This window comes from Micromonospora sp. DT63 (assembly GCF_049841615.1).
Lineage (GTDB): Bacteria > Actinomycetota > Actinomycetes > Mycobacteriales > Micromonosporaceae > Micromonospora.
This window is the reverse complement of the sequence record NZ_JBNCKQ010000001.1, coordinates 1,303,460-1,361,130: the sequence shown is the minus strand read 5'-3', so window position 1 is coordinate 1,361,130 and position 57,671 is coordinate 1,303,460. Positions and strand designations below refer to the sequence as shown.

At 70.9% G+C, this 57,671-nt stretch carries 44 protein-coding genes and 1 pseudogene (1 of these 45 cut by a window edge); 29 read left to right on the top strand and 16 right to left on the bottom strand.

The window, feature by feature from the left end:
- Nucleotides 1-141 precede the first annotated feature (141 nt).
- The 4 genes from ACLQ27_RS06095 (at nt 142) to ACLQ27_RS06080 (ending at nt 4,168) form a co-directional block, all read left to right on the top strand.
- A complete protein-coding gene (locus tag ACLQ27_RS06095) occupies nt 142-831 on the top strand; it encodes a response regulator transcription factor (RefSeq protein ID WP_234581085.1) in 690 nt (229 codons plus the stop codon).
- A complete protein-coding gene (locus ACLQ27_RS06090; RefSeq protein ID WP_425865875.1) occupies nt 828-2,183 on the top strand; it encodes a sensor histidine kinase in 1,356 nt (451 codons plus the stop codon). Before ACLQ27_RS06095 ends, ACLQ27_RS06090 begins: the two co-directional genes overlap by 4 nt.
- Complete coding sequence (locus ACLQ27_RS06085) at nt 2,180-2,740, top strand: GerMN domain-containing protein (RefSeq protein WP_357492872.1); 561 nt, start codon at nt 2,180-2,182, stop codon at nt 2,738-2,740. Before ACLQ27_RS06090 ends, ACLQ27_RS06085 begins: the two co-directional genes overlap by 4 nt.
- Nucleotides 2,741-2,878: 138 nt before the next feature.
- Nucleotides 2,879-4,168 carry an ArsB/NhaD family transporter gene (locus tag ACLQ27_RS06080; protein ID WP_357492870.1) on the top strand — a complete coding sequence of 430 codons (1,290 nt, stop codon included), beginning with the start codon at nt 2,879-2,881 and terminating at the stop codon, nt 4,166-4,168.
- A gap of 3 nt (nt 4,169-4,171) precedes the next feature.
- Here ACLQ27_RS06080 and ACLQ27_RS06075 read toward each other — a convergent pair whose 3' ends face one another.
- Together ACLQ27_RS06075 and nhaA are read right to left on the bottom strand one after the other, a co-directional pair.
- Nucleotides 4,172-4,618 carry a CBS domain-containing protein gene (locus tag ACLQ27_RS06075; protein WP_234581093.1) on the bottom strand — a complete coding sequence of 149 codons (447 nt, stop codon included), beginning with the start codon at nt 4,616-4,618 and terminating at the stop codon, nt 4,172-4,174.
- A gap of 70 nt (nt 4,619-4,688) precedes the next feature.
- A complete protein-coding gene (gene nhaA, locus ACLQ27_RS06070) occupies nt 4,689-6,011 on the bottom strand; it encodes a Na+/H+ antiporter NhaA (RefSeq protein WP_357492867.1) in 1,323 nt (440 codons plus the stop codon).
- 168 nt (nt 6,012-6,179) lie between these two features.
- On the opposite strand from nhaA, the gene ACLQ27_RS06065 reads away from it, so the two are divergent.
- Together ACLQ27_RS06065 and ACLQ27_RS06060 are read left to right on the top strand one after the other, a co-directional pair.
- The gene (locus tag ACLQ27_RS06065; protein ID WP_234581096.1) at nt 6,180-6,563 is read left to right on the top strand and encodes a hypothetical protein; all 384 of its coding nucleotides are present in this window, start codon (nt 6,180-6,182) and stop codon (nt 6,561-6,563) included.
- A 106-nt stretch (nt 6,564-6,669) separates the two neighbouring features.
- Nucleotides 6,670-6,816, top strand: coding sequence for a hypothetical protein (locus ACLQ27_RS06060; protein ID WP_234581098.1), 147 nt, complete (start codon nt 6,670-6,672; stop codon nt 6,814-6,816).
- Nucleotides 6,817-6,955: 139 nt separating this feature from the next.
- Here the strand turns inward: ACLQ27_RS06060 and ACLQ27_RS06055 are convergent, their stop codons facing one another.
- The 5 genes from ACLQ27_RS06055 to ACLQ27_RS06035 all read right to left on the bottom strand — a co-directional run bounded on the left by ACLQ27_RS06055 (nt 6,956) and on the right by ACLQ27_RS06035 (nt 14,054).
- Entirely contained in the window at nt 6,956-7,354 is a 399-nt protein-coding gene (locus ACLQ27_RS06055) for a hypothetical protein (RefSeq protein ID WP_425865874.1), read from the bottom strand.
- Between the two features lie 135 nt (nt 7,355-7,489).
- Complete coding sequence (locus ACLQ27_RS06050; RefSeq protein ID WP_357492863.1) at nt 7,490-8,989, bottom strand: FAD-dependent monooxygenase; 1,500 nt, start codon at nt 8,987-8,989, stop codon at nt 7,490-7,492.
- 124 nt (nt 8,990-9,113) lie between these two features.
- Nucleotides 9,114-9,734 carry a TetR family transcriptional regulator gene (locus tag ACLQ27_RS06045; protein WP_425865873.1) on the bottom strand — a complete coding sequence of 207 codons (621 nt, stop codon included), beginning with the start codon at nt 9,732-9,734 and terminating at the stop codon, nt 9,114-9,116.
- A 95-nt stretch (nt 9,735-9,829) separates the two neighbouring features.
- Nucleotides 9,830-10,489: a response regulator transcription factor gene (locus ACLQ27_RS06040; RefSeq protein ID WP_425865872.1), complete on the bottom strand. Its 660-nt coding sequence runs from the start codon at nt 10,487-10,489 to the stop codon at nt 9,830-9,832.
- Nucleotides 10,490-10,790: 301 nt separating this feature from the next.
- Nucleotides 10,791-14,054 carry a BTAD domain-containing putative transcriptional regulator gene (locus ACLQ27_RS06035; protein WP_425865871.1) on the bottom strand — a complete coding sequence of 1,088 codons (3,264 nt, stop codon included), beginning with the start codon at nt 14,052-14,054 and terminating at the stop codon, nt 10,791-10,793.
- Nucleotides 14,055-14,684: 630 nt separating this feature from the next.
- Between ACLQ27_RS06035 and ACLQ27_RS06030 the strand changes: the two genes are divergently transcribed.
- The 9 genes from ACLQ27_RS06030 (at nt 14,685) to ACLQ27_RS05990 (ending at nt 26,270) form a co-directional block, all read left to right on the top strand.
- On the top strand, nt 14,685-15,119 hold the full coding sequence (locus tag ACLQ27_RS06030; protein ID WP_357574214.1) for a hypothetical protein: 435 nt from the start codon (nt 14,685-14,687) through the stop codon (nt 15,117-15,119).
- A 10-nt stretch (nt 15,120-15,129) separates the two neighbouring features.
- Nucleotides 15,130-15,672, top strand: coding sequence for a MauE/DoxX family redox-associated membrane protein (locus ACLQ27_RS06025; protein ID WP_357492855.1), 543 nt, complete (start codon nt 15,130-15,132; stop codon nt 15,670-15,672).
- Entirely contained in the window at nt 15,639-16,202 is a 564-nt protein-coding gene (locus ACLQ27_RS06020; protein WP_357492853.1) for a hypothetical protein, read from the top strand. The genes ACLQ27_RS06025 and ACLQ27_RS06020 overlap by 34 nt, the downstream gene beginning before the upstream one ends.
- A complete protein-coding gene (locus ACLQ27_RS06015; protein WP_357492851.1) occupies nt 16,199-16,558 on the top strand; it encodes a hypothetical protein in 360 nt (119 codons plus the stop codon). Before ACLQ27_RS06020 ends, ACLQ27_RS06015 begins: the two co-directional genes overlap by 4 nt.
- A gap of 92 nt (nt 16,559-16,650) precedes the next feature.
- Nucleotides 16,651-17,223: a hypothetical protein gene (locus tag ACLQ27_RS06010; RefSeq protein ID WP_357492849.1), complete on the top strand. Its 573-nt coding sequence runs from the start codon at nt 16,651-16,653 to the stop codon at nt 17,221-17,223.
- Between the two features lie 196 nt (nt 17,224-17,419).
- Nucleotides 17,420-18,130 (top strand): ThuA domain-containing protein, encoded by a 711-nt coding sequence (locus tag ACLQ27_RS06005; protein WP_425865870.1) that lies wholly within the window; start codon nt 17,420-17,422, stop codon nt 18,128-18,130.
- Nucleotides 18,100-19,218 carry a Gfo/Idh/MocA family protein gene (locus ACLQ27_RS06000; RefSeq protein ID WP_425865869.1) on the top strand — a complete coding sequence of 373 codons (1,119 nt, stop codon included), beginning with the start codon at nt 18,100-18,102 and terminating at the stop codon, nt 19,216-19,218. Before ACLQ27_RS06005 ends, ACLQ27_RS06000 begins: the two co-directional genes overlap by 31 nt.
- 288 nt (nt 19,219-19,506) lie before the next feature.
- Nucleotides 19,507-25,812: an RHS repeat-associated core domain-containing protein gene (locus ACLQ27_RS05995; RefSeq protein ID WP_425865868.1), complete on the top strand. Its 6,306-nt coding sequence runs from the start codon at nt 19,507-19,509 to the stop codon at nt 25,810-25,812.
- Complete coding sequence (locus ACLQ27_RS05990; protein ID WP_357492841.1) at nt 25,803-26,270, top strand: hypothetical protein; 468 nt, start codon at nt 25,803-25,805, stop codon at nt 26,268-26,270. The genes ACLQ27_RS05995 and ACLQ27_RS05990 overlap by 10 nt, the downstream gene beginning before the upstream one ends.
- A gap of 63 nt (nt 26,271-26,333) precedes the next feature.
- Here ACLQ27_RS05990 and ACLQ27_RS05985 read toward each other — a convergent pair whose 3' ends face one another.
- Nucleotides 26,334-28,688, bottom strand: coding sequence for an AbfB domain-containing protein (locus tag ACLQ27_RS05985; RefSeq protein WP_425865867.1), 2,355 nt, complete (start codon nt 28,686-28,688; stop codon nt 26,334-26,336).
- Nucleotides 28,689-28,934: 246 nt separating this feature from the next.
- Nucleotides 28,935-31,172, bottom strand: coding sequence for an ATP-binding protein (locus ACLQ27_RS05980; RefSeq protein WP_425865866.1), 2,238 nt, complete (start codon nt 31,170-31,172; stop codon nt 28,935-28,937).
- Between the two features lie 316 nt (nt 31,173-31,488).
- Between ACLQ27_RS05980 and ACLQ27_RS05975 the strand changes: the two genes are divergently transcribed.
- Both ACLQ27_RS05975 and ACLQ27_RS05970 read left to right on the top strand, forming a co-directional pair.
- Nucleotides 31,489-35,115: a LamG domain-containing protein gene (locus ACLQ27_RS05975; protein ID WP_357492835.1), complete on the top strand. Its 3,627-nt coding sequence runs from the start codon at nt 31,489-31,491 to the stop codon at nt 35,113-35,115.
- A 158-nt stretch (nt 35,116-35,273) separates the two neighbouring features.
- Nucleotides 35,274-35,492: a hypothetical protein gene (locus ACLQ27_RS05970; RefSeq protein ID WP_357492833.1), complete on the top strand. Its 219-nt coding sequence runs from the start codon at nt 35,274-35,276 to the stop codon at nt 35,490-35,492.
- 553 nt (nt 35,493-36,045) lie between these two features.
- Here ACLQ27_RS05970 and ACLQ27_RS05965 read toward each other — a convergent pair.
- Entirely contained in the window at nt 36,046-37,260 is a 1,215-nt protein-coding gene (locus ACLQ27_RS05965) for an MFS transporter (RefSeq protein ID WP_425865865.1), read from the bottom strand.
- A gap of 674 nt (nt 37,261-37,934) precedes the next feature.
- Between ACLQ27_RS05965 and ACLQ27_RS05960 the strand changes: the two genes are divergently transcribed.
- Nucleotides 37,935-39,716, top strand: a complete 1,782-nt coding sequence (locus tag ACLQ27_RS05960; RefSeq protein WP_357492829.1) for a hypothetical protein — start codon at nt 37,935-37,937, stop codon at nt 39,714-39,716.
- A gap of 265 nt (nt 39,717-39,981) precedes the next feature.
- Here the strand turns inward: ACLQ27_RS05960 and ACLQ27_RS05955 are convergent, their stop codons facing one another.
- Nucleotides 39,982-40,965 carry an NAD(P)-dependent alcohol dehydrogenase gene (locus ACLQ27_RS05955; protein WP_425865864.1) on the bottom strand — a complete coding sequence of 328 codons (984 nt, stop codon included), beginning with the start codon at nt 40,963-40,965 and terminating at the stop codon, nt 39,982-39,984.
- Nucleotides 40,966-41,068: 103 nt separating this feature from the next.
- Here ACLQ27_RS05955 and ACLQ27_RS05950 point away from each other — a divergent pair, with 103 nt between their 5' ends.
- From ACLQ27_RS05950 to ACLQ27_RS05940, 3 genes are all read left to right on the top strand, one after another.
- Nucleotides 41,069-41,785 carry a TetR/AcrR family transcriptional regulator gene (locus ACLQ27_RS05950; protein ID WP_425865863.1) on the top strand — a complete coding sequence of 239 codons (717 nt, stop codon included), beginning with the start codon at nt 41,069-41,071 and terminating at the stop codon, nt 41,783-41,785.
- Nucleotides 41,786-41,938: 153 nt separating this feature from the next.
- On the top strand, nt 41,939-43,393 hold the full coding sequence (locus ACLQ27_RS05945; RefSeq protein WP_357574203.1) for an alkaline phosphatase PhoX: 1,455 nt from the start codon (nt 41,939-41,941) through the stop codon (nt 43,391-43,393).
- A gap of 28 nt (nt 43,394-43,421) precedes the next feature.
- Nucleotides 43,422-43,778 (top strand): DNA polymerase ligase N-terminal domain-containing protein, encoded by a 357-nt coding sequence (locus tag ACLQ27_RS05940; protein ID WP_357492821.1) that lies wholly within the window; start codon nt 43,422-43,424, stop codon nt 43,776-43,778.
- Between the two features lie 101 nt (nt 43,779-43,879).
- On the opposite strand, the pseudogene ACLQ27_RS05935 reads toward ACLQ27_RS05940, so the two are convergent.
- Nucleotides 43,880-44,317: pseudogene (locus tag ACLQ27_RS05935) on the bottom strand (RICIN domain-containing protein); the annotation flags it as partial.
- Between the two features lie 1,760 nt (nt 44,318-46,077).
- On the opposite strand from ACLQ27_RS05935, the gene lanKC reads away from it, so the two are divergent.
- From lanKC to ACLQ27_RS05915, 4 genes are all read left to right on the top strand, one after another.
- On the top strand, nt 46,078-48,654 hold the full coding sequence (gene lanKC / locus ACLQ27_RS05930) for a class III lanthionine synthetase LanKC (RefSeq protein WP_425865862.1): 2,577 nt from the start codon (nt 46,078-46,080) through the stop codon (nt 48,652-48,654).
- Nucleotides 48,655-48,659: 5 nt separating this feature from the next.
- Entirely contained in the window at nt 48,660-48,779 is a 120-nt protein-coding gene (locus tag ACLQ27_RS05925) for a SapB/AmfS family lanthipeptide (protein WP_013734295.1), read from the top strand.
- Nucleotides 48,780-48,854: 75 nt separating this feature from the next.
- Nucleotides 48,855-50,582: an ATP-binding cassette domain-containing protein gene (locus ACLQ27_RS05920; protein WP_425865861.1), complete on the top strand. Its 1,728-nt coding sequence runs from the start codon at nt 48,855-48,857 to the stop codon at nt 50,580-50,582.
- Nucleotides 50,579-52,348, top strand: coding sequence for an ATP-binding cassette domain-containing protein (locus ACLQ27_RS05915; RefSeq protein WP_425865860.1), 1,770 nt, complete (start codon nt 50,579-50,581; stop codon nt 52,346-52,348). Before ACLQ27_RS05920 ends, ACLQ27_RS05915 begins: the two co-directional genes overlap by 4 nt.
- Nucleotides 52,349-52,379: 31 nt before the next feature.
- Here ACLQ27_RS05915 and ACLQ27_RS05910 read toward each other — a convergent pair whose 3' ends face one another.
- The 3 genes from ACLQ27_RS05910 to ACLQ27_RS05900 all read right to left on the bottom strand — a co-directional run bounded on the left by ACLQ27_RS05910 (nt 52,380) and on the right by ACLQ27_RS05900 (nt 55,018).
- Nucleotides 52,380-52,964, bottom strand: coding sequence for a response regulator transcription factor (locus ACLQ27_RS05910; RefSeq protein ID WP_234581131.1), 585 nt, complete (start codon nt 52,962-52,964; stop codon nt 52,380-52,382).
- A 119-nt stretch (nt 52,965-53,083) separates the two neighbouring features.
- Entirely contained in the window at nt 53,084-53,692 is a 609-nt protein-coding gene (locus ACLQ27_RS05905; RefSeq protein WP_425865859.1) for a response regulator transcription factor, read from the bottom strand.
- A gap of 195 nt (nt 53,693-53,887) precedes the next feature.
- Nucleotides 53,888-55,018 carry a hypothetical protein gene (locus ACLQ27_RS05900; RefSeq protein ID WP_425865858.1) on the bottom strand — a complete coding sequence of 377 codons (1,131 nt, stop codon included), beginning with the start codon at nt 55,016-55,018 and terminating at the stop codon, nt 53,888-53,890.
- A 269-nt stretch (nt 55,019-55,287) separates the two neighbouring features.
- Here ACLQ27_RS05900 and ACLQ27_RS05895 point away from each other — a divergent pair, with 269 nt between their 5' ends.
- Entirely contained in the window at nt 55,288-55,722 is a 435-nt protein-coding gene (locus ACLQ27_RS05895) for a glutaredoxin domain-containing protein (RefSeq protein WP_425865857.1), read from the top strand.
- A gap of 147 nt (nt 55,723-55,869) precedes the next feature.
- Nucleotides 55,870-56,241, top strand: coding sequence for a DUF302 domain-containing protein (locus tag ACLQ27_RS05890; RefSeq protein WP_357492807.1), 372 nt, complete (start codon nt 55,870-55,872; stop codon nt 56,239-56,241).
- Between the two features lie 56 nt (nt 56,242-56,297).
- Here the strand turns inward: ACLQ27_RS05890 and ACLQ27_RS05885 are convergent, their stop codons facing one another.
- Nucleotides 56,298-56,771, bottom strand: coding sequence for a hypothetical protein (locus tag ACLQ27_RS05885; RefSeq protein ID WP_357492805.1), 474 nt, complete (start codon nt 56,769-56,771; stop codon nt 56,298-56,300).
- A 198-nt stretch (nt 56,772-56,969) separates the two neighbouring features.
- Here ACLQ27_RS05885 and ACLQ27_RS05880 point away from each other — a divergent pair, with 198 nt between their 5' ends.
- Nucleotides 56,970-57,548 carry a winged helix-turn-helix domain-containing protein gene (locus ACLQ27_RS05880; protein ID WP_357574197.1) on the top strand — a complete coding sequence of 193 codons (579 nt, stop codon included), beginning with the start codon at nt 56,970-56,972 and terminating at the stop codon, nt 57,546-57,548.
- Between the two features lie 4 nt (nt 57,549-57,552).
- Nucleotides 57,553-57,671, top strand: the start of a protein-coding gene (locus tag ACLQ27_RS05875; RefSeq protein WP_425865856.1) for an MFS transporter. Its footprint extends 1,165 nt past the window's final position; the window shows 119 of its 1,284 coding nt (coding positions 1-119); its start codon is at nt 57,553-57,555; its stop codon lies off the right edge, out of view.

Here is a 57,671-nt window from a genome sequence, read left to right as displayed (position 1 = left end):
TCTCGTCGTGGTCCTGGACGCCTGTACCGTGCCGGGCGGGCTTGGCGGTTCCCGCGCGGATCTATGACAGTTGCGTGACAAATCAGCAGGCCACCGGCCGCGATTGGCTGCGGTGCCGGTGCCCTGGGGATGATGCCGGTCATGACGGCCGTACTGGTGATCGAGGACGACGACCGGATCCGCTTGGCGCTGCTGCTCGCACTCGAGGACGAGGGCTACGACGCGGTGGGCGCGGCCACCGCCGAGGAGGGTCTGCGCGCGCAGCGCCGTGACCCCGCCGACTACGTGCTGGTCGACCTGATGCTGCCCGGACTCGACGGTTTCGAGTGCATCGGGCAGCTCCGCCGCGACGACGACGTACCCATCGTGGTGATCAGCGCCCGCGACGACACCCACGACATCGTCGCCGCCCTCGAAGCCGGCGCCGACGACTACCTCGTCAAGCCGGTGGCGATCAAGGAACTGACGGCGCGACTGCGCGCACTGCGCCGCCGCGCTCGCACCGGCTTCGGGGAATCGGCATCGGACCGGGTGCCCGTGCTGGCCTTCGGCGAGCTGGAGATCAGTCCCGATGCGGGCGAGGTAAGCCGTGGCGGCCAGCCCGTCGCCGTGACCCGCACCGAGTTCCGGCTGTTGTGCGAGTTGGCCGAACACGCCGGCCGGGTGTTGTCGCGCCAGCAGTTGCTGCAGCGGGTCTGGGGGTACGACATCGGTGATGAGCGACTGGTCGACGTGCACGTCGGCCGGTTGCGGCAGAAGATCGAGCCGGACCCGACGAACCCGCGGCATCTGGTCACCCTGCGGGGCCTGGGCTACAAGTTGCAGCGATGAGGCGCCTCGGACTGCGGACCAGGGTCACCGCGGCGTTCGCCGTCGGGGCGCTCCTGCTCGCCGCCTCAATGGCCCTGGTCTCCTACGAGCTGACTCGTCGTTCCCTGATCGGTGAGCGGGAACGCACGGCCCTGCGCGCCGCGTACTTCGATGCGACAGTCGTTCGTGCCGGGATCGACACCGACACTCCCGACGTCGTGGCGGTGCTGCGGTCGCTGGACACAGGGGGCGGTCGCCGTCCGGTGCTGCACCTCAACGGCGAGTGGTACGCCCGCACCGCCGACCCTGGCCCCACCACCGCCATTCCCGTCGACCTGCGACGTACCGTGGCGTCCGGGCAACCGGCGGTGCAGCGGGTGCGGGTGGACGGCCAGCCCGTCCTGGTGGTCGGCGTCCCCCTGTCGGCCACAGCAACGTACTTCGAGGTCAACTCGCTCCGCGAGTTGGAGCAGACGGTCCAGGTCCTGGCGCTCGCCCTGACCACGGTGGCCATCATGATCGCCGGTTCCGGCGCCGCGCTGGGCTGGTACGCCACCCGGCACGGACTGCGCCCGCTGACGGCGGTCGCCGACGCGGCGGAGAAAATCGCCGCTGGTGACTTCACGGCCCGGCTGGACCCGGCCACCGACCCCGACCTGACCCGGTTGTCCTCCTCGTTCAACCAGATGGTCGACCGGCTCGCCCACCGCATCGAGCGCGACCGCCGTTTCGCCGCCGACGTCAGTCACGAACTGCGCTCGCCGCTGCAGACCCTCGCCGCCGCGGCCAGCGTCCTGGCTCGCCGTCGGGAACAGCAGGACGAGCGGACGGCGATCGCGGCGGGGCTGGTCGCCGACGAGATAGACCGTTTCCAGCGGCTCGTCAACGACCTGATCGACCTGGCCCGTAGCGACCGGCCCGCCCACCGCGCCCCCGTGGACGTGGTGGCGCTGGCCCGGGACGCCTGCCACGCTCTCGACCTGCCCGCGTCGGTCGTTCGCCTCGCACCCGAGGTGCCCGCGACGTGGCGGGTCGAGCGGCGACGCGTCACGCAGGTGCTGGCGAACCTGTTGGACAACGCCGTGACCTACGGGGGTGGCCCGACGTCCGTCCTGCTCGATCGCGACGGCAGCGCGGGCGTCATCGAGGTCGAGGATGACGGCCCGGGCGTTCCCGTCGAGGACCGAGAATCGATCTTCGATCGCTTCGTCCGCGGGCGAGCTGCCCACACCCGGGGTGCCGGCGACGGTACCGGCCTCGGTCTGGCGCTGGTCGTCCAGCACGCCACCGCGCACGGCGGACACGTTGCTGTCACCGACCGTCCCGGCGGGGGTGCCCGCTTTCGCGTCACGCTGCCGGAGAGCCTGACGTGAAGCGCCGTCACCTGCTCGCCGTAGGGCTTGTCGCGTTACTGGCCGGCTGTGGCATCCCCACCGACGAGGCGCCTCGCGCGGTGGCACCGCCACGCGGGCCGTTTCCGACCTCCGCGCCCGCCGAGACCGCGCCGGTCGGCCCGGCCACCGAGACACTCTGCCTGGTCCGCGACAACCGGATCGTCCCGGTGCTCCGGCGCGTCGAGCGCTCACGCGGCATCGAGGACCAGCTGCGGCATCTGCTCTCGGGGCCCACCGGGGTCGAACGCGACGCGGACCTCACCAGCGCGCTGCCGGGAGCGGTCAATGCCGCCGGTGTGACAGTGACCGGCACCCAGGCCCGGGTCGCGGTCGACGAACCCGCCGACGACGCCGGCCGCAGCGACGAGGTCCTTGCCTTCGGACAGATCGTCTGCACCCTCACCAGCCGCGACGACGTCACCTCAGTGACGTTCCTTCGCGACGGCAGGCCGCTGGGAGTGCCCCGCGCCGACGGATCGCTGTCCGAGCAGCCGCTCACCCGCACCGACTATGCTCCGCTGATCACCCCACGGTGAGCCGTCGCACACCCTGCGCATCGCCCGCCTGTCACCACGCCCGATGCTGATCGCCCAGGCTGATAGGTTGATCTCAGGTGTGCCGGGAAGCCTGGTCGGCGTTGCGATGACGGCTGACCAGAACCGGAGAAGCGCCGAATGAGCATCCTGGCCTGGATCGCGGTGGCCGTGTTCGTCGCCGCGTACGTCCTGATCGCCACCGAGAAGATCAACCGGGTGACGGTGGCCCTGGGCGGCGCATCGATCATGTTGGCGATCGGGGCGACCGATGCCGAGCACGCGTTCTTCTCCGAAGAGGCGGGCATCGACTGGAACGTCATCTTCCTGCTGCTGGGGATGATGCTGATCGTCGGCGTGCTGAAACGCACCGGCCTGTTCGAGTACCTGGCGATCTGGAGCGCGAAGAAGGCCCGGGGCCGTCCGTTCCCGATCATGGTGATCCTGGTCGTGGTGACCGCCGTGGTGTCGGCGGCGCTGGACAACGTCACCACAGTGCTGCTGGTGGCCCCGGTGACCCTGCTGGTCTGCGAGCGGCTCGGCGTGCCGCCGATCCCGTTTCTGATCGCCGAGGTCATGGCGTCCAACATCGGCGGTGCCGCCACCCTGGTCGGCGACCCGCCGAACATCATCATCGCCAGCCGGTCGGGGCTGAGTTTCACCGACTTCCTGAACGTCATGGCCCCGCTGGTGCTGATCGTGCTCGTCGTGTTCATCGGCCTGTGCCGGATCATGTTCCGCACGGCGTTCCGCTACGACGCCGAGCGCGCGGCCCGGGTGATGGCGCTGCGGGAGGCGGACGCGATTCGCGACCGCCGCCTCGTGGTGATCAGCCTGGTGGTGCTCGGCACGGTGCTGCTCGCGTTCAGCCTGCACACGGTGCTGCACCTGGAGCCGTCGGTGGTGGCCATACTCGGTGGCCTGCTGTTGCTGGCGCTGTCGCGGCTGGACACGGAAGACGTGGTCAAGGACGTCGAGTGGCCGACGCTGGTGTTCTTCGCCGGCCTGTTCATCATGGTCGGAGCCCTGGTCGCCACCGGGGTGATCGACAGCATCGCCCGGTCGGCGACCGAGGCCGTCGGGGGCAAACTGTGGCCGGCCACCATGTTGATGCTGTGGGCGTCGGCGGGGCTGTCGGCGATCGTGGACAACATCCCGTACGTGGCGACGTTGAGCCCGATCGTGAGCGAGCTGGTGAACGCCGAAGGTGGGCTCGACAAGGCTCAGGTGCTGTGGTGGGCGCTCGCCATCGGGGCTGACTTCGGCGGCAACGCCACTGCCGTCGGCGCGTCGGCGAACGTGGTGGTGCTCGGCCTCGCCGAACGCGCCGGGCACAAGATCACGTTCTGGGGATTCACGAAGTACGGTCTGATCGTCACAGTGATCTCGGTGGCGATCGCGGTGCCGTACCTGTGGCTGCGATTCTTCTGACGCTCAGGTGCCGAGCATCCGGTCGAGCAGCCCGTCCAGGGTGATCGCGCCGGTCATCACCCGGTCGCGGTCGACGACCGCGACCAGCGGCACATTCGATCGGGCCATCACCGAGGCGACCTCGAGCAGGGTGGCGTCGGCGCCGACGGCCGGCAGGTCCGGGCGGTTGCGGGGCAGCAGGTCCGCGACGGTGCGGTCGCCGATTCCCTCCAGGATCACGTCGGCAGCGGCCTCGTCGATCACCCGGGCCAACGTCGGATCGTCCTGGCAGTAGGACGGCAGTGCCATTCGCAGCACCTGCGTGCCGGCCAGCACCGTCGACGGACGGCCCTTGGTGTCCACCACGATCAGACCGGGCAGGTCCTGCGCCGCCAGGATCCGCGCGGCCTCGCGGGCCGGCATGTCCTCGGTGACGGTCTCCATCGGGATGGCCACATCGCTCGCGCGCATGCACCGACGATACGCCCGGACGCCGCGTCGCCCGCGCTGATGCGCCCTGGCAGCCCGTGGGGCGGCGGGCCTATTGCTGGTAGACGTCGGGAACGTCGTCACGGTCACTGTCGACCTGCTCGGCCTCGTAGATCTGCCGGTACACGCGATTGCGGGCCCGCAGGATGATCGTGGCGAGCGCGGCGGCGATCACGGAGCCCGCCAGCACGGCGATCTTGACCCGGCCGTTGGCGTCGGTGCCGATGCCGAAGGCGAGTTCGCCGATCAGCAGCGAGACGGTGAACCCGATGCCGGCCAGCACGGCCAAGCCGGCCACGTCGATCCAGGCCAGCCCCGAGTCCAGTCGGGCCCGGGTGAACCGGGCGACGAGCCAGGTTGCCAGCAGGATGCCGATCGGCTTGCCGACGACCAGGCCGAGCATGATGCCCACGGCGATCGGGTCCATGAATGCCTGCGTCAGGCCGTCGAGCCCGCCGACGGCCACCCCGGCGGACATCAGCGCGAACACCGGTACCGCGACGCCTGCGGAGATCGGCCGGAACCGGTGCTCGAAGTGCTCGGCCAGGCCGGGCCCGGGGCCGGCCCCCGTGGAGCGCAGCACCGGCACGGCGAAGGCGAGCAGCACCCCGGCGACGGTGGCGTGCACGCCGGAGGCGTGCACCAGCGCCCAGGTGGCGAACGCCAGCGGCAGGAGCAGCCACCAGGAGCGCACCCGACGCTGCACCAGCAGAGCGAACAGGCCCAGCGGCACCACTGCGGCCAGCAGCGGCAGCAGAGACAGGTGGGCGGTGTAGAAGACCGCGATGATGACGATCGCCAGCAGGTCGTCCACCACCGCCAGGGTCAGCAGGAAGGTGCGCAGCGCGCTCGGCAGATGCCTGCCGATCACCGCCAGCACGGCGAGGGCGAACGCGATGTCGGTGGCGGTCGGAACCGCCCACCCCTTCACCGCGCCGCCCCAGTTCACCGCCGCGTACAGCAGGGCCGGCACGAGTACGCCGCCGACCGCGGCGGCGACCGGGACCGCGGCCCGGCGGGGATCACGCAGGTCGCCGGCGACGAACTCGCGCTTGAGTTCGAGACCGGCGACGAAGAAGAAGATCGCCAGCAGCCCGTCGGCAGCCCACATCGCCAGCGACAGGTCGAGGTGCAGCGTGTGCGGCCCGACGGTGAACGCCGTCATCGCCTCATAGCGGTGCGCCCAGGGTGAGTTCGCCCAGATCAGCGCCACGACGGCACCGATCAGCAGCAGCGCGCCGCCAATCGTCTCCTTGCGCAGCACGTCGGCGATGCGCCGGGCCTCAGCCCAGGAACCACGGCCGAGGACACGAGGGGGTGACTGGGGGTTCGACGGCACAGGCGGGCCAACTTTCGAGAGACGGGTCGGAACCATTTGCCGACCAGACTTCCCGGCGCACCGGGACCCATCCTACCGGGGCCTTTCGGCCACCGGCCCGTCGACCGCCGGCAGCCGTCGGCCGCTCGATCTCGTTTCAACCGACCGGGTCCGTGGGTACGCTCCCACCGGCTGATCATCCGATCGACGGAGACCCTCGTGATCATGGCTCTGCTGCTCGACCTCGCCAACATCGTTGGCGGTTTCCTGCTCGCCGTCCCTGTGCTGCGGCTGTTGCCACGCGTCGGTGACGACCTGGGTCGCCTCGCTGGTCGGGCGGCCCCGATCGCGTGGGTGGTCGGCCTCGTGGCGCTCGTGACCGGCGGCTACTACCTCATCGTCCACCTGGTGTCCGGCCCTCGGGTGTTCCACTTCGAGGTGGTGGGGATCGGTGTGGGGCTCGCCTTGTTGTGGGGCCGGCTGACCGGCCGGCCGGCGTCCCGCGAGGAGCGGTCGGACGGCGCGACAGGCGTCCGCCTGTTGCTCGCGATCTTCGGTCTCATCGCGATCGTCGTCGGCATTCAGGGGCTCTTCACGCCGGACGGCTGATCACGCCCGCACGCCCGGCCCGCCCGTGCGGCGTTCGCGCACGGGCGGGGTGTCACCCCGGCGGTCACCGTCGGTCCCCCCAACTCATCGATTCCAGGAGAGTCACATGTCGGCCCAGGCATTCCTCTACATCATCGCGGTCATCCTGATCGTGCTCGCCGCACTGCCGCTGCCCACTCGGGGTGTCTCGTTCGCGCTGCTGGGCGCCGCCTGCGCCCTGCTCGCCTACGCCTGGCCGGTGATCACCGGCTGATCCGTCGTCGGTGTGGTCGGTGGCCGGCAACCAGCGCCCGACAGCGTTGCCGGCACCCGGCCACTCCACGTCGCCGGGTTGGCCATGGACTCGGCGATGGACGCGACCGACGCCAACGGCGTCCCTGGGACGCGTGCGGTCAGGCGGTGGTGGACGCTCGGGATGCCCCGGCGCTCGCGGCGCAGGCGATGAGCAGCGCCGCGGCCGGCAGGAACGCGCCGCCGACGCCCAGCCCGAGCAGCAGCCCCCACCCGACGATGATCAGCGCGGCCGTCAGGTCGACGACCAGGCTCGGCCGGCCGATCCACTGTGCCAGGACCGGCAGCGACGCGGCGACGACAGACACCCCGAGCAGATAGCCGGCCGCGCCCCCGGAGTCGTCGACGGTGAAGGGGGTCAGCACTGCGGCGACCAGCACGGTGATGGCCAGGGCCGACCAGCGCAGGACCCGTCGAGCGTCGTCCGGTCTGCGGACGACGACCACCACACCGACGAGCAGGACCGCCGCGATCGCACCGATGGTCGCCGCACCGATCATCATGTTCTCCTCGACCGCCGCAGGTGGTGTCTCATCGAAGACCGCGGATCGTCGTCTCTGCGTGCCACGATACGGCCCGTCGGGCGTGCCGCACGAGAGCGGGAGCCCAGCCTGCCGAAGGACTGTGTTCTCCGGTCACCCGGGCAGGCCGAAGTGGTGGGTGAGCGAGGCGCGCAGCGTGTCCGCATCCCCGGCGGACCAGGCGACGAAGCAGTCGGGGCGTACGAGCAGGGCGGTCGCGGTCGTGCCCCGCAACGCGCCGGTGACGACGTCGACCCGGTCGCGCCAGGGCGCGGCCACCTCGGCGTAGACACCCGTGGAATCCAGGAGCAACGGCCGGGCGGTGCGGGTCAGCTCGGCGAGGCGTACCGCGCCGTGGTCGCCGTGCACGACCACATCGGGGGCGCACCGGCCGGCCAACGGATCGGCGGGGTCGGCGGGGTAGTGGATGTCCGCGCCGGACATCAGCGCCGCGATGTGCCCGGTCACCTCCGGCTTGCGCAGCAGTTCGGCGAAGAGTTCCCGCAGGCCGGTGATCTCGTCTCCGGGGCCGATGAGCGCGGACTGCGCCTGGGTGGACATGACCACCCGTTCGGCGACGGGGCGGCGCTCGGTCTCGTACGTGTCGAGCAGGCCCTGCGGCGCCCAGCCGCGCACGGTGGCGGCGAGCTTCCAACCCAGGTTGACGGCATCCTGCAGGCCCAGGTTGAGCCCGGGGCCGCCGATCGCCGGGTGCACGTGTGCGGCGTCGCCCACCAGCAGCACCCGGTCGGCGCGGTAGCGGGCGGCGATGCGGGTGTTCTGGCCGGCCAGCCGCCGCAGCAGGCCGGGTCCGTCCGGTTCGCCGAGCGGAACGTCGGCGCCGAGCACCCGGGCGACGCTGGCGCGTAGCTCCGCCAGGCTCATCGGGGTCTCGTCGCTCGTCGGGACGTCGGGCCACTCCGTCGTGCTCAGGATCGCCGGGCGGCCGGGGAACGGGGCCCACGCGATCAGGCCACGCCCGGTGCGGGTGTGCTGGAACGGCGCGACGACGCCGTGACCGGGGACGCACAGGCCGCCGGTCTCGGGATCGAGGGACGACGAGGGGACGGTCACCGTGGCGGTGCGCGAGACCGACCGGTCGTTCGTGACGCCGGGGAAGTCGATGCCGGCGAGGCGGCGCACCACGCTGCGGCCGCCGTCGGCACCGACGACGAAGCGGGCGGTGAGCTGCGTACCGTCGGCAAGGCAGACCTCTACCGCGTCGGGGCGTTGGCGAAGGTCGACCACCTCGTGGCCGCGGCGCAGGTCGACTCCGAGCTCGGTTGCCCGGGCGGCGAGGGTGGCCTCCAGCTGGGCTTGCGGCACGCCGAGCACGTAGTGCGGGTTCTCCGCGAGCATCGTGAGGTCCAGCGGGAACGCACCGAAGACGAAGGCTGGTTGGGGCGACGGCGGGGTGCTCTCGCCACTGAGCCGCGTGTAGAGGCCGCGCCGGTCGAGCAGGCGGACGACCTGGCCGACGACGCCGTTGGCGCGGGGCTCGCCGGTGGGTGTGACGTGGCGTTCCAGGACGACGGGATGGACGCCGGCCAGGGCCAGCTCGCAGGCGAGCATGAGGCCGTTGGGGCCGGCTCCGACGATGAGGACGTCGATCATGACAGTGATCCCTTCGGGGCGTGCGTCATCGCCCCGACGGGCGCGGCACGCGGCCGGCTCACCGTGGGGTGGGACGCTGCTGGAGACGTGTGGGTGCGGCGGTGCCCCGAGCGAGGGTCGGGGTTCAGCGGGGCGGCGCGGGGAGGCCGGCGGCGACCTGGGTGAAGGCGTCGGTGATGAGGTGCTCGATCGGGGTGGGCGGGTCGGGGCTGTCGAGGTAGTGCTGCATGGCGACGGCGACGGCGGCGCTGGCGGCGGCCGCGACGAGCCGCGGATACATGTCGGTGGCGAGGTCGGTGCCGGTGCGCTCGGCGACCGCGGCGGCCAATTCGGCCTCGGCGGTCGCGACGGCGCGCAGTCGCTCGCCCTGTAGGGCGGGCTCGGCGAGCATGGTGCGGACGCCGGCCACCCACTGGGCGTGCGCGGGAGACGGCATGGCGTCGACCTCGGGGCCGCGGGTGAACTGCTCCAGCGAGGCCTGGGTGAGCGCCGCCCAGAGCGGCTCGTCGGCGGGGCGCTCGCGCAGCGCGGCGGCGGTGCGCAGGCTGCGGTCGAGGTGACGCGAGGCGATCGCCTCGGCCTTGCTGGAGAAGTAGTTGTTGAAGGTGCGCGGGGAGACGCCGGCCGCCTCGGCGATGTCCTCGACGCGGACGTTGTCGTAGCCGCGCTCCGCGGTGAGGTGGATCGCGGCCCAGCCGAGCGCCGCCCGCGTCTCGGCTTTCTTGCGCTCCCGCAGCCCCGTCATGTCACCACCCTAACACTAGTTGCGTACCCCGCAAATATGCGTGTCACGCAAAACTGGTGATCGTTGGGTGTCCGGTTCGCGTGATCTGGGCGGCCTCACTCGACGGGGAGGCGGTAGCCGAGCCCTCGTACCGTCTGAATCAACTCGGGCCGACCCAGTTTGGCGCGCAGCGCCGCCACGTGGACCGCCAGGGTGTGCCGGCCCGACCAGGTGGTCTGCCACACGTCCAGCATGATGCGCTCGCGTGTGAGCGCGAGGCCCGGCCGGCGGGCGAGCGAGGCCAGGATGTCGAATTCCTTGCGGGTCAACGACACCGGCCGGGCGTCCACGTGGACCGTTCGGGCCGAGAGGTCGATCCGCAACCCTCCGACGTCGATGACGTCGGAGGGTTGCGGACCCTGCCGCGCCGTCCGCCGCAGCAACGCCTCGATGCGCGCCTGAAGCTCGTCCATCGCGAACGGCTTGACGACGTAGTCGTCGGCGCCCATCCGCAGGCCGACGATGCCGCCGCGCTCCTCGCCCCGTTCGGTGACCACGATGATGCCCAGCTCGGCGCTGCGTTCCCGCAGGGCCCGGCACACGGCGAAACCGTCGCCGTCCGGCAGACCGAGATCCAGTACTACGAGGTCGCAGGGGGCTGCCACGAGCGCCGCAGCACCGTTCGACGCCTGTTCCACCTGATAACCCTGCCGACGCAGCGTCGAACCCATGACCGCGAAGATCCACCGGTCGTCCTCCACGAGCAAGATCCGCATCGCCCCGCCTGTCGTCGTCGCGGTGCCCACCCGCCGCGGGGGCGAGAGCGGATCGCCGGCGGCCAGGGCGGCCGGCGACGTCGTCGATGCATCTCGTCAGTCCCGAACGACGGGGGGTCGTTCCGCTGCGAATAACAGCCGACAGCGCTGAGCCGGCGCTGATTTCTCGCTGAGGTGGCGATCGGACGGGCGGACGTCGAGGGCGCGAGCCATGGTTGCTCCGCACGGAATACTGTTCGGTGCCGGACTCGCAGTCGAGGCGTCGCGATCGAACTTGAGAGAGTCTTGATCGGCGGCCCGGCTAGCCGAGCGGTGCCGCCTCGGCGGCGCCGATCTTCCGGAACAGCTCGTGTGCCGCCCGCCACCGGGTCTGAGCCGCCGACGGACGGCCCAGCGCCGCGTAGGCGCTGCCGACGGTCATCAACGTGCGGGCGTACGCGAGACGTTGCCCGGCCCGGCGTTGGACGCGCAGCGCCTGGCGGCCCTCGACGAGGCACCCCTCGGGATCGCCGAGGCCCAGTCTCGCGGCGGCGAGGCGACTGCGCGCCTGACCGGCCACCAGCCGGTACCCGCCGGCGCGGGCCGCCGCTATCGCACCTGTGGCGTGCTCGTGGGCGCTGTCGAACTCCTTGGCGGCCGCGCTGAGATCGGAGAGCAGCATCAGCGCCTCGACCCGGGCGCGCTCGTTGCCGGTCCGATCCGCCAGGTCACGCACCAGATCGAGCCGGCTGCTCGCCTCCGCCAGTCGGTTCTGCCGCAGCAGTACCTCGGCGAGCGCGGCCTGGGTGACCACCTCCAGCCGGCCGTCCGGCAGTCCCTGGACGATGTCGAGGCCGAGGTGGAGCACCTCCTCGGCCTCCGCGTAGCGTCCCGCGTCACCGTGCACGCGGCCGAGCGTGGTGAGCGAAGCGGCCTCCTCGTGCCGGGCGCCGATCGACCGGCCGACGCGCACCGCCTCCTCCGCTGCCGTCCGTGCCTCGTCGAGCCGGCCGAGCTCGCGGGCCACCAGCGCGAGGTTCTCGCTGGCCACTGCGGCGCCCAGATGTTGGCCGGTGGCACGCAGCAACCTCATCGCCAGTTCGCCGTGCCGCGCGGCCGCGGCCAGTTCGCCCACCTCCTCGCAGGCGGCCGCCAGGTTTGCCAGCGTGCCGGCCTCGGCTCGGCGGTCGCCGATCTCCCGATCGATGACCAGGGCCTGCTCGAACCGGCTGATCGCGGCCCGGGGCCGGCCCAGCTGGGCCAGTGCGATGCCGATGCTGCAGTGTGCCGCCGAGGCCCCGACCTGCCAATCGGCTCGGGCGGCGAGCGCCGCGACCGCCTCGTACTCGGCGCGGGCGGCGCGCAGATCGCCGGTACGCCAGTTCAGCAGTCCCAGGCTTTGTCGCATCACCGCCTCGCCGCGCAGGTCGCCGTCGCGGCGGGCCGCTTTGAGTCCGGTCCGGGCGATCGACCGCCACTGGCTCAGCGGCGTCCGCATGCGGAGGAAGTCGTACAGGACGTGGGCGAGTTGCCACGCCATCCGGTCTCGGCCGTCGGCGGCCGCGTGTTCCAGCGCCGCCACCAGGTTCGCCGTTTCCGCAACGAGCCATTCGCGGGCGTGTGCCTGATCGTCGAGCTCAGGGATCCGTACGCCGGTCGGCGGTGGATCCGGCGGCAGCCGTAGCCGCGACGGGCCGTTCAGCGCGGCACTGGCCCGGGCGACAGCATGTAGGTAGAAGTGCAGCAGCCGGTGCACGGCTGCGGCATTGTCGGCCGCGTCGCCATGTTCGGCGGCGAGCTGTGCTCCGTACTCGAGCAGCAGGTCGTGGCTGACGATCCGGGTTGCCCGGGTGATTCGGATCAGGTGCAGTCGGGCGAGGGTGTCGATGAGCGGTTCGAGGTCGTCGCAGGGCAGGCCGGTCAACGCCGCGGCTGCGGGCACAGCGAGGCCGGCCGGTGCCGGCACCAGCCCGAGCAGCCGGAACACCCGGCCCGCCGGGGGCGGGAGCGCCTGGTACGACAGCTCGAACGCGGCCCGGACGGCGGTGCTGTCGTCACCCTCGACCCGCAGCTGCGCGACCCGGCCCCGCGCGATCAGCTCGTCGAGGTGCCTGCGCACGCTCACGTGCGCCCGGTCGGCCAGGCGGGCGCCGGCGATGCGCAGGGCCAGCGGTAGGTGCCCGCAGATCTCGGCCAACTCCCGAGCAGCGGCCGGGTCGGCGTTGATCCGCTCGGCCCCCGCGGTGCCGACGAGCAGTTCCACCGCGTCAGCGGCAGGTAGGACGTCGAGAGTGAGCCGAGCGGCACCGTCCCGGGCGACCAGGCCGCTGAGCCTGTCCCGGCTGGTCACCACCACCAGGCAGTCCGGGCAGCCCGGAATGAGTGGCCGCACCTGGTCGGCGTCGGCAACGTTGTCCAGTACCAGCAGGACGCGCCGACCGGCGAGCGTCGAACGGTACAGCGCGACCTGCGCGTCCGGCTCGGCCGGTATCCGGTCGGCGGTGACGCCCAGCGCGTCCAGCAGCAGCGGCAGCGCCTCACCGGGGGTCCGGCGTGGACGAGGGTGGAACCCGCGCATGTCCACGAACAGATGTCCGTCCGGGAAGTGGTGGTGGACGTCGTGCGCCCACCGCACCGCCAGGCTGGTCTTCCCGGCCCCCGCTGGGCCGCAGACGACGGCGACCGGTGCCGTCCGCTCCTTGCGCACCTCGTCGAGGACGGCCAGTTCGCGTTGGCGGCCGACGAAGCCGGGTGTGGCCGCCGGCAGTTGCCGCGGCACAACGCCCGTCGGTTCCCGCACCAGTTGGACCGCGGGTTCCGCGGCGGGCTCGGTGCCGGCGAGCATTGCGCGATAGGCCCGCTGGAGCTCCTCGCCCGGCTCGATGCCGAGCCTCTCGACCAGGTTCTCGCGGACCCGACGGAACAGGGTCAGCGCGTCGACCCGACGGCCGCACCGGTGCAGTGCGATGAGCACTGCCAGCGCCAGACGCTCCCGGGCCGGATTGTCAGCGATGAGGTCGGACAGATCGTCGACGATGTCACCGTACCGGCCCAGTCGGAGGTCGAGGTCGGCTCGCAGCTCGACCGCCGCGAACCGTTCCTCGTTCAGCTGCGGGGCGACGAGTTCGTCCAGCCACGGGCCGGCGACGTCCGCCAACGCCGGCCCCCGCCATCGGCGCAGAGCGCGGTCGACCAGCTCACGAGCCCGCTGCGGCTCGCACGTGCGGGCGGACCGCAGGAGATCCCGAAAGTCGTGCAGATCCACCGCGGACCGGTCGACGGTCAGCCGATAGCCGGTCCCCACCCCCACGAGCTGGGCCGTGCGGGACGGCTGGTCGACCGAGTTGAGCAGGGCCCGTAGTCGGGAGACGCAGCCCTGCACCGCGTTCCGAGCCGATGCGGGCGGTGCCGTGCCCCACAGTGCCGTCACCAGGCGGTTGATGGGAACGATGTTTCCGCACTCCAACGCCAGCATGGCCAGCACGGTGCGTTGCTGCGCGGCCGACGGGCCCAGGAGTCGGCTGCCGTGCCACACGCCGACCGGACCCAGCAGCCGGATCTGCAGGCCGTCCTCCACTTGGTCCACGCCCGGTCCGATCCGTAGGAATCCACGTTGCCGGAAATGATCTCACCATCGACGCGCCCTCAACGGCCCATCGACGCCCGGTTTTGAATCAGCCATCCGTGTCGTGGGTCACGCTCTCGCCGAGGCGTCTCAACGCTCTCCGGGACCTTGTGTCCACAACAGACGGACCGGCGCGGTGCGCCGCCACGGGTCGCGGCAGCTTCGGTCAAGATCTGTTCAAGAACACCGCCGAAGCCTGGACCCCTGAATTGGTCTCTTGAAACGGTGATGCACGTGGATCTGAGCAGCATCGATGTCCGGAGACGCATCGACGCTGCCGATCCTCCGGACGCCGTCGTCACCACCTCGAAGAGCACCGCCGTGTCAGGACCATCCGGAGCGCACTGGGGGAGCGCCGGGGGTCGATCAGCAGCACGGTCGAGGCGACCCCTGCGGGGTGGTCGACCGAGTAGCCCCCAGTCCCGCCGCGGCGTCGCTCCGGACCCGCGGGTTCGCGCTCGATTCGGGCGCCGACACCGGTAGATCGTCCTCATCGACCAGACCCGAGGAGTACGCATGAACCAGGAAAAGGGACTATCGCGGCGGCAGATCCTCCGCGTTGGTGCCGTGGTGGGATCGACAGTCGCTGTCGTGGCCGTCACGGGCGAGTCGGCATCGGCCGACCCGGGGACGGATGCGGCACAGGCCGGCTCGCGCGGTGAGCTGGCCCGCGTGTCAGCGGTGGCGGCCGGCGGCGCCGTGGTGGGTACGCCGAAGGTGGCGAACCGCACCGCGATCCGGGCCGCGGAGCGTGTCCCGTTCGCCGGCTTCCCGGACGGGATCACCCCACGACCGGGCGACCTGGTCACCGTGACCGACCTGTGGCCCGACCTCGCAGTGGCCGCCGTGCCGGTGGTGCACTGGGTGACCGGAGTGCCGAAGCGCGACGGCAGCGGCTATGCGGTCGCGGGCCAGCGGCTGGCCGCCTCGCCGTTGCTCGACAAGCGGACCGCACGGCGTGTGCGGGTCTGTGTCCTGGACACAGAACTGGCCGACGCCCAGGTCCTCGCGGTCGTCCCGGCCTGAGCTGGTGCCGATGATCGACGCAACGGTGCGGATCGTCGCGGCGGCTGTCCTGCTCTACACGGCGGGTCAGAAGCTCGCCGCGCCCATCGCCTTCCGTCGCACGCTCGTCGCGCTCAGGATGCCGCGTCCGCGCGTCCTGGCCCTGCTGGTCAGCGGCGTGGAGCTGGTCACCGCGGTCCTCCTGCTGACCGCACCGCGCTCCTGGGTGACCGCGGGCCTGGTGGTCGCGCTCGGCGCGTCGTTCGCAGGCGCGGCGTCGATCGCGCTGGCACGGGGCGCCTCGGTGCGCTGTGCCTGCTTCGGCGGCAGGTCCGAGGCGAAGCTCGGTTGGACGCAGCTCGCGCTGCTCCCGATCTGGCTCGCCGTCGCCTGGACGGCGCACCGCGACTCATCGGATCTGCTCGTCGGTCCGGACGCCGTCGCGGTGACGGCGCTGGTGCTGTGCCTGGCGACCGTCGTCCGTCAGCTGTTGCCTCTGGCCCTGCGGAGCTGGAGCTACCTCAAAGTGTTGGAGAGTCAATGGGCTTCCTCTGGGTCGTCGTCGCCGCATTGAGCGTGCTGATGGGGATCTGCGTGTTGGCGCTGATCGACCAATATCAAACCCTCGAACTGATCCGTACGTCCCTCAAGCTCGAAGACAACCCGTCGCCGATCCCGATCCCGATGGACGACTCGATCAGGCCCTCCCTGGTCGGGCTCCCGGCACGGCTCGATGCGCAGCCGCATCTCGCGCTGCTCTTCCTGTCCGTGTCCTGCACGACCTGCCGGTCGATCGCGGAGGGCCTGCGCCGCAAAGACCTGGAACTGGTGTGGATCGTCCTGCAGCAGGCGCATTCCGAGCAGGAGGGCCGCGCCTGGCTCGAAGGACTGAACATGCCGATCGACCGGGCGACCATCGATGTCGACGAGAACGTCGCACGGGCGATCGGCATCGACACCGTCCCGTCGGTGGTCCTCTACCGCTCGGGTGAGGCCTTCCTGGCCCAGACACTGCCCTCATTCCGGCAGCTGCAACCGCTGTTGAACCCCCGCACCGTCCCGTCCCGCCTGCCCGTCGCCAAGGAAGGAACCGTACGGCTATGACCGATCAGATGGAGTGTGTGACACCGACCGAGACGGCGGTGCTCACCGACCGCCGCCCCAGCCGCCGATTCGCGCTCATGGGCGCGGCCTCCGCGGTCGTCGCCGGCCTGGCCACCGTGCTGAAGGCCTCCCCGGCGGTGGCCGACTGCCTGGGGTCGCCCTGCTGCTCGCTGGCCAGCTGCACCCGGTGCCACTACGCGGTCGAACCCGATCGCTACACCTGCCCGTCAGGCTATTACCGCACATTCTGGACCTGCACCAGCGGCGGCCGCACGTACGGCTGCGGTGAGTGCAGCAAGAGCAAGACCTCGTGCTGGTCCGGTCCCTTCGCCTGCTCGATCTGGTACGTATGGTAGTTCTGTGGACGATCGCGCTCGCCGCGGTGGCGGGCTTCGCCCAGCTCTTCAGCCCTTGAGGCCAGTCCTTCATCGGAGTCATCCGCCCCTTCGTGCAAGGGGACTCGTCCCGTCTCGTCCGAAGCGGTCTGCGCTTCGTCGCCGTGCTGTCCGTCGCGCACATCGCCATGGCGGGCTTCGTCACCGCGTCGCTGTACCAGGTCGGCACACTGTTCGCCGGGCGGCTCGACGCCCAGCTCACAGCGGGGCTGTGCCTCGTGGCGGCACTGGTGGCGGCGTGCTTCGACGTACACGCGATTCGGACGGACTCGTACGCCCCCGGGCTTCGTCGACAGACGTCCAAGGAGCTGGGCCATCGGGAGAACATCCCGTGGTGGGTTCCGCCGATGATCTGGGGTCTGGACACCGGGCTCATGTGGAGCACGTTCCGGGTGTCGGCGACGACCTGGGTGGTGCTGGTGGCGGCGTTGCTCAACGTCGCTCCGCAGTGGAGCGGGCTGGTGTTCGGCGGCGCGTTCACCGGTCCACTGGTCGTGGCGATTCTCGCCGGTCGTGGAAGCGTGAGTGACCTGGGGCGTCCCGGGCCACGGCGGCTGGTGCAGTCCGCGGCGGTCGCCACGGCGTTGCTACCGGCCATGGTGGTGATCGTGACGTCCGCGATCTGAGGTTCGGTCGGGGCCCGACATGGGCCCCGGCCGAACCGGCGCGACCCCGTCCACACCCCGCGACCGCTCCGCGACTCCGGCTTTTGCCCGCGACCACGGGTACGGTTTCTGTGCTCGACAAGCACCGACACCGATGGCACGCCGTCGGGGCGGCAACGACCGGCCCGGTGGCGACGGAGCGTGGAAGGGAGCGCGGGTGGCGCAGCCGAGAGCACTCGTGGTTCGGGGCGGCTGGGAGGGGCACCAGCCGGTCAAGGCGACGGAGTTGTTCATCCCCTTCCTTGAACGGAGCGGCTATGCCGTACGGGTCGAGGAGTCGACGGAGATCTACGCCGATGCCGCCGAGATGGCCGCCACCGACCTGGTCGTGCAGTGCATGACGATGTCGCAGATCACCGCGGACGAGGTGGCGGGCCTGAGCGCGGCGGTCATCGCCGGTACGGGCTTCACTGGCTGGCACGGCGGGATCGTGGACGCGTTCCGCGCGTCGTCGGAGTACCTGCATCTGGTGGGCGGCCAGTTCGCGACCCACCCCGGTAAGGAGCCGTGCGAGCGTCACGGCGGCCCGGAGGACAACTTCCTGCCGCACACCGTGCGCATCACCGACCTCGGCCGGGAGCATCCGATCACCGCGGGAATCGAGGACTTCGACCTGGTCACCGAGCAGTACTGGGTGCTGCACGACGACCTGATCGACGTCCTGGCCGTCACCACCCACCCCACGCGGGCGTGGCATCCATGGCACCGGCCGGTCACCTCGCCGGCGATCTGGACCCGGCGCTGGGGTGCCGGGCGCGTCGTCGTGACGACACCGGGGCACAGCCTCGACGTGCTGGAGCACGCGGACGTTCGTACCGTCATCGAGAGGGGGATGGTGTGGGCGAGCCGCACCGCGTCGGAATCGTAGGTCTCGGGGTCATCTCCCGCGCGTACCTCGACACCCTCGCGAACCACCCGGCGGTGAACATCGTCGCGCTGGCCGACCTCGACGCCTCCCGGTCGGCCGCGGCGGCGGCCGCGATTCCCGGCGCCGAGTCGATGGGCGTCGAGCGTCTGCTCGCTCGCCCGGACGTGCAGACGGTTCTCAACCTCACGATCCCCGCGGCGCACGCCGAGATCTCACTCGGCGCGATCGAGGCGGGCAGGAACGTGTACGTCGAGAAGCCTCTGGCCGTGACGATCCCGGACGGTCGCTCGATCATCGAACGTGCCTCCTCGGCGGGCGTCCACGTCGGGTGCGCGCCGGACACCGTCCTGGGCACCGGTACGCAGACGGCGCGGGCGGCGATCGACGGGGGGCTCATCGGACGCCCGCTGTCGGCGACGGCTGTGATGGTCACACCGGGGCACGAGCGCTGGCATCCCCACCCCGACTTCTACTACGCCCCGGGCGGGGGGCCGTTGCTGGACATGGGGCCGTACTACATCTCGGCGCTGATCCACCTGCTCGGGCCGGTTCGCGCGGTCGTCGGAGCGGCCAGCCGCCTGCGCGCCGAGCGTGTCATCGGCTCGGGTCCCCGAAACGGCCAGCGCATTCCGGCGCAGGTGGACACTCACGTGACAGGTGTGCTTGAGCATGCCAACGGAGCGCTCTCCACCATCACCACGAGCTTCGACGGCGTCGCGACGACTGCCGCGCCGATCGAGGTGCACGGAGAGACCGGCACGCTCGCCGTACCCGATCCGAACACCTTCGACGGGGACGTTCGCGTCTTTCCGCTGGGCGGCACCGGGTGGCGCGTTCTCGAACCGCGGGCCGGTTACGTCGAGGGCTCCCGCGGCATCGGGCTGATCGATCTGGTCAGCGCCGACGGTCAACGGTCGCCCCGCGCCGGCGGCGACGTCGCTCTGCACGTCCTCGAAACGATGACCTCGCTGCTCGCCTCGGCGGCCGAGGGCCGGCGGATCGAGCTGACGACTGTGGTGCAGCGGCCGACGCCGGTTCCGCTCACTCCGGTGCACGACTGGAGGGAAAGCCACGCGTACGGACGCTGACGTGCGCCGTACGGTCCGGCTGACATCCCCGCGCGCGGCAGGCGCGGACGACCGCCACGGCTGGCGATCCGGCGGCCGGCCCTCGGCCGAATCACCCTGTGTGACCAGGATGGACAGACGGTTCCCAAGACCTTACAGTTCGCCAACTGGTTCAGCTTCATCACGGGGGATGCGATGGCGCCGGATAGATCAATGCTGCCCACATCACGTTCAGGTTCGCACCGTGCCGCGGCGGCACTGCTGAGCGGTGCCCTGGTCGTCTCGGTCCTGGTGGCCCCGCCTGATGCGGTGGCCAAACCGAAACCGCACCTGTCGGCCCAGCAGGAGGCGTTGGATTCCGACGGCGGGCCCGCCACCGGGCGGGCGTGGCCGGCAAAGGCGGCGCGCAACGCCCAGCTCGCCGCTCCGGTGTGGCCGAAACCCGGCCGGGCAACAGTCACGCTGCCCGAAGCAGGCGTGGGCCAGCGGCAGAGCGCCGCCCCCGCCGTGCGCGCCGGCGCCCTGCCCGTCACGGTGCGCCGGGCCGGCGGGCCGCGCGGAGAGCGGACCGGCGCGGTGGCGGTCGAGCTGCTCGACCGTTCCGCAGTGCCGCAGCAGTGGCGTGACGGCCTGCTGATGCGCGTCAGTGGCACCGCCGCGAAGACCGAGGGCGACGCGGCAGCCGGTTCCGGCGCCGCAGCGGTCTCGGTGGACTACCGCGAATTCCGCAACGCCATCGGCGGCAGCTGGTCGTCCCGGCTGCGTCTGTGGCAGGTGCCCGAATGCGCCCTGCAGGACCGGCCGGCGCCCGGCTGCGTCGCCACGCCGATGCCGTCGGTCAACAAGGACGGCCAGGTGAGCGCGGAGGTGCCCGTGCCGGTGGCGGCGCCCGGCGCCCGTTCCGCCGGCTCCACTCTCGTCGCGCTCGCGGCTGGTGCCGCCGGGTCTGAGGGTGACTACACCGCCACCTCGCTCACACCGTCAGCCACCTGGTCCGCGGGCGGCGCGACGGGTGACTTCAACTGGTCGTATCCGATGAAGATGCCCCCGGCGATCGCCGGCCCGGTGCCGACGTTCTCCCTCAGCTACTCGTCGGCAGCGATGGATGGCAAGTCCGGCGTCGACAACAACCAGCCGACCTGGGTCGGTGAGGGGTTCGACCTGTGGGGCGGCTACATCGAGCGCAAGTACGTCGGCTGTGGCGAAGACATGACCAACAGCAACAGCAGCAAGAAGACCGGTGACCAGTGCTGGCGGTCGGACAACGCCACCCTGTCGTTGAACGGGCGCGGCTCCGAGCTGGTGTACGAGGCCGGCAAGGGCTGGCGTACCCGCAGCGAGGACGGTTCGAAGATCGAGAAGGTCACCGGCGGCAGCAACGGTGACGACAACGGGGAGTACTGGAAGGTCACCACGCCCGACGGTGTCCAGTACTTCTTCGGCCTGCACGGCCTGCCCGGCCAGTCGGCCAAGACCAACTCGACGTGGACCGTGCCGGTGGCCGGGAACCAGAGCGGCGAGCCGTGCCACAGCAGCTCCTTCACCGGCTCGTTCTGCAACCAGGCCTGGCGGTGGAACCTCGACTACGTGGTCGACCCCCGTGGCAACACGATGTCCTACTGGTACGGCACCGAGACCAACTACTACGGGCGCAACGCCACCAACACCGACAAGGCGTCCTACATTCGGGCCGGCACGCTCACGCGCATCGACTACGGCACGTGGGACCGGGGCTCCGCCGACCGGTCCGTGACGCCGACCGCCCAGGTGCTCTTCACCACTGCCGACCGCTGCGACGCCGACTGCGGCACGCACGACGCGGCGCATTGGAAGGACGTGCCGTGGGACCAGGAGTGCACCGCTGCCGCGGCGAACTGCAAGGAGAACTACTCACCCACCTACTGGTCGACGAAGCGACTGTCGAAGATCACCACCCAGGTCTGGGACACCACCAAGACCACCCCGGCCTGGCAGGGCGTGGACTCCTGGACCCTCACGCACACCTATCCGGCAGTCGGTGACGGCAGCGACCACGCCGGCATGTGGCTGAGCGCGATCGCGCACACCGGCCTGGCCGGCACGGCGGTCAGCATGCCGCCCGTGACGTTCGAGCCGGTGGCTCTGCGCAACCGCGTGCTGACGTCGAACAACACCACCAACAACCGGATGCGCATCGGCAACATCGTCACCGAGACCGGTGCCAAGATCCAGGTCACCTACAGCCTTCCGGACTGCTCGTCGGGCAACCTCCCCGCGACGACCTACGACAACACGAAGCGGTGCTATCCCGTCATCGGCGCCGACCCGTACGACCCGGACGGCCCGGACATCACCGAGTGGTGGCACAAGTACGTGGTCACCCAGATTTCCGAGTCCGACCTGATGGTGATGGTGAACGGCACCGACCACGGGCAGCCGGTGAAGAACACCTTCTACACCTACGTGGGCACGCCGGCCTGGCACTACGCCGACGACGACGGCCTGGTCAAGCCGAAGCGCAAGACGTGGAGCCAGTTCCGGGGATACGCGACTGTCGAGACCCGAACCGGCGACGCGCCGAACCAGACGCTGACCCGCACCACGTACCTGCGCGGCATGCACGGAGACCGCGCGACCATCTCGGGCGGCTCGCGGACCGTCCCGGTCGGCGCGTCGCTGGGCAGCGAGACGGTGTACGACGAGGACCAGTTCGCCGGCCTGGTCCGCGAGCAGGTGACCTACAACGGCGTCAGCACCAAGCCGGTCAGCAAGACCGTCAACGTGCCCTGGATGTCACCCGCACTGGCCTCCCGCACGATCAACGGGGACACGGTCACCGCCCGGTTCACCCGGACGATGACCACCTACTCGGCCACCGCGCTCGGGGTGGACGGGGCCAAGGGATGGCGCACCACCCGGTCGGAGTCCCGCTTCGACGACACCTACGGCACAACGACCTGGACCCAGGAGGACGGGGACACGGCGAAGACCGGCGACGAGAAGTGCACCACGTACAGCTACAACCGCAACACCGCCGCGAATCTCGTCGAGACCGTCAAGCAGACCACAGTCACGGCGCTGGCCTGCGGGGTGGCGCCGGCCGGGCCCGACGACGTCATCTCGGACGAGCGGAGCTACTACGACGGCGCGACGAGTGTCGGCACCGCCCCGACCAAGGGGCTGGTGACCAAGGTGGAGAGCCTGAAGGACTGGTCGAGCGCCAGCGGCACGGTCTGGCGGGTCAGCAGCGAGTCCGCCCATGACGCCTTCGGACGGCTGACCCGAAGCACCGACGATCGGGGCAACGTCACCACAAAGGCGTACCTACCGGCTTCCGGTGGACCGCTGCGGAAGCTGACCACGACCACCGCGGACCCCAACGGCGGCAGCGGCTGGGTCAGCACCATCGAGTCGGAGCCGTACCGGGGTTCGCCGGTGCGTACCACCGATCCCAACGGGCGGGTCACCGACATCGAGTACGACGCCCTCGGCCGTACCGCACAGGTCTGGAAGATCGGCTGGGCGAAGGCCGACCACCCGAACAGCCCTTCGGCGCGATACGACTACACCTTCGCCGCGGCGCGGAACGCCTACCCCTACACCACCAGCCGGACGTTGCACGCGGGCGGCGGGTACACCACGTCCTACCAGATCTTCGACGCGCTGCTACGGGCCCGACAGGTCCAGACGGCGGCCGTGGGCGGTGGTCGGGTCGTGACCGACACCCTGTACGACAAGGCCGGCCGGGCGGTCACCACCTACTCGGCCCACGCCGAACCGGGCACGCCGTCGGGCGCGCTCTGGTGGGAGCCGGAGTGGTCTGTTCCCGCGCTGACGAAGACCGTGTTCGACGGCGCCTCCCGGGCCACCGACCAGATCTTCTTCGGCACCGACGGGGTGACGAACCTGGTGGAGAAGTGGCGCACCACCACCGAGCACCTCGGTGACGCCACGACCGTCACTCCGCCCTCAGGAGGCGTACCGACCACGACCGTGGTGGACGCCCTGGGTCGTACCGTCGAACTTCGCCAGCTCGGGTCCAGCACGGTGACGACGCGCTACGCCTACGACCGCAAGGGAGAGCTGCGTACCGTCACCGATTCGCTGGGCAACGAGTGGCGGTACACGGTTGACATCCGGGGGCGCAAGACCGCCACCACCGATCCGGACAAGGGCACGAGCCTGAGCGAGTACAACGACTACGGCGACCTGGTGAAGAGCACCGACGCCCGTGGCGAGGTGCTCGTCTACGAATACGACAAGCTCGGCCGCAAGATCGGCATGTACGACGACCTGATCTCGGCCGGCACGAAGCGGGCCGAGTGGAAGTACGACCGGCTGTACACCGGTCAGACATTGCGGGGCCAGCTGGGCCAGAGCATCCGCTACGAGCCCGCGGGTTCGGCGAACGCCTACACCTACCGGGTGAACGGATACAACGACCGCTACCAGCCCACCGGTGCGCAGTACGTGGTTCCGGGCGTGGAAGGCACCGGCATCGCCGGAACGTACAACTACGGCTTCGGCTACTCGCCCTACACGGGTGACCCGACCTCGGTGACGCTGCCCGGCGCCAACGGGTTGACCACCGAGACGGTGACCACCCGGTACGACGCCACGACAGGTCTGCCCAGCGGACTGGACACCAACCTGATCAACGTGGGCGCCTACGTGATCGGCCAGCAGTACACCGCCTACGGCGAGCCGACGGTCACCACCCGGAAGATCAACGGCGGGGTGTACGTCGAGGACGCGGCGTACTACGACCTGACCACCCGCCGGCTCGAGCGGTACAAGGTGCAGCCCGAGACGGCAGCCGGAACGGTGCAGGACACCAGCTACGGCTACGACGCCGCCGGGAACATCCTCGCGGTCGCGGACGCGCCGCAGGTGGGTTCGGCGGACAGCCAGTGCTTCGGCTACGACTCGCTGCGCCGGTTGACCTCGGCGTGGTCGCCGAAGGCCGGGGTCGCCTGCGCGACGGCGCCTTCGACGGCGAACCTGGGCGGCCCGGCCCCGTACTGGCACGAGTGGAAGATCGACGACATCGGCAACCGTCGTACCGAGACCGTGCACACCGCGGGCGGTGACACGGTCCGCACCTACGGGGTGCCCGCCAGCGGCAAGGACCAGGTCCGCCCGCACGGACTGGATTCGGTGAGTACTGCCATCAACGCCGGCGCCGCGGTGACGACCCGGTACGGATACGACAGCACCGGCAACATGACCTGTCGCCCGACGGGTACCACCGCCAACACCTGCGACGCGGCCTACACCAACTCCCAGGCGTTGAGCTGGAACAGCGAGGGCAAGCTGGTCAGCGTGAGCACTGCTGGTCAGTCCGTCGAGTCGAACGTGTACGACGTCGACGGCAACCGGCTCGTCCGCCGGGACGCCACCGGCACCACCCTCTACCTGCCGGGCCAGGAGATCCGGCGGGCCAGCAACTCGACGACGTCCGCCGTCCGGTACTACACCTTCAGCGGCCGGACCGTGGCCAGCCGGGACGCCAACGGACTGACCTGGCTCTACTCCGATCACCAGGGCACTCAGCAGGTCAGCGTCGACGTGCTCAGCCAGCAGGTCTCCGTCCGGCGGCAGACCCCCTACGGCGATCCCCGTGGCAGCCAGCCACAGTGGCGCAACTCGAAGGGTTTCGTCGGCGGCGACAAGGACCCGACCGGCATGACCCACATCGGCGCCCGCGACTACGATCCCGGCCTCGGCCGCTTCGTGTCGGTGGACCCGGTCCAGGACCTCAAGGACCCGCAGCAGTTCCACGCCTACGCGTACGCGAACAACTCGCCGGTGACGGCCTCCGACCCGACGGGCACCATCCCGGAGGGCGTCTCGATGCAGGAGTACCAGCAGGACATCCTGCATGACGTCGAGAACCGCAAGCGGCTGGCTCGGGATCCCGTGCTCAACGGCTGGGGTGGACGTCGTCCACCGCGACTGACCAAGACGAAGGACTGGGAGAAGCAGTATCGCAAGGTCGTCGGGGCGACGATGTGGCGCAACCCGAGTGGTCCGGCGGCGTGGCTGCTGATGGCCGTCGAGTCGGCCCAGGAGGCGGACATCGACCCGCGGTGGCTGCTCGCGGTGCTGATGGCCGAGGTCGGCAACTCCGAGAAGTACGCGTCGATCGACCAGAACGTGCAGGCGGCCAGCGTGGTGGCCGACAAGTTGGGCATCTACGGCCCGTTGAAGGAGTTCGTCGGCAACGTGACGGGCTTCAAGAAGGGTGAGCAGGCGAACCCTCCGTCGATCGGTTGGGGCAACATCCAGCAGGAAGCGTTCGAGCAGACCAAGACGAATCACCCGGAGGCCCTGGGCGACCTCGACTGGTCCTCGCTGATCTGGCACAACGACCTCTCCATCAAGGTGACGGCGTACCGGCTGAAGGACACCACCGCCATGGCGGAGCGGACCGCCACCGCCGGAATGAAGGAGAAGTGGACGCCGCAGCAGGTGGGTGCCGGGATCTACAACGTCGGCGAGCGCAACTACAACGACGCTGTGGGGCAGGGTGGTGATCTGGGCCCGCGGGCGACGGTCTACGCCACGAGCATCGGTCGCTACTATCAGACGGCCGATCGGCTGGTCTGTTACTCCGGAGTGTTCACGTGTTCCTGACGTCGGTGCCCCGCCGGGCTCTGCTCGCGGTGACGGCCACGCTGCTGGCCGTCACCACGGCGGGCTGCGGCGACGACGGCAACGAGACCCAGCGGTACGCCGACCGCGTGCGGGTGGAGGGATTCACGCTGGTCAAGACGGCGTACTCGAACGGCGAAGGTCGGTCCTACCTCGGGCCGGCCGGCGAGGGCGTGCCCGCGGTCACCGCGCCGGGGCTCACCCTGAGCCCCGGCGGCACGGACCTGTCGTACCTGTTCTACGACTACCTGGCCACCGGCCAGGGCACCGACTCGGACACCGGCACCTGTCGGGTGACGGTGTACGAGATCCGGGACCGGACCAAGGCCGTGGACTACCTCGATGACGACCTGAACAGCAGCCAACAGCAGTCGGTGCGTGCGGGCACGTCGAGGGTCGTGCAGATCGACGTGCTCTGCGACGCGCAGGCCGACAAGTGACCCGGTGCGGGCCGGCGGGAAGCCGCCGGCCCGCACCGTTGGTCAGCGCACGGTCCGCCGCTGTCAGGGGGCCCAGGGGGCGGCGATGGTCCAGGTGCTGTCGGCCGCCCAGAGGGTGGGCCTGTTGTAGGCGTCACCGCCCGCGCCGTTACTGAGCCAAACCTCCGAGTTGTAGTGCCGGAGGTACTTGCCCCGGAAGTTGTACGACTCCAGCGACACGCCGCTTCCGGTGAGCCCCACGCGGGCGCACCAGGTGGCGTCGGCCCGCAGGAGCGCTGACCCGTCGTTCGGCGAGTTGCGGACCCGGGAGTCCTGGTGCCGCAGGTACTGACCGGGATAGTTGACCGACTCGAAGGAGTAGCAGGCGCCGTCGGCCAGGCCGGGCCGGATGGTGTACGTCGCGTCGTTCTTGAGCAGCGCCGAGCTGCCCGCGTCGACCACCTCCGTGTACGCCAGGCCGTTCTGGTGCCGCAGGTACCGGTTGGTGTAGCCGGGAGTGGTGACCTGCAGGGAACGCCGGGTGTTGACCGGCAGCGCGACGGGTGCGGAGCTGCCGATCGTCCGGGAGGTGTTGATGAGTGCGGTGTTGGCCGCGCGGACGCGAGCCTGGTCCATCTTGACCACCCGCCGGTCGTACGTGAGGAAGCCGTTCAACTCCCCCTCCTGGTCGGCGATCTCGGTGTAGATCGAGGCGCTGAGTCCCTTGCCGAGCATCAGGTTCTGCGCACCCTCCACCAGTCCCACGTACCGGTCGGTGAGCGCGGCGGAGGTGGGCTGCCACTCGTAGGCGAAGAACTGCCCGTTCGGGCTGTACTCGTGGCCCGGGGTGTGCAGGCCCAGGCCGCCGAACTCGCCGAGCACCGCGATCCGGCTACTCGATGGCGAGGGGGAGTCCGGGCCCAGGTACACGTGCCAGTCGTCGATGTCGCCGTTGCCGGGGTCACCGAGGGACTGGCAGCAGTTGTGCCCGCTGTGCGGGTTGACCAGTCGGGTGGGGTCCTGATTCTTGATGTTCTGTGCCACGCGGCGGGTGTCGGCCAGGGTGCGCTCGCCCCAGCCCTCGTTGTAGGGCGTGTAGGCGACGACCGCGGGGGAGCTGCGGTGCTCGTCGACGATCTCGCGTGCCTCGCTCTCGAACTGCGCCTGCTGGGCGTCGGTGGGGTCGATGTTCTGCGCGGTCAGCGACGGGATGTCCTGCCAGACCAGCAGGCCGAGCCGGTCGGCGTGATAGAACCAGCGCTGCGGTTCGACCTTGATGTGCTTGCGCACCATGTTGAAGCCCAGGTCCTTGTGCTTCTGCAGGTCGAAGGCGAGCGCGGCGTCCATCGGCGCGGTGTACAGGCCGTCCGGCCAGAAGCCCTGGTCGAGGGTGCCGACCTGGAAGACGAACTGGCCGTTGAGCTTCGGTCGCAGCACCCCGTTGACCATGCCGGTGGTGATCTCGCGCATTCCGAAGTAGTGGAGGGTCTGGTCAACAGTCGCGCCGCCGGCGTTGCGCAGGCGGATCCGCAGGTTGTAGAGGAACGGATCGTCGGGTGACCAGCGGCGGGCGTTGGGCACCGGGACGCTGAAGTCGGTGAAGCCGCCGGTGGCGGAGCCGACGACGGTGGCGCCGTCGAGCGCCTCGGCGAGCACGCTGTGCCCGCTCACGTCGCCCCGGGTGAAGACCCGGACCCGCAGGGTGTTGGTGCTCAGGTTCGGGTAGACGTCCACGCTGCTGATCGACGCCGCCGGAACCGGCTCCATCCACACCGTCTGCCAGATACCGGAGCTGGGCGTGTAGAAGATCCCGCCGGGCTGCTTGGTCTGCTTGCCGATCGGGGGCAGGCTGCCGTTCTGCCGGGTGTCGGTGGGATCCCACACCTTCACCACGATCTCGTTCGCGCCGCCGTTGAGTTGCGGGGTCACGTCGAAGGTGAAGGCGTCGTAGCCGCCGGTGTGCGCGCCGACCCGTACGCCGTTGACCCAGACCGTGCTCTGCCAGTCCACCGCGCCGAAGTGCAGCAGGGTCCGCCGGCCCGACCAGTTGGGCGGGACGGTGACGGTGCGTCGGTAGAACAGGTAGTTGCGGTTGTCGTTGGCGGCCCGCTGGACACCGGAGAGTGCGCTCTCGACGGGGAACGGCACGTTGACCCGCTCGGGCAGATCGGTGTTGAACTGCGGGGCGTCGTCGGTGCCGGACTGGCGCAGCTGCCACTCCCCGTTGAGGTTGAGCCAGTCCGGTCGCGTCATCTGTGGTCGCGGGTACTCCGGCAGGGGCGTCCCGGCCAGCGCCTGGCTGGTCCACGGGGTGGTCAGTGGCGGCGTCTTGGCCGGGGCGGCCCGCACCGGTCGGGCCGGTGCGGCGAACACGCCGACGACGAGGGTGAGGATGAGCAGTAGGGGCAGGGCGGGGCGGGCGGGGACCTGACGTGTCATGCCGTCTCCGAGGGGCGGGTCGCCGCGGGCCGTGCAGCTGAGCCCGCAGCGCGCGGGCGGTGGGCATCGGGTGGCTTCTCGAACGCGGACGGCGGATGTCGGCGGGATTCCCACCCACAGGCAATGGTGATCCGATCGACATCCATCACCACCCGTACAACGTTATAGAGGCACCTCGACCACTCAGTCAATTGCCGGCGGTCAATGGCAGCGCCAGACCGGGCGTGACCGGTACTTCGGGGCACCTCAGCGCAGCGCGGCGAGCTTGGCCTCGATCGCGCCGGTGCCGGCCTCCCGCAGGGACACGAGGATGTCCAGCGCCTGCTGCCAGGCCACGCGGGCCGGGCCGGCGTCGCCTGCGGCGAGGTGAGCGTCGCCGAGGCTCACCAACGCATCCGCCTCCAACCGTCGATGACCGATCTCGCGACGCAGGCGGACGGCGTGCTCGTGGCAGGTGACCGCCTCCGTGAACGCGTCGAGCTGCAGGTGGGCGTGCCCGAGACTGGCCCACGTGATCGCCTGGCCGAGGACGTTGTCGACCGACGTGAACAGGGCCAGTGCCTGATCGCAGCTCTCGATCGCGGCGTGGTGGTCACCGAGCTGACCGTGCGACCAGCCGACCGCGTTCAGCGCGAAGGCCTGGCCGGTGACGTGTCCGGCCTGCCGGTGCAGGCGCAGCGCCTCCAGCGCGTGGGCGAGGGCCTGCTCGGGACGCCCGGTCCGATCATGGATCCACCCGAGGTTGAGCTCGACCCGGGCCTGCCCGGCGAGGTCGCCCAGCCGCCGGTACCTGTCGTACGCCAGCTCCAGGTGGCGCTGCGCGTCGGCGTACTGCGCAAGCGCGATGTCGGCGAAGCCGAGCACCCCGTGGGCGTACGCCTCGGCCCGGTCGTCGGCCAGCCGGACGGCCGCCGACAGCGCCGCCCGCAGGCTGCTGGTCCAGTCCTGGAAGTAGCCGCGCTGGTTGAGGTAGGTGGTGATCGCCCAGGCGAGGTGACACGTGTGGCGGTCGAATCCGTGGTCGCTCGCCAGCCGCAGGGCCGAGAGCAGCACCGGGTGCTCGTCGGTGAACCACCACATCGCGGCGTCGCGATCGGCCAGCGCCACCGGCGCGACCCCGGGCCCGGGCGGGTCGATCGGCAGCCGGTCCCGCTGCGGATAGAGCAGCTCGTCGGCGGCGTACGCGACGGACAGGTAGTGGTCGAGCAGGCGGGAGCGGGCGGCGTGACGACTCGCCTCGCTGTCCTCGGCCGCCGCCAGCTCGGTGGCGTACGCGCGCAGCAGATCGTGGTACGTGAACCGTCCCGGGCGGTGCTCGGTGAGCAGGTGGGCCCGAGTCAGCTCGGCCAGGTGGCGGTGGGCCTGCGCGAGCGTGATCCCCGCGATGCTGGCCGCCGCCGCGACGGCGAAGTCCGGGCCCGGATGGACGCTCAGCAGACGGAACAGCCGGGCGGTGGGCTCATCGAGGGTCCGGTACGACCACGACATGACCAGCCGCAGGTCGGTGACCGGTTCGCCGCCGTCGAAGGCATCCAGGCGCCCGGCCACCGGGCGCAGACTGGCCGCCAGGTCCATCAGTCGAAATCCACTGTGGATGGCCGCCCGGGCGGCGACGACGGACAGCGCCAGGGGCAGCCCGGCGGAGGCGCTGACGATGGCGTCCACGGCCTCGGGCTCTGCGGTGACGCGCTCCGCGCCGAGGCGTCGGGTCAGCAGTTCGCGGGAGTCGGCCCCGGACATGACGTCCAGGGTGATCGGATCAGCGCCGTTCACACTGACCAGACCCAGGAACTGGTCCCGACTGGTGACGAGGACGAAGCAGCCCGGAGCGCCCGGCAGCAGCTGGCGTACCTGGTCGGCATCGCCCGCGTTGTCGAGGACCACCAGCACCCGCCGGCCGCCCAGCAGACTGCGATATCGAGCGACCTGCTCATCCAAGGCCGTCGGCGGACGGGCGTCCGGTCCCGCGAGCGCGTTGACGAATCCGGCGAGCGCCGTGCTCGGGCTGACCGGGACGCCACCCGGGTCGAAGCCGCGAAGGTTGACGTAGAGCTGGCCGTCGGGAAACTGCGCGGCGACGCGATGAGCCCAGTGCACCGCGAGCGCGGTCTTGCCCACCCCGGCGGTGCCGGAGATGATCGCGAGACCCATCGCGGTCGGCTGATCCGCCGCTCGGGCCAGAATCCCGTCGAGGCGGGCCAGCGCATCGGCGCGGCCGACGAAGCCGAAGCCGTCCGCCGGCAACTGCGCCGGAACGCCGCTGCTGGCGGCAGGGGTCGGCGTACCGGAGAGGAACCGGTCCCGTCGGACCCCGCGCAGGCCGAAGGCGTCGGCCAGCAACAGCATCGTCGCGGGTCGCGGTCGCGCGATCCGTCCCGCCTCAAGGTCCCGGAGATGCCGGACCGACAGCCCTGTCTTCGCGGCCAGATCCTCCTGCGTCAGCGCGCTGTGACGCCGCAGCTCCTGTACGGCCTCCCCGAACACGGGGATCACGGTATCGACGGCTTTCAGTGCGGGCAATCGGCCATACGACGCATGTGATCGGTCGGTGGTGACAGCGGATCTGCCGGAGGAGGTCCGCGATCGCCGTCACCGTCGGTCGTGCGCGCCTCTCGTATGGACGATCTTGCCCGATTCGAGATCACTCACCGTGGTCGATGTGGACACCCCCTCGTTTGAGCCCTACAGTCTCGCCACCGGTTCACGTTCAATCACGGGGGTTGAGATGGTGCCTGGCCGCTCGATGCTGCCTGCCTTCTTTCTGAGACGTTCCCGATTCACCGCCGCCAGCGTCGCAGCCGTGGTCGTGGGTTCCCTGCTCATCGCGCCGTCATCCGTCGAGGCGGCGGCGCCCGCCGCGGAGCCCGCCAACCCGTCGGTCGCACCGGACGCCGCGTCGGCCGTCGCCCAGGCGAAGCGTTCCGGCCGTCGGGTGGAGGTCGCCGACGCCCGTACCGAGCTGACGCAGGTCTTCGCGAACCCGTCCGGCGGTTTCACGTCGGAGTCGGCGGTCACGCCGCAGCGGGTCCGCCGTACGGACGGGTCGTGGGCGCCCGTCGACCTGACGCTGCGAGCCGGGGCGGGAGACTCGCTGCGTCCGGTCGCCTCGGTGGCCGACGTGCGGTTCTCCGCCGGCGGCAAGGGCCCGGCGGTGACGCTGGTCCGACAGGGGAAGTCGCTGACCCTGTCCTGGCCGGGTGGGCTGCCGAAGCCGACAGTCAGCGGGGACTCGGCCACCTACCCGGAGGTGCTACCGGGCACGGATCTGGTGCTTCGGGCCACCCGGAGCGGCTTCACGCACGTCTTCGCGGTCAAGAACGCACAGGCCGCGGCCAACCCTGCGCTCCGCACGCTCCGCTTCGACCTCGGCGGCGACGCCCGCGTGGTGCGCGGCGCCGACGGACGGCTTTCCGCGATGGCGGGTGCCGAGGTGCTCGCCTCGGCGGAGCCGGCCGTGATGTGGGACTCGAACACCACGCCGTCGGCCGTCGCGAGGTCGATGGCCGGCGGTGACGCCGAGGGTGGCCCTGAGCTGGCCCGCTCCACGGCGGCAGCGCCGGGCGACGTCGCGAAGACGGCCGCCGTCGGTGTCGAGGTCGCCGGGGGCGACCTGGTGCTGCGTCCGGACACCGGCCTGCTCTCGACCGCGGCGGCCTTCCCGGTGTTCATCGACCCGGCGTGGTCGACGGGCAAGTCCCGGTGGGCGTACGCGACGAACAACAACACCAACAACACCGACACGTCGGTGGCGCGGGTCGGCCGGGATCCGGACAGCGGCAAGCTCTACCGCTCGTACTTCGACTTCCCGCTGACCTCGATGAAGGGCAAGCACATCGAGTCCGCGTACGTCCAGATGAAGCTGGACCACTCGTGGTCGTGCGGGAACACGCCGACGTACCTGTACCACTCGGCGGGCATCTCCTCGACGCCGCGGACCGCGTGGGCGCCGAAGCTGAACAGCTTGAAGTCGACGGCGCAGTCGCACGCGAACGAGGGCTCCGGTTGCTCGGACTCGCCGCAGCCGGACATGACTGTCAACTTCACCGGCTCGGCCGTCACCAGCATCATCCAGACCCACGCCACCAACAAGTCAGCCAGCATCACCATGGGTTTCTGCGCGTGCAGCGCCACCGACGGCTCGGGTGAGTCCACCACCGACCGCTGGAAGAAGTTCTGGCCGAACAGCGCGAAACTGATCGTCGACTTCGACTCCATCCCCGGGGCGCCGAACAATCTCCAGGTTCACGGGGTCGCCTGCCCAACCGGCCAGCGGATCGGCATCGGCACGCTGAACCCGACCTTGTCGGCGATCTATCCGGACGCCGACACCGGTCAGGCGCTGCGCACGACGTACGAGTGGCTCCAGATCCCCACCACCGGGGGCTACAACGACTCCACGCCCCGCAAGACGGCGCCGGCGGGGGCGTCGGTGCCGGCCAACGGTCGCTCCACCACGGCCGCCCTCTCCGGTCTGGTCGAAGGCGGCGCCTACGCCTTCCGGGCCAGGTCGACCGACCCGTCGCCGTACAGCATGACCAGCGCCTGGTCCGCGTGGTGCGAATTCACCGTGGACACCAAGGTTCCTCCGGTGACCGTCAGCCTCACGTCGTCGAACCCGAACCCCCTGCCCGGTACGGTGGCGACGTTCGGCCTCAGCACCACCGACACCACGGTGGCCAAGTTCCGCCACGGCTGGGTCTCCCCGACCAACGAGGTGCCCGCGGTGAGCACCTGCGTCAACGGACCGTCGGGCACCGTCTGCACCAAGACCGCCACGGTCTCCGCCATCGTGCCGAAGTACGGCCTGAACACGTTCCAGGTCTCGGCGGTGGACAGCACGGGCAACATCGGACGGGCCTCGGTCGAGTTCACGGCGAGCCGGCCGTCGCCGGCCGTCGCGCGGTGGGGCCTGCAGAGTTACCCGGGGGTGACCCAGGCGCAGGCCCTGGCCGACGGTCAGCCCGCACTGGGAGGCGACACTCCGTTGACGGCGACGAACGTCACCTGGCCGAACGACGTGCGCCTGGTCGGCGGTCAGGCGGCCACGCTCGGCGGACCCGCCACCGGCGGTTACCTGTCGACGTCCGGGCCGGTCGTCAACACGACGAGTTCGTACAGCGTGGCGGCGTGGGTGCGGCTGCCCAGCGTGCCGGCGAACAACATGGCCATCGCGACGCAGAGCGGTGCGTGCGACTTCGGGTTCTTCTTCGGCATCGTCCAGGTCTCGGGAGTGCCGAAGTGGAACGTCACCATGCGCAATGGTGACTGCACCGGTGCTGCTTACACAGTCCTGCACGCGCCCACCGCGATCTCGGCCGCCGATGTCAACCGTTGGCGGCACGTCGCCTTCTCCTACGACCAGGCGGCCCGCACCCTGACGCTGTTCGTGGACGGCGCGGCTGTCGCTTCCACGCCGTGGACGACCGCGTGGAACGCCGCCGGCCCGTTCCACGTCGGCCGGAACTACGCCCAGAACACCAAGGTTTCCGACAACTTCTTCAACGGATCGCTTGTCGACGTCCAGGTCTTCGACCGGGCGCTGGTGGGCGACGACTTCACCGGCCAGCTCGCCGAGACGCCAGGCTCCGGTGGCGTCGACGAGCCGGGGATGCTGAGTCCGACCCTGGTTGGTGACTGGGACTTCAACGGGGCCGTCCCCTGCTACGTCCAGTCGACCGACCCGGACCTGTGCAACGCCCCGGAGTCCGGTCAGTTCGGTCGTCGTCTCGGGTTGACCGTCGGTACCGACGTCGGCAGCGACAGCCGCAGCTTCCTGCGGTTCAACTCGCAGGGGCTGGAGGACCCCAACCAGGTCACCACGGAGTACGGCCACTCGATGAAGAACGTCGGTGGCGCCTGGCAGGACACCCGAGTGGCGAAGACAAACGACTCGTTCTCGGTGTCGGTGTGGCTGCGGCCGGAGTCGCTCGGCATCCAGACGGCTGTCGCCCAGATCGGCACCAGGAACTCCGCCTTCTATCTGGGGCAGCGGACGAAGACCGTGAACGGAGTCACCGGGAACTGGTGGTCCTTCAGCCTCTTCGGACTGGACACGTCGCCCCAGAACGGGAATGTCGTGGACATCATGATGACCTCCCGGCAGATGAACGCGGAGGACGACCTGTCCACCTGGACCCACCTGGTCGGCGTCTACGACCTGGGCCGCCGTGAGGCCCGTCTCTACGTCAATGGCGAGCGCGTGGCCGCCGTGCCGTTCCCGGGCACCTTCACGGGGGCTTTCGACGCCACCGGGCCGGTCTGGGTCGGTGCCTCCCAGTACCAGCCGCCGGGCCAGGCGGTCCAGATCGTCGACAAGTGGGATGGCGACGTGTCGAACCTCAACCTCTATCAGGGGGCACTGACCGACGTCGACGTCAAGCAGCTCAACGACAGGCAGTCGGTGGCGGACGTCACGCCTACCGACTGATCCGCTCACGGTGTGCGCGCCGGCCGGCCCTCGGGCCGGCCGGCGCTGTCCTTGGCAGTCGTACCAGAACGTCAACCAATCTTCGGAACGGTCGCCTGTGGAGACATGGGTGAAACACACCCTTCGGACAACCCGCAAACCCCTACGCCCGCCGGCAGGTGGGAGCCGACTCCGCCGTGCTGACCGGTACGTTGGCCGTGTCGACGCTGTCCGTGCCGACACAGGCGGCGGCCAAGCCGCAGCCGCACCTGACATCGCAGCAGGAGAAGCTCGACTCTGACGGCGTGCCGGCGAAGGGCCGGGCGTGGCCGGTCAAGAAGGTGCCCAGCGCGCAGCTCACGGCACCGGTCTGGCCGAAGCCGGGTAAGGGTCCGTGACGCTGCCCGCCCCGGCTACCGGCCAGCGTGGGGTCGCGGCGTCGCGGGTGCGTGCCGGTGCCCTGCCGGTGACGGTGGGCCGGGCGTCCAGCACCGCGGGAGCCCGGACCGACGCCGTCTCGGTGGAGGTGCTGGATCGCGGGCAGCACCGTCGCCTCTCGTAACGGCGCGGGTCGCACCTGGCTCTTCGACGACCATCAGGGCACGCAGAGCGTGGCCGTCGACGTGTCATCGATCCTCCGGGTACTCCGGGCGGTGGTCACGGCGCGGGTGCTCCCCACATTGTCTCGGAGTTCCTCGACAGGTTTCTCGGCTTCGAGGACGGGGTGATAACGGGAATCTCCATCGTGCTTCCTCGAGGTGACCGGGAGGGTCGCCAGATCGAGTTGCAGATCCAGGCGCTTGACCGCACGTCGCCGGGTCAGGATGGCCCGCATGGGCCACTGTTCGGATGGAAGTTGGTGCACATACGCATGCGGGGTGTGCGCGAATACTGCCTCAGTGAAACCGTTCAGTACCCTCTGCAGGTGCGTTCCGGCCACCTCGCCGAGCCCTATCGCGTAACCGCGGGGCTGGCCGAGGGACGACCGATGGTCGGCGCGGACCCGCCACTGCGGCGCAGCCGCGTGTCCGCGGCGAGCAACGTGAGGGCGGCCAGCGTCAGCAGTCCACCGATGAGTGCCAGGGGGCGTGCCCCTGAGATCGGCAGGAGGGTGCCGCCGAGCAGCGATCCGCCGGCGATGCCGGCATTGAAGGCAGTACTGACGCCGGCCGACGCGATGTCGGTGCTGCCGGGAGCCAGTTGCAGCATCCGGTTCTGCACTGCGGAGCCGAACGCCGCGTAGGCGAGGCCGATGGCGGCGAGAAATGCGACCGCGCCGTGCCGGAGCGTGCCGAGCGCGTACATGCCGAACAGCGCGGCAGTGCCGATGCTCAGCGGCGTCAACAGGGAGGCGATGGGCCGGGCGTCCAGCGTCCGGGCCGCGGCCAGGGTGCCGAGTACGCCCGCAGTGCCGGCGGCGAACAGCAGCGGCGCCAGGGCCGCGTCGGCGAAGCCGCTGATGTCGAGCAGGAACGGTGTGATGTAGGTCTGCAGGGTCATGAAGCCGCCGATGCCGAGGGCGGTGGCGATCAGCAACACGGCGAAGCGCCGCCCGTCCGGCGCGGTGCCCCGGGCCGCGCCACCCGCTGCCGGGGGATATGACGGCAGAAGGACGAACACCGCGGCGGCGATCGCCAGACCGGCTCCGGCCAGCGCCGCGAACGCCACACGCCAGCCGGCCTGCTGCCCGAGCCACGTGCCGAGCGGTACGCCGAGCACCGGGGCGAGTGTCGCCCCGGTCGCGAACAGCGCCACCGCCCGGCCGCGCACGGCGACCGGGAACGGCCCGATCACTGTCGCCGTGGCGACGGACCAGAACATCGCCTGGGCGAGAGCGGTCACGAGACGCGAGCCGGCGAGCACCGCGTACGTCGGGGCGAGGGCGGCGGCGGCGTTCGCTACGGCGAACAGGAACATGGTGGCGCCGAGAAGGTGCCGCCGGGGAATCCGCTGGGTCAGTCGGGTCAGCGGCACCGATGCCAGCACGACCACGACGGCGTACCCGCTGACCAGCAGGCCCACCTGCGAGCGGGACCGGTCGAGGTCGGGTGCGATGTGGGTCAGCAGGCCGACGGGCAGCAACTCCGTCGTGATGAACGCGAACGCGGCGAGGGAGAGCGCGACGAGCACGGCCCTGGCCCTTCGCGGTGACACCTCTGACGCCATGGCCCACCCCCGTTCCTGGTCACCGTAATCGAGGGCCCGGCCCCCGCTCATGCTGGTCTGGCGTCGGGTCACATCTTCGGCTGTGGTCCCTGGCCTGGCGATGCGGACGCACGAGCTCGTGATCTCAGTCATTGCCTGCCTCTCACGCCAGTCCCTCCCGGCTTGGCGAACCAGGCCATAGCGGCAGACCCCTAATCCGACAACTCGGCTGCTTGCGACATAACGCTCATAGGACCGGGCGTATGGCTTGCCGCCCCGTCCAATCGGATGAGTCCGTCCTGTATCCACCTGTTTACCGTGGGTGAATCGGGCGGGGTGGCGAAGGAGATGAGGACGCGCATGAGCCGGACAGCGAAATGGATCGTGACCGTGGTTGGCGGGTTCGGTCTCGCAGGGATCGTCTTCTTGACGGTTCTACGGGTGGCGTCCGAACTCGACGCCAGGTGGACGCTGGCTGCGGCAGCGGCCGCCGCCGCAATCGGCCTGGCGACGGCGATCGGTTCGTCGTGGGTGAGTCATGGCGGGAACCCACCGCCAGCCACTGAGAGAAGTCAGACTGTTTCGCACTCCCGTCTGCGGAGCAACTCGGGAAGCGTCATAGGGAACGCGCGGAACGTCCACATCAACGCTGATCGGTCGCAGGTGCGCGAAAGGCGCGGCAGGCGGGAGCGGTCGTGACCGAGGCCGGCAACCAGACGGTCACCAACGCTCAGCTTCGCAGCAAGTCTGGGTCCGTCTTCGGGAACACACGTGATGTTTTCCTCTATGACGTCTACCAGGAGAACAAGAACCACTACGTAGTCAACAACCACTTGTACGCCCGGGAAGATCTCGCGATCACCTGCGGGAAACTGGAAACCCACGCGCCCGAGGAGGCCTGCGAACTCTTCGACGAGGTGACGCCGATCGAGTACCGTCGACTCGTCCTTCGGACCCTCGCTGCGCAGCATGCAGCGGACATCTTGACGATGATGGCCGGGAAGCACGATGGCCTGATGCGGTGCGCCGAGCACCTTGGGCCGATGGACAGCCAACATGCGTGGCGGATCATGCAGTCGCTCAACGCGCGAATCCGAGCGGGCGCGATGACACGAATGCGCCCGGAGCAGGTTGCACGGCTGCTCACCTATCTAGGTCGGCTCAAAGGCCCGCTTCCTAACGCCGGCCATCCGGCTCCCACCGGACCCGCCGTTGTCGCCCAACTGCTGTCGAATATGGCTGCAGTCGACCCAAACGCAGTCAAGGTGATTCTGACTCTGCCGGAAGTTCGTGGGGAGGCAGCAGCGTGGCTCAGTCAGGTGAACCCCTCCGGGCTGGCGGCCTTGTTCACCCGGATGAGTCCCGAGGAAGCTGGCGGCCATCTCGAAGCGATGCCGCCGGTCCGATCCGCCGCCGTGATTGCTGCCGGCCTACCGAACCGATGGCTGGCCGTGATGGCCCCTGATTGCGCCGCTCGGACCATAGCCGCCTTAGCGCTCCTCGACGCGGACAGGGCTGCGGACTGCCTCAGACTTCTCGATCAGGACACCGCGGCCAACCTGCTCGCCAAGATGGACGACGATCGTGATCAGCGACCGGCCGTCGTCCGCAAACTGGACTCCAAACTTGCGGTGGCGCTGCTCGCCAGCGTGCACCTCCAGGCATCCCCCGACATCGCTCGGGCCCTGTTGAACGAGCAGCCGGACTGGCGACGCGTCACCGGCACCTGGCCATGGTTTTCGGCGGCCGTCCTCGCGGTGCAGACGGCCGACACCTTCGGTGGGGCTGGTCGGCTATGGTGGCGGCTCCGCCGGGCCTTCGCGGACTGGACACCCGAACTACGCGAACGGCGGACACGGGACGCAAAGATAGCCGCTATGACAACGGTGGCCGCTGTCATAGTCGCGTTTGTCGTATGGCCGGACACGCCGGCAGGGACCGCGGCACCGGCGCCGGCGGCGGGAGGAGCACAAGGTGCTGTGGCGCCGCCTTTCACCCTCTTCTCGGAGGACTTGCCCCTGATGACGAATCGCGGGATCTGGTCCGCGAGCGAATGTCCACGTTGGGGACAGCAGGTGGATGTGGTCGCCGACCAGCCCGTCATCCTGCGGCTTGTCTGCCTGGTGGGACGGGCTCAACCAGCCACGTCGGTGGCCTATCTGCAGTACCCGCCAGGCAGCATTCCCTTCAGCAATCGGCCGACCGAGGCTGATAGCCCGGCTGTGGGTGCCACCGTTTATCGAGTCCTGACGCCCCCCGAGAAGACCTGGACCGGGCACGGGCGCCACGGTACGTATCTCGAATATTTGCCGGACAGCCACAAGTCCGCGATCTGGTTGGAGGAGCAGGGCGACGTTGCGATGGCGATGGTATTGTTCGGCCCCGATCCGGCCGGGATGGACGATGCCGCATTGGGAAGGCTGTTCACCTCGTTGCGACTGGTCCTCTCCGAGCACGGATACACCCTCGGCGCTTAGCGGCCAACCGGCCCATGTCCTCGTGTGCGGACCTTTGAGGCACCACCTGCGGCGATCGGATCAGCCTTCCAGGTACGAATGGAAGTTGGCTGGCAAGCAAGATTGTTGGCGTCGCGGCTTTCGACTTCGGAGGTGTCGTCGTGTGGCAGTAAGCTCGGTCATCCGGCCGACGCCCGCCCACACACGCCGCTCAAGGCTTCGGTCGGTCGGTCGGTGGTGGCTGGGGCGCCGTGATGGGGCAGGAAGTGTCGTCGAGCGGTGGCCGTCAGATGGTGATGACGACCTTGGCCCGCGCGTGCTCGCCTTCGAGATACCGGATGGCCGCGGGCACCTCGTGCAGTGGATACGTACGGTCGATGACCGGGGTGAGGCGGCCGGCCTCGACGTGGGCGCGCAACGCGTCGAGGTGCTGCCGGCCCGGTGTCGTCGTGAGCGTGACGATGCGCTGTCGGACCAGCGGGGCCAGCAGCCGTCCGCGAGCGAGCAGCCCGACCGGCCCGATGAGGCTGCCACCGTCGTACACGCCGCCGCCGGAGAGCACCAGCGTCCCCGTGGGTGTCAGCGCCCGCCGCAGCTCCCTGAGTGAGCGGTTGCCGACCAGGTCGAACACGACGTCGTGGCGGTCCGCGCCGCGGGTGAAGTCGTCGCGGCGGTAGTCGACGACGTGGTCGGCGCCGAGCGAGCGGACCAGGTCGACGTTGCGGGTGCTGCACACCCCGGTCACGGTGGCGCCGAGCGCCTTGGCCAGTTGCACGGCGAGGGTGCCGACGCCGCCGGAGGCGCCGTTGATGAGCACGCGGTGGCCGGGCTCGACGCACCCGGCGTCGCGCAGGCCCATGAGCGCGGTGATACCGGCCAGGGGCAGGGCCGCCGCCTGCTGCGGGGTCAGGTTCGCCGGCATCGCCGCGACCAATGTCTCGGGCACGCACACGTACTCGGCGAACGCCCCGTTGGCCTCGCCGAGGTCGCCGAACACCGCGTCGCCCGGCCGCACCTGCCGGACGTCGGCGCCGACGGCCTCGACCCAGCCCGCGAAGTCGCGGCCACGGATGCGCGCCCGGGGCCGCGTCCGGCCCATCGCCAACCGCGCCATGCGGGGATCACCACGCATGGCATGCCAGTCGTACGCGTTGAGCGAGGCCGCCTCGACCCGTACGAGCACGTCGCCCGGGGCGGGCGTCGGCGCGGTGACCTCGGCGAGCTTGAGGGTTTCCGGTGGGCCGTATCGGCCCTGAACGATCGCCTTCATGATCCCTCCCGAAGGGTGTACGGCGTACACTGACGGTAGGTGTACGCCGTACACCTGTCAAGGCGGTTATGGTTCAACGACCGCCGGACAGGACGAGGACGAGATGGCTGAGCAGGCTGAGACGCTGCGCCGGACGCCGCTGAGCAGGGATCGCGTCCTGCGTGCCGCAGTGGCGCTCGCCGACGAGGCCGGCATCGAATCACTCAGCATGCGCAACCTCGCCCAGGACCTGGGCGTCGTGCCGATGGCGCTCTACAAGCACGTGGCCAACAAGGACGAACTGCTCGACGGCATGATCGACGTGATCGTCGGCCAGATCGACCCGCCCGCGTCCGACACCAACTGGAAGGACGCCATCCGCCGGCGCATCCTCTCGGCGCGGGAGGTGCTGCGCCGCCACCCCTGGGCGGCGCTCGCGATCGAGTCCCGGAACATGGCGACGCCGGCCATCCTCGCCTACCTCGACTCGGTGGTCGCGACCTTCAAGGCCGGCGGGTTCTCCGCCAACCTCGCCCACCACGTGATGCACACGATGGGCAGCCGGGTGCTCGGCTTCAGCCAGGAACTGTTCGACGCCTCCCGCCAGGCCGGTCGCTCCGGAGCCAGCAGCCCCGAGCCGCCCGCCGCCCTACCGCCGGAGTTCGCCGACCGGTTCCCGCACCTGGCCGAGATCGCCGGGGCGGCGTCCCACGACGACCAGTCGGTCGTCGGGCAGGGCTGCGACGACCAGTTCGAGTTCGAGTTCGCGCTGGACCTGCTGCTCGACGGCATCGAACGGCTCCACCAGCAGGGCTGGACATCGCCGCGGCGAGGTCGGTGATCGAGGCCCCGCACCGCCGGCTCGGCGAGGTGGCGCGCGGCCCTGATTCTTCACTCCGATGTCACCACGCGACCCCCCGGGTGACGTGTCGATGTCCGTCGGCCGGAGTTGGCTGTCAGCCGTCGCACTTGCCTTGACCAGGAGCTGATCCGCGTGCCTTCCTCCCGTCGTACCTTCCTCGCTGGCGGCGCCGCCGCCGGTGTGGGCCTTGCCGTCGCCGGTGGCCTGCCGTCCCTGGCGCAGGCCAGCCCCAGCCGGCCGCACTCGCCCGTCAAGGGCGGCCACCTGCCCTTCCCGCCGCTGGTGGACGACCCCAAGGGGATCCTGGCCCTGCCCGCGGGCTTCAGCTACACAGTGGTCACCCGGACCGGCGTCACCCGACTCGACGGTGGCCAGGGCACGACCCCGTCGGACCACGACGGCATGGCCGTCTACGACGCCGGCCACGGCCGCTACACCCTGATCCAGAACCACGAGATCGACCCCGGCGCCGAGTTCGGCGTGCCGCACGTCAAGGGCACTGTCTACGACCCGGGCGCCGTCGACGCCGGTGGCTGCACCGTCATCACGACGGACCGTGCGGGGCGCAACCTGGGCGAGTTCGTCGCCCTCTCCGGCACCGTCTCCAACTGCGCCGGCGGGCCGACCCCCTGGGGGACCTGGCTGACCTGCGAGGAGACCGAGGACCGCGCCGGCGATGCGTGGGAGGAGGGCGGCCGCACCGGCGCCTTCGCGAAGGACCACGGGTACGTCTTCGAGGTCTGGGCCGACGGCAGCGCCGACCCGCGGCCGATCAAGTGCCTCGGCCGCTACTCCCACGAGGCCCTGGCGGTCGACAAGGACCGCACCCACGTCTACCTCTCCGAGGACGCGGACGGGCCGAACGGCCTCTTCTACCGCTGGACCGCCCCGGCCGGGGTCAAGCTGGGCCCCGGGGTGCTCACCCGCCTCGCGCCGAACGCCGGCGTCCTCGCCGCGATGCAGATCATCATGGACGACGGCTCCGTGCTGCCGGACGTCGCCTACCTGACCTCCGCCCAGCTGGGCCGCCCGTTCCCGGTGCGGTGGATCGCGGTGCCGGACCGCGACGCGCGGACCACGTCCGTACGCGAGCAGTTCGCCGACGGGCAGGTCACCCGGGGACGCAAGTTCGAGGGCGTGTGGGCCACCGACGAGGGCGTGTACGTGGTCAACTCGTACGCCTGGGACGAGGGTGACCTGCCGGCGGACGCGGCGCCGCACGACGGCATGGTCTGGTTCTACAACTTCAAGGACCAGACCATCCAGCTGGTGACGTACTTCCCGCACCAGACCCAGTCCGAGGAGGGGACGCCGGTCAAGTACACCGACCTCACCTTCGACGGTCCGGACAACGTCACCGTCACCCCGTGGGGCAGCCTCGTGCTCGCCGAGGACGGCTCGGGCGCCTCGCACGTGCTCAGCACGATCCCGGGCGGCCCGACGTACCCGATCGCCCGTAACCAGCTCAACGATTCGGAATTCTGCGGGCCTACCTTCAGCGCCGACGGCAAGGTGCTCTTCGTCAACATGCAGGACCCCGGCCTCACCCTGGCCATCACCGGGCCGTGGGAGAAGTACCTGGGCTGACCGGCGGCGGGGCCGCAGGTCGTCGACAATGGCAACTGTGCGTCCCGCCTTCGTCCTGCACGACCACCGCAAACCCCGACCGCACTTCGACCTGCGGCTCGAGGAGAACGGTGTGCTGCGCTCGTGGGCGGTTCCCCGTGGCCTGCCGGACAGTCCCAGTGACAACCGGCTCGCGATCGCGGTGCCCGACCACGACCTCGATCACCTGACCTACACCGATGCCGACAAGTCGATAGCCGACATCGGCACGTGGGAGGAGCACGACCGCACCGACCGCCGGATGCTGTTCACGCTGCACGGGCGCACCGGCAGCAGGCGGTACGCGCTCATCCGTACCGGCGAGGGGTGGCTGCTCCACCTGACGAAGGAGCAGCCACCGGGCTGAGGCTCACGCGGGCCCCGTGGCCCGGCACGTCGGCGCGGACTGTCGAGGCGGCGGTTCCGGGCCGGCCGGACACGGTCGGCCCGCAACGCGCTGCGAGGTGGTCAGCTGACCCGCACCAGGCGCCAGTTGTTCCTGGTGCTGCCGTTGTCGGTGTACTGGACGGCCTGGGCGCCCCAGGTGCTGGAGCCGTTGAGGACGGCGAGCACCTTGCCGCTGTTGACGTTGCGGATCCGGTAGGAGCCGTCGCTGTTGGCCACCAGGGTCCAGCGGTGGTCAGCGGTTCCGTTGTCGCTCCACTGCAGAACGCGGGCGTTGTCGGCGGTCGACATGTTCTCGACGCCGAGCACCTTGCCGCTGTTGGCGTTGCGGAACCGGAACGCGCTGCCGTCGGTGACCCGGACCCAGTTGTGGTCGGCGGTGCCGGTGTCGCCCCACACCACGGCCAGACCGCCGTCGGCCGTGGACATGTTCTGCACGCCGAGAACCACGCCGGTGTCGGCGTGGACCAGCTTGTAGGTGTCCCCGGTGCTGGTGCCGCCGCTCACGTTCGCCACGAAGGTCATGATGCTGCGCGAGGGCAGCGTGACGGTCAGGGAGCCGTTCGACATGGTGAGCGCGCCCTGGGGCGCGACGTTGCGGCTCCCGTCGGTCAGCCAGTTCGTGACACTGCCGGACGCGGAGGTGTTCGACAGGGTGAACTGCTGGCTCACCGACGAGGTGTTCTTGTTGACGGCGACGATCACCACTGTGTCACCGCCCCGGTACGCCGAGACGTAGACGTTCGACGCGGGGTTCGCCGTCGCGTCGATCCGCACGTACCCGGGGCGGACGAACCTGGCGAAGTGCGCCATCATCGCGCCGCGCTTGCTGATCTGGCCGTCCTCGCGCATGGGGCCGTAGCTGCGCCGGAGGTACCACCAGACGTACGCCTGGAACTCGGCGTCCACCATCGCGTGGTGGATGTGCTCGCCCACGTCGAGCGCCTCGGGCCAGGCGTCGCCGGAGTTGGTGTTGCTGTTGGGGTAGTAGACCTCCGTCATCCAGAGTTCCTTGCCCGCGCCCTTCTGCTTGAACAGGGGGTAGGGGAAGTTCGAGTACGACGTGCCGTAGAGGTGCGCCCCGATGATGTCGACGTTGGCCAGGGCCGTGGAGTCGTTCAGGATCGGGTCCGACATGGACTTCACGTACTGGAAGGACTCGGGGGCGATGACCCTGGTGCTGATCGAGCCGGCGTTCTCCCGCAGGAAGCGGACCATCTCGGTGGACGTCCACCACGTCCACTCCGTCGCGTAGTCGGGCTCGTTCTGCACCGAGATGGCGTACAGGTTCACCCCGTTGTTGCGCAGGTGGGTGGTGAAGTCGTTGAGGTGCTGGGCGTAGGCGCCGTACGAGCTGTACCGGAGGCGCTTCGCGTTGGTCTGACCGCCGCGGGTGAAGGTCTCGATCATGCTGGCCGGGGGATTCCACGGCGACGCGAAGACGGTCACGCCGAGCTCGGCCGCCCGCTGCGCCGTCGTCAGGTCGGCGCTCCAGTCCGCCTGGTTCTCGCCGACGGGGATCCGTAGCAGGGAGAACCCCAGCCGGCCCTCGCCGGTGCCGAACGCCGTCTCCCGCTGCGCGGCCGTCAGGTCGCCGATCCACGCGGCGTGGGCCATGGCGCCGAAGCCTCGGATCGTCTGCCGCTGTGCCGACAGGTTGATGGTCGCCGGCGCCGCCGAGGCTTCCGTGGCCCCCGCGACCGCCGCGATCGTCGCGACCGGCACGGCCCCCATCGTCGTCAGGATGGTTCGCCGGCTCAGCAGTCTCGGCTCGTCGCGTACCGGCTTGTTCTGCTCGTTCGTCATGTCTCGTCCTCCTGGCTGGTGGTGGTACGCGCCGTCGCGGTCCCATCGGCCCGGTCGGCACCGGTTCGCAGCGTCGACACCGAGAGTGACGGTGATGACCGCTCTGATTTCGATCCAATGACGTGACTGTTAACGCTAACAATCACCGGAGTCTAAGTTCCGTCCACGCCGGGGGTCAAGGATGAGTAGGTGGGTGCGCGGACGAACGCGCTGCGTCACCGACGAAATCGGAGTAATCCCAGTTCAGGGGCTCGCCAGGTTCGCCGTTGTCGCCGGGGTGCGGCCCGATGGTGTGACTGCGGCGTCGGCGTCCCGGGCCTGACTAATGTCATGCATACCGATGCGCCCCGCATCGGATTCCGTGACTAAGCGCACTGGGGCGCACCACCTGCCGTCGATGAGACTCGATGCAACGCCGGAACAGCAGCCGGCCGGGTTCGAGAGGAGGCGGGACGGTGGACGAACGCTACGACAGCTACTGCGCGGCGGACCGGCTGTTCTACGACTCGCTCGGCAGCGCCGTCGCACAGCCCGTCTTCCCGGCCGCCGAGCGCCCCGTCCCGACCGGGTGGCGCCGCGAGCCGCTCGACGACTGGCTGATCTACGCGCCCGACGGCGGCTCGCTGCCGCAGCAGGGCTGGAAGATCCACGTGTCGGCGGGCCTGACGAACGCCGAGCGGGTGCTGGACGCCGTCTGGAACTACTGCGTCCCCCGCGGCCTCTCCTTCAAGTTCCTCCGCGGGCCCCGCACACTGCTGCTGCGCAACTCCAAGTACGCCGCGCGGGCCGCCAGCGGCAAGTTCATCACCGTCTACCCGCGCGACGACGCGGAGCTGGAGCTGGTCTGCAAGGAGCTGGACGAGCTGCTCACCGGCGAGACCGGCCCGTACATCCTCAGCGACCTGCGCTACGGCGACGGCCCGGTCCACGTGCGCTACGGCGGATTCGCCGCGCGCTACTGCCACTCGCCCGACGGTCAGGTGGTGCCGGCGATCGAGGACGACTCCGGCGCGCTGGTGCCGGATCGCCGAGAGCCGGTCTTTCACGTGCCGTCCTGGGTCACCCTGCCCGACTTCCTCGGCCCGCACCTGGCCGCCCGCAACGACACCAGCACCAACCAGGTGCCGTACCGCATCGAGAAGGTGATCCACTTCTCCAACGGCGGTGGGCTGTACGTGGGCCGGGATCTGCGTACCGACACCGAGGTGGTGCTGAAGGAGGCCCGACCGCACGCCGGCCTGGACGCTGACGGCACGGACGCCGTCGCCCGGCTGGCCCGCGAGGCGCAGGCCCTGCGGCAACTGGCCGACCTGCCGCAGGTGCCGCGGGTGCACGACGAGTTCGCCCTCGGCGAGCACCGGTTCCTCGCGCTGGAGTTCATCGAGGGTCGGCCGCTGAACAAGGTGCTTGTCGACAGGTACCCGCTGATCGACGCCGACGCGACCGACGAGGACCGGGCGGCGTACGCCCGCTGGGCCCGGCACATCCACGAGCAGGTCGAGTCCGTCGTCGCGGCGATCCACGAGCGCGGCCTGGTCTACGGTGACCTGCACCTGTTCAACATCATGATCCGGCCGGACGACCAGGTCGCTCTCGTCGACTTCGAGGTGGCCGCCCCGATCGCCGGGCACCGCCGGCCCGGACTGCGCAACCAGGGCTTCGCGGCCCCGCGGGACCGCACCGGCCCGGCTGTCGACAGGTACGCCCTGGCGTGCCTGCGGTTGGCGCTGTTCCTCCCGCTGACCCAGCTGGTGCGGCTCGCGCCGGCGAAGGCGGCGCACCTGGCCGACATCATCGCCGCGAACTTCCCGGTGCCGAGGTCCTTCCTCGACCCGGCCGTCGAGGAGATCGCCGGTGGCCCGCAGGTGACGGGCGCGCACGACGCGCCCGTAGCGACGGATCGGCTGGCGACGGCGATCCTGGCCAGCGCCACCCCGACCCGCGAGGACCGGCTTTTCCCCGGCGACATCGAGCAGTTCCGCAGCGGCGGCCTCAACCTCGCCCACGGGGCGGCCGGAGTGCTGTACGCGCTCGACGCCAGTGGCGCCGGTCGGTGGCCCGAGCACGAGGACTGGCTGGTGCGGCGGGCGACAGCGCCACCGTCCGGCACGCGCTGCGGCTTCTACGACGGCCTGCACGGTGTGGCCTACGCCCTCGATCACCTCGGACGCCGCCAGGACGCGCTGGACGTGCTCGACATCTGCCTGCGCGAGCCCCTGGACGGGCTCGACCACAGCCTGGCGAGCGGGTTGTCCGGGATCGCGCTCAACCTGGCCGAGCTGGCCGGGCGCACCGGGGAGGCGTCGTTGCGCGACGCCGCCTGGCGGGCCGCCGAGCGGGTGATCGGGCAACTGGCCGACGATCCGGGCCCGGACGTCAGCGGCGGACGCAACCCGTACGCCGGGCTGCTGCGCGGCCGGACCGGACCGGCGCTGATGCTGCTGCGGCTCTACGAGCTCAGCGGTGACGACGAACTGCTCGGGCACGCCGCCACGGCGTTGCGCCAGGATCTGCGCCGGTGTGTGCTGCGGCCGGACGGTGCCCTGGAGGTCAACGAGGGCTGGCGGACCATGCCGTACCTGGCGCACGGCAGCATCGGTATCGGTCTGGTCCTCGATGCGTACCTGCGCCACCGGGCCGACGACCGGTTCGCCGAGGCCAGCGCGGGGATCCGCCGCGCGGCACGGTCACCGTTCTACGCACAGTCCGGGCTCTTCGCCGGCCGTGCCGGCATCATCGCCTACCTCGCCGCCTCGGGTCACGACGCCGACCGCCGGGAACTCGCCGCACAGGTGGACCGGCTGACCTGGCACGCGCTGCCGTACCGGGACGGGACCGCGTTCCCCGGCGAGCAGTTGCTGCGGCTCTCCATGGACTTCGGCACCGGCACCGCCGGCGTGCTCTACGCGCTGGCCTGCGCGCGACGTGACGAGCCGCCGGTGCTGCCCTTCCTCGCGCCCCTGTCGGGCGCGCAGAGACTCCCTCGCGACAGCGAGGGCGACAGGATCGACGAACGGATGGAAGGGAGGTGAACGACATGGCGCTTCTGGACCTCCAGGGCCTGGAGATGGCTCCGGCCGACCGCACGGGTGGCGGTAGCCGGGCGAGCCTGCTGCTCTGCGGCGACAGCTCGCTCTCCGTCACGACCTGCAACTGATCCATCGCAGAACGCGGTCGCCCTGGGCGGGTAGACGTGCCCACCCAGGGCGACCGCGTAGCACTGGGAGGACCGATGCCGACGTTCGAGGCGGGGGACCGGCTGCTGAGGCGGACGGTTCTGGCCGGCGGCGGCTGGACCGGTGGACTCGCGGCGGTCGCGCTGCTCGGCGCGGCTGCCGAACTGTTGCTGCCCGCGGCCCTCGGCCACGCCGTCGACGCCGCCCTCGCCGGCGGCTCCGGTTGGTGGGCGGTGGCCGCCGGTGCCCTGGTCGTCGTCCTCGTCTGCGTCGACACCCTCACCGACCTGGCCAGCGGGTTCGGCGCGGCACGCGCCACCGCCGGACTGCGCCGTCGCCTGCTGCGTCACCTGTTCGCCGTGGATGTCCGCACCACCCGCCGCTATCCCGTGGGCGATCTCGTCGGCCGGTTGGTCGGCCAGGCCGCCGACGCGGGACAGGCCGGCAACGCCGTGGTCCTGGCCGTCGTCGCGGTGCTTCCACCACTGGGCAGCGTCGTCGCGCTCGCCATCATGGAACCGGTCCTGGGGATCACCCTGCTCGCCGGCCTCGGCCTGCTCGCCGTCCTCATGCGCGCCTTCGTGGCCGACGCCTCGGCCGCCACCGCCGGATACCAGCGGGTGCTCGGCGCCATCGCCGGCCGACTGCTGGAATCGCTGACCGGCGCCCGGACCATCGCCGCCGCCGCCACCGTCCACCGTGAGCAGGACCGGGTGCTGGCAGCCCTACCGGAGCTGGGGCTGCACGGCCGGCGCGCGTGGGAACTGCTGGCGCGGGCGAGCGCGCGTACGTCCGCCGTGGCGCCGCTGCTGAACCTGAGCGTCATCGCGGTCGGCGGATACGCCCTGACCGCGGGCTGGCTCACGCCTGGCGAACTGGTCGCCGCCGTCCGGTACGCGGCCATGGGCGCCGGCCTCGGTGGGGTGCTCGCCACCCTGAACCACCTGGTCCGCAGCCGCGCGGGAGCACACCGGGTCGCCGAGCTGCTGACCGAGCCCGCCGCACCCTCGGGCGAGCGACAGCTTCCACCCGGCGGCGGGGCCCTGCGACTGCGCGGGGTACGCGTGCACGCCGACGACGGCCGGCCCATCCTGGACGGCATCGACCTGGACGTACCGGCCGGCGCGATAGTGGCCGTCGTCGGAGCGTCCGGTGCCGGCAAGTCGACACTGGCCGCCGTGGCGGGACGCCTGCACGACCCCGACGGCGGTGAGGTGCGCCTGGACGGTGTGCCGCTGCGCGACCTCGACGGGGCGGCGCTGCGCCGAGCCGTCGGCTATGCGTTCGACCAGCCGGTGCTGATCGGCGCGACAGTCCACGACGCGATCGGTCTGGCGCTGCCGGTCGAGTCCGCGACGCCACCGGCCGACGCGAGCCCGGCCACGCCTGCGGTCCTTCGGGGTGCCCGCAGGGCGGCGGTCGCCGACGTGATCGACCGTCTGCCCGACGGTTACCGCACCCCGCTGGTGGACACACCGCTCTCCGGAGGCGAGACCCAACGCCTCGGTCTGGCCCGGGCGTTCGCCGCCGAGCGGCTGCTCATCCTGGACGACGCCATGTCCAGCCTGGACACCGCGACCGAGCACCGGATCACCGATGCGGTTCTCGGACGCGGCGGCGAGCGGACCCGCCTGGTGGTCACCCATCGGATCGCGGCGGCCGCCGCGGCCGACCTCGTCGCCTGGCTGGACGGCGGTCGGCTGCGCGGCCTGGCGCCGCACCGGCGACTCTGGGCCGACCCGGACTACCGTGCCCTCTTCCAGCCGGCCGGCGGTGGGCTGTGAGCCGTCCCAGCGTACGACTGGTGACCTGGCGGGCGCTGCGGGCCCGCCGGCGCGACGTCGCCCGGCTCTGCGGCTGGTCGCTCGTCGAGGCGCTGCCCGCGCTGCTCGCCGGCCTCCTGGTCGCGCGCGCCGTCGACGACGGCTTCCTGGCCGGACGGTTCCTCAACGGCCTGGCGTGGCTGGGGGTGCTCGCCGTGACCGTGCTGATCGGCGCGGCGGCGACCGGTCGGACGTACCGCAGCCTCGGCGCCGTGGTCGAGCCGTTCCGCGACGAGGTGGCCGCCCAGGTGGTCCGGGGTGCCCTGCGCGACGCCACCCGGGTCGGTGGTCGCCCGGACAGTGCGGCCGTGACCCGGCTGACCCACCAGATGGAGATCATCCGCGACACCTTCGCCGGTCTGCTGATGGTGACCCGCGGTTTCCTCTTCTCCGCCGGCGCGGCCCTGCTCGGTCTGCTCGCCCTGGCGCCGGTGGTGGCGGCGTTGGCCGCCGCGCCGCTGGTCGGCGGCCTGGTCGTGTTCCTCGCCGCGCTGCCCGCGATGGCCGGGCACCAGCGCGCGTACGTCCGGGCTGGTGAACAACTCGGCCAGTCGGCGTCGGCCGCGCTGGCCGGTCACCGCGACGTGCTGGCCTGCGGCGCGCAGGCGCGCGTCACTGCCGACGTGGAACGCCGGGTGTCGGCACAGGCCGCCGCCGAACGCGCCCTCGCCCGGATGGCGGTGATCCGCAGCCTCAGCCTCGCCATCGGCGGCTGGCTGCCGCTGGTCGTGCTGCTCTCGGCCGCTGCGTGGCTGGTCGAACGCGGATTGACGGCGGGCGCGGTGCTGGGGGCGCTGATCTACGTCTCCACCGGCCTGCAACCGGCCCTGCACACGCTGGTGCAGGGCATCGGCGGCGGCGGGCTGCGGTACGCGGTCACCCTGGAGAACATCCTGCGGGCCGGCCCGGTGTCCGACGAACCCCGCCCACCGGCTCCCACCACCCGGACGCCACGCGCCCGCCCACCGGCCCGTCCGGGCGACGGCGCACCGGCCGTCGAGGTCCGCGGACTGACCTTCGGCTACGGCCCGCGCGCCCGGCCCGTTCTCCGTAACTTCGCGCTGACGCTGGCCGAGGGGGATCACCTCGCCGTGGTCGGCCCGAGCGGCGTGGGCAAGTCCACACTGGCCGCCCTCCTGGCCGGTCTGGTGCCGCCGCAGGCGGGTACGGTCCGCCTGGCCGGCGCGACGGTGGCCGACGCCGAGCCGGCCGATTTGGCCCGGATGAGGGTGCTGGTGCCTCAGGAGGCGTACGTCTTCACCGGCAGCCTCGCCGACAACCTCCGCTACCTGCGGCCGGACGCCGACGACGCCCTCCTGGAGGACACCCTCGCCGCGCTCGGTGCGGGCCCCCTGGCGACCCGTCTGGGCGGTCTGGACGCGCCGGTCGCGCCGGCTCTGCTCTCCGCCGGTGAACGGCAGCTCATCGCGGCGGTGCGGGCCTGGCTGGCGCCCGTCCCGCTGGTGGTCCTCGACGAGGCGACCTGTCACCTGGACCCGGCGTTGGAGGCGACAGTCGAGAGTGCCTTCGCCCGGCGGCACGGCAGCCTCGTGGTGATCGCGCACCGGATCAGCTCCGCGCTGCGGGCCGATCGGGTGCTGGTCCTCGATGGCGACGAGCCCGTGGTGGGTACGCACGAGCAGTTGATGGCCCGCTCGGTGACGTACCGTGCGCTCGTCGGCTGCTGGGACGACCCGGTGGCGCTGTCCCGAACGGGGCGCGGCTGAGCTGAATCGCGCGCCCGAGCCGACGGCGCCGTCAGATCCAGCCTGCCTCGCCTGCCATCCGTACGGCCTCCACCCGGGTGCGCGCACCCACCTTGCGGGTGATGCGACCGAGATGGTTGCGGACGGTGCCCCGGCTGAGCCCGAGCGACGCCGCCACCTCCGCGACCGGCGCCCCGGCCGCTGTCAGCGTCAACACCTCGGTCTCGCGGCTGGTCAGCGGGCCGTTCGAGCGCAGCGCAGCGACGACGAGATCCGCGTCGAGCACGGGCTGTGAGCGGGCGAGCCGGCGGATCCCGTCGATGACCCGCTGGGGGCCGGCGTCGCTGCGCAGGATGCCGACCGTCCGGGTCGGGCAGAACAGGCCGCGCAGTCGCCGGGCCCGATGTGGGTGGGCCAGCAGCAGGACGGGGCACCTACCGAAGCGGCTCGGATCGACTCCCTCGACCACGTCGAGGTCGGCCACCACCACGTCGGGGCGTTGGTCGCGGACGGCCGCGGAGACCGCGTCGCCGCGATCCACCTCCGCCACGACGCGGATGTCGTCCTCGGCGGCGAGGACGAACGACAGCGCGCCCAGCACCAGGGCACCGTCCAGGGCGAGCAGGGTACGGATCACGATGAACCTTCCCGCACTCCGAGGGTGATCACACTACGTCAATATTCAAACACGCATCCGTGGGGTCCGCACGGCGACGGGGGCGGGGCCGGGCACGTTGCGGCCCCGCCCCCCGACGGCTACAGCCAGCCGCTACTGCGCGCGCGCCACACCGCCTCCAACCGGTTACGAGCACCGGTCTTGCGAAGGATCACCGAGAGGTGATTGCGCACCGTCCCGTGTGCCAGGTAGAGGCGGGCCGCGATCTCCTTCAGGGGCAGCCCCTCGGCCGCCATCCGCAGCACGTCCATCTCCCGTGGGGTCAACGGGATCTCCGGAGGGCTCAGCACCGCCACCGCGGCGGCCGGGTCGATCGCCCGTTCGCCGGCGGCGAGCGCGCGGATCGCACGCACCAGCTCCTCCAGGGAGCTGTCCTTGCCGAGCAGCCCGCGTGCGCCGGCCGCCAGCGCGGCCTCCACCAGGGCGGGGCTCCACCGAGGGCTCATCGCCAGCACGGCGGCGTGCGGCGCCTCCGCGCTGATCCGGGTGACCATCTCCACCGGGTCGGGCGACTCCGGTGTCAGGGCCAGTACCACCACCTGGGGTCTGCACCGGCGCACCACGGTCAACAGTTCGCCGACGCCGTCGACGTCCGCGACCACCTTCATGTCCTCCTCACCTGACAACGCGGCGCAGAGCGCACCGCGCAGTAAACCCATGTCCTCGGCGACGACAACGTGGATCACCACGTTTCTCCGATCTCAGGTACGCGTCACGCCGGCCACCGATCCCGGAACGTTCACGGGCTGGTCAGGGCGTTACGCGTGACGGACGGATAGGCATGGGCCCGGAGCCGTCACGGCAGACGGGCACGGGCACTGATCGACCAGGCCAGCGGATGGGACCGATCGTGTCGGTCGGCCACCCGGGTCGGTCGACCCGCCTCAGCCCGGGCGGGCGATCGCAGACGGAGCCCGGCTCTCGACGAGGAGTGGCACCCGGTCGCGGGGCGCCTCGGAAGCGAGGGGCGACTGCCGGTCGACCGGCCGGATCAGACCCGGCCCCGCCGTCGATCCATAGTCGACGCCGGCGGCCTCCTGGTCGACCGGCGCGACGGGCTGCCCGGGCAGGTAGCCGGTCACCGCCAACGGGGCCTGGCGTGCGGCGAGGTGCCCCGTCGAGGCCGTGGGATGGGTGGGGACGGCGACCGACATCGGCGGTGCGGCGGGAGGCGGCGCCGCTTCGACGCACACGGTCAGCGGCGCGGCGCGGACGGGCGACATCAGCGAGCGCGCCGGTGGTGTCGGCACGGCCGCTGCGGGTGGCGAGCCGGTCATCGGCGTGGTGGCCGGGCCGGGCGGCGGGGGAGCGGTCAGTGGAGGTGTCGCCGGGGGGATCACCGCCCGGAGAGCGGGCGGCAGGACGGCGTCGGTGACACGGAGCAGCGCCACGATGACGAACTGGATCGGCACCGCCCGCACGATGGTGACGGCGTGCGGCAGCGGAGTGGCGATCAGGCCCACCGCGAGAGACCCGGCCGTCGCGGGCAGCGCGTGTGCCTCGGCTGCGGCGGGGACGGGCAGCGCCGCCGGATGGGCGCCCGACCGGGACGGGTGCCCTTGGCGAACCGGACGATGAGCCGTGGACGCTGGGGAGGCGGGCCGGAGCCGCGCGCGCTCGCCAGCCTCGGTCGGCGCGGCTGCGCCGACCCGGGGCAGCGGCACGGACCTGGGCGATGCCGCCGTCGACCGACGAGGCGGCGTCGAGGGTGTCCCGTCACGGGGGGCGACGACGTCGCCGATGGCCCCGGCCAGCGGGGCGCGGGGCCGATCCTGGCGGGGCTCGTCGGCCCGCGTGACGCGCGGGCGCTCACCCGCGGAGCGCTCGGTGACCGTGAGTCGTGCGATCGGCTCGACCAGGACGCGGAGCTGGCCATGAGGCTCGTCGCCGTGGTCGCCGTGTATCCCGTCGGCGGCGGCCGGCCCCTGAAACAGGGCGGCCAGGAGGAAACCGGCCCCGACGGCAGCCGCGAGCAGCACCAACCGCCGGGCGAGCCCGCGCAGTCGGCTGGCCACGAGCGCAGCCGATCGGCTCGGCGCAGGCATCGTCGCGGTTCCGTTGACGGGACTTCGCACGCGGGCACTACCCCCCTTCCCTTCTGGATTGCTGACCCATAGTAGCTATGCACTCACGTATTCGCATCTGGTGATGCACGCGGTTGTCGGCCGGATGGGCCACCGCGCCCGCGGTGTCTGGCGGGGAGGCCCGCCGCCGGGTGTGTGATCCGTCCTCCCGACCAGGTCGGCGAACGCGCAGCCGCGCGTCCGGCGGTAGTGTCCCCAGCGTGGTGCGGCGGTGGGTTCTGGCGATATTGATGGCTGCCTTCGGCGTGGTGGTCCTGGTGTCTCAACTGGCCGACGGCTTACCCGTGGTCGGCGCTGTCGAGTTTCTGATCTTTTTGGCGCTGGCGTTGGTGCTGTCACCGTGGGCATTCCCCCGCTCGGTGGGCGCCGCCGAGGCGCAGCGGGCCAGCGCGGCGGACGGGCTGCCGATCGTGTACTGGCGCCCCGGCTGTCGCTACTGCCTCCAGCTCCGGTTCTCGCTCGGCCGGCTCGCTCGGCGGGCGCACTGGGTGGACATCTGGCACGACCCGGCGGGTGCCGCCGCCGTCCGGGCGATAACCGGCGGCAACGAGACGGTGCCCACCGTCGTGCTCGGCGGTCAGGCCGGGGTGAACCCCGACCGCGCCTGGCTCCGCGAGCGACTCCGCTCGCTCTGACACGCCCGCCCCCGGCGGCCTGTTTTGCCGCACTTTTCGCATACGGCCGGTTGCGGCAAACCTCCCCGAGCCGGTCCCGGTTGCCGGCACGATGAGGTGGATTCGCTGGTACCACGGTGAGCGGGGGCGGGCGTGAACGACGGGTTGATGACCAGGCGGAGCGTCCGCGATGTCGCAGAGACGGTGGCGGCGCTGCGCGCCGAGGCGGAACGTGCGGGCGCGGCGGTGGCGGCGGTGGTCGACCACGCGGCGGCCGCTCGCACGGTCGGGCTGAGCATGCCGGACACGCAGGTCATCATCTTCGGGAACCCGCAGGCGGGCACTCCGCTCATGCAGGCCCGTCCGGAGATCGCCATCGACCTGCCGATGCGCATCATGGTGCGCGACGACGGTCAGCCCGGTTCGCTGGTCACCTGGCAGGACCCCGCGTACCTCGCCGAGCGGTACGGACTGGGCGAGGACCAGCTCGCGCCCCTGAACGCCCCGGCCACCATCGCCTCCACGGTCCCGGACCGCTGAGTCCGGTCCGCATCGTCGTCACCATGGCCCGTGCGAGGCCGCTCGCGTAGGCCGGTTCAGCGGCTCCGGTCCAGCCGTCGCAACGTCGCGGCGGCGGCCAGGCCGTACGCGACGTACGGCAGGGCGTCCTCGAACCAGCCCTCGGCGCCCCAGCGGCGTGGGTCCGTCACCCCGAGCGCGGTCATCGACCCGTCGGCCACCACCATGCCGCCGACCCCGATCACCCCCGCCGCCACGTGCAGGGGTAGCCGCCGTCGGCCGGGGAGCGCCGCGAAGAGCGAGACGGCCAGCACTCCGTTGACGAACCCGAACACGGGCCCGAACCCGGCCCGTCGGTTCGCCGCCCGCTCCGCTGACCCCAGGTCCATCCGGGTCATGTCCGCCATCCGCTGGACGGCACGCTCGTGCGTTCCGCTCATCGGGCGAGCCCGCAGGCCCACATCGAGGTTGCTGCACAGTTCACGGGCGAGCGTGCCGGCGGCGCCGGCCACGAGCCCGTCCGTCAGGCCGGTCAACCAGGTCCTTGCCATGACATCACCTCGGCTGGTTCGGGTTGTCGCTCGTCCCGGCGACCGTTCGCCGGGTCGGCATACCCGCGCGGCGCCACGTCATCTCCAGCAGAGGCCCCGCACCGGCCGGGCCTCTTCGTTGATGCGAAACACTCATTGCGAAAACGATCTGCAGGAGCGTATAAACGAAAGAAGTCTTTCGCTTAGGAGTGTCACGCCATGGAGCCGACGGAACATCGCGTACGGGTACGGGACGCCACCACACTGCGCGCGCTCGCCCACCCGCTGCGCCTGCGGTTGCTGCGCTATCTGCTGGCCGCCGGCCCGCGAACCGCCGCCCAGTGCGCCGAGGCCCTCGACGACACGGGCTCGAACTGCAGCTACCACCTGCATCAGCTGGCCCGGCACGGCCTCATCGAACGGGTCTCCGCCGAGGGGTCCAACCGACGTGACCGGCCCTGGCGTGCCGCCTCCACCGGGCTCGAATACCTTCCCGACTCCGATGACGCCGACGGACAGCAGGTCAACGACGCACTGACCGCGCTCGAGCTCGACGAGGTGTTCCGGTCGCTGCAGCGCTACCAGAACCGTCAGCACAAGCTGACCGACGAGTGGCGGGAGAGCGCGACCTTCCACAACTACACGCTGTCGCTCACCCCGGAGGAGTTGCGACACCTCACGCTGACCCTCGACGCGGTCATCCGGCCGTACCTGCGCCCACTGCGCAACGCGCCCCCGAGCCACGCCCGACCGGTCAGCCTCAGCCTGCAGGCCTACCCCACACCGGAATTCCTCTGACATGGTGACGCTGTTGCGTCACCGCGGATTCGTCGTGATCTGGGCCGCGGGGCTCTGCTCGAGCGTGGCGAGCTGGCTGCTGCTCACCGGGCTGCCGATCTACGTGTTCGGTGTGACCGGCTC

What these genes read in the sequence shown, in the direction of transcription:
- ACLQ27_RS06015 (WP_357492851.1), top strand. Translation starts at nt 16,199, where the DNA reads ATGACCGATCAGATGGAGTGTGTGACACCGACCGAGACGGCGGTGCTC.
- ACLQ27_RS06045 (WP_425865873.1), bottom strand. Translation starts at nt 9,734, where the DNA reads ATGACGGGGCTGCGGGAGCGCAAGAAAGCCGAGACGCGGGCGGCGCTC.
- ACLQ27_RS06025 (WP_357492855.1), top strand. Translation starts at nt 15,130, where the DNA reads ATGATCGACGCAACGGTGCGGATCGTCGCGGCGGCTGTCCTGCTCTAC.
- ACLQ27_RS06095 (WP_234581085.1), top strand. Translation starts at nt 142, where the DNA reads ATGACGGCCGTACTGGTGATCGAGGACGACGACCGGATCCGCTTGGCG.
- ACLQ27_RS06020 (WP_357492853.1), top strand. Translation starts at nt 15,639, where the DNA reads ATGGGCTTCCTCTGGGTCGTCGTCGCCGCATTGAGCGTGCTGATGGGG.
- ACLQ27_RS06080 (WP_357492870.1), top strand. Translation starts at nt 2,879, where the DNA reads ATGAGCATCCTGGCCTGGATCGCGGTGGCCGTGTTCGTCGCCGCGTAC.
- ACLQ27_RS05940 (WP_357492821.1), top strand. Translation starts at nt 43,422, where the DNA reads ATGGCAACTGTGCGTCCCGCCTTCGTCCTGCACGACCACCGCAAACCC.
- ACLQ27_RS06040 (WP_425865872.1), bottom strand. Translation starts at nt 10,489, where the DNA reads ATGCGGATCTTGCTCGTGGAGGACGACCGGTGGATCTTCGCGGTCATG.
- ACLQ27_RS05955 (WP_425865864.1), bottom strand. Translation starts at nt 40,965, where the DNA reads ATGAAGGCGATCGTTCAGGGCCGATACGGCCCACCGGAAACCCTCAAG.
- ACLQ27_RS05925 (WP_013734295.1), top strand. Translation starts at nt 48,660, where the DNA reads ATGGCGCTTCTGGACCTCCAGGGCCTGGAGATGGCTCCGGCCGACCGC.
- ACLQ27_RS05885 (WP_357492805.1), bottom strand. Translation starts at nt 56,771, where the DNA reads ATGGCAAGGACCTGGTTGACCGGCCTGACGGACGGGCTCGTGGCCGGC.
- ACLQ27_RS06065 (WP_234581096.1), top strand. Translation starts at nt 6,180, where the DNA reads ATGGCTCTGCTGCTCGACCTCGCCAACATCGTTGGCGGTTTCCTGCTC.
- ACLQ27_RS06090 (WP_425865875.1), top strand. Translation starts at nt 828, where the DNA reads ATGAGGCGCCTCGGACTGCGGACCAGGGTCACCGCGGCGTTCGCCGTC.
- ACLQ27_RS05890 (WP_357492807.1), top strand. Translation starts at nt 55,870, where the DNA reads ATGACCAGGCGGAGCGTCCGCGATGTCGCAGAGACGGTGGCGGCGCTG.
- ACLQ27_RS05965 (WP_425865865.1), bottom strand. Translation starts at nt 37,260, where the DNA reads ATGGCGTCAGAGGTGTCACCGCGAAGGGCCAGGGCCGTGCTCGTCGCG.
- ACLQ27_RS05950 (WP_425865863.1), top strand. Translation starts at nt 41,069, where the DNA reads ATGGCTGAGCAGGCTGAGACGCTGCGCCGGACGCCGCTGAGCAGGGAT.
- ACLQ27_RS05880 (WP_357574197.1), top strand. Translation starts at nt 56,970, where the DNA reads ATGGAGCCGACGGAACATCGCGTACGGGTACGGGACGCCACCACACTG.
- ACLQ27_RS05920 (WP_425865861.1), top strand. Translation starts at nt 48,855, where the DNA reads ATGCCGACGTTCGAGGCGGGGGACCGGCTGCTGAGGCGGACGGTTCTG.
- ACLQ27_RS06055 (WP_425865874.1), bottom strand. Translation starts at nt 7,354, where the DNA reads ATGATCGGTGCGGCGACCATCGGTGCGATCGCGGCGGTCCTGCTCGTC.
- ACLQ27_RS06050 (WP_357492863.1), bottom strand. Translation starts at nt 8,989, where the DNA reads ATGATCGACGTCCTCATCGTCGGAGCCGGCCCCAACGGCCTCATGCTC.
- ACLQ27_RS05985 (WP_425865867.1), bottom strand. Translation starts at nt 28,688, where the DNA reads ATGACACGTCAGGTCCCCGCCCGCCCCGCCCTGCCCCTACTGCTCATC.
- ACLQ27_RS06060 (WP_234581098.1), top strand. Translation starts at nt 6,670, where the DNA reads ATGTCGGCCCAGGCATTCCTCTACATCATCGCGGTCATCCTGATCGTG.
- nhaA (WP_357492867.1), bottom strand. Translation starts at nt 6,011, where the DNA reads ATGGTTCCGACCCGTCTCTCGAAAGTTGGCCCGCCTGTGCCGTCGAAC.
- ACLQ27_RS06075 (WP_234581093.1), bottom strand. Translation starts at nt 4,618, where the DNA reads ATGCGCGCGAGCGATGTGGCCATCCCGATGGAGACCGTCACCGAGGAC.